This is a genomic window from Rhodococcus sp. SB1D, assembly GCF_048573875.1.
In the GTDB taxonomy this organism is placed as follows: domain Bacteria; phylum Actinomycetota; class Actinomycetes; order Mycobacteriales; family Mycobacteriaceae; genus Rhodococcus_F; species Rhodococcus_F qingshengii.
The window spans coordinates 115,343-173,013 of sequence record NZ_JBMAIQ010000011.1; the positions used below are offsets into that span (position 1 = coordinate 115,343).

The following is a 57,671-nucleotide window of genomic DNA, read 5'->3' on the forward strand; positions in this document are numbered from 1 at the left end:
GCAGCTATTGGGAAGTGGTGGCAAGGCAGTTTCCCGAGTGGGGACAGGTCCGCGCACGGGAGGTCACGGCAGGCGAGATCCGTCGCGATTTCATTCACAGCCACGGCATCGTGCTCCACGCGATTGGGAAGGTGGGAAATGCGCTGGTCGAACGAAGCCACGACAAGCGTGCATGGGAGCGGGGTCTGCGCCCATTGCGTGAAATCGACTGGCACCGAGCGAATTCAAAGTTATGGGAGGGGCGTGCGATGTCGGGTGGGCGCGTCTCGAAGAGTACAGGCAATGTTCTTCTCACGACTGCTCTACTGAGAACGCAGCTGAATCTTCCTCTGCCCGACGACGAGCAAAAAGCCGAGAACAATTTTCGACGAGGTGACTCATCATGATCCGCAATCTGCCGATCCGTCCGAGGTCTGTATTTGACGACCTGGGCCTATCAGGAACGATCGAATCGTTAGTGGCGCAGACACAGAAACTCTACCTCGAGGATGCGATTCCGTGGGTTATTGGTTACTCGGGGGGCAAAGACTCGACGGCAGTACTGCAGCTCGTGTGGATGTCACTCGCGCAGTTACCGCAGGAGAAGCGATCGAAGACCGTTCATGTAATCAGCACCGATACACTCGTCGAAAATCCAGTGGTCGCTGCATGGGTTACGCATTCGTTGGACACGATTGCCGAAGCAGCGCGCGAGCAAGACTTGCCGATTGAACCCCACCGATTAACACCTACAGTGTCCGACACTTTCTGGGTCAATCTTGCCGGGCGCGGGTATCCTGCACCGAGACCCAAGTTTCGCTGGTGCACTGAACGTTTGAAGATCAAGCCTTCGAATACGTTCATCATCAATATGGTCAAGTCTCATGGCGAAGCAATCCTCGTATTGGGTACGCGCAAGGCTGAGAGTTCAGGTCGCTCACACCGGATGACTGAGCTTGAGGGTCAGCGTGTACGGGACAAACTGAGTCCGAACGGATCTCTACCCAACTGCCTTGTCTACTCACCAGTCGAGGATTGGTCCAACGACGACGTCTGGACTTTCCTCATGCAAACGAAGAACCCGTGGGGATACTCGAACAAAGAGCTCCTCACCATGTATCAAGGTGCGTCATCGGACGGCGAATGCCCGCTTGTGGTCGACTCGTCAACACCGAGCTGTGGGGACAGTCGATTCGGCTGCTGGACTTGCACTCTCGTAGACAAAGACAAGTCGATGTCGGCGATGATCCAAAACGACGAGGAGAAAGAGTGGATGCTTCCTTTACTCGAGCTTCGTAACGAGCTCGACGTTCAGGATGATCGGCATCTGCGGGACTTCCGGCGGATGAACGGTTCGGTCCAGTTATTCAACGGTAGGAACATCCCTGGTCCATACACTCAAGAGTCGCGTGAGCGGTGGGTACGTAAGCTTCTCGACGCGCAGACGTGGATACGCGAGAACGGTCCCGCCTCAGTTAGGAATCTCGATTTGGTGACACTCGATGAACTGGAAGAGATTCGTCGAATTTGGGTCGTGGACAAGCACGAATTCGAGGACAGCCTCCCCCGTATCTACCGTGAATCCACTGGGACCGAGTACCCGGGACGCCCACTGGATGAGCATCTTCCGTTGGGGCCAGACACCGTGGAAATCCTTCGCGAAGTAGTCGGTGATGATCGGGTGCATTTCGAGCTCGTGCGTGAGCTGCTAGACGTTGAGCAACGCCATCGCTCTCAGGCGCGACGAGCTGGACTTTTCGACTCGTTGACGAAGTCGCTCCGCAAGGGCTTCTACGAGGACGAGGAAGATGCAATGCGCCGAGCTACCGGTCGAGCCGATGCTGTCGAACGACTGCGTGCAACCGACGAACCCGACGACCTCGACATCGCCGATGGTTACATCCAGCCGGCACGAATTGGTTCTGACGGATGATCCTCGACGAGCTTGTTTTGCAGAACGTCGGCACGTTCTCAGGTCGTCACACCATCACGCTGACACCGAAGTCGACGGCGAAGCCGGTAGTTCTAATCGGCGGACTCAATGGCGCCGGCAAGACCACCGTTCTCGAAGCGATCCATCTCGCGCTGTACGGCGCGCTCGCGCAGTCGAACAGTCGCCGCGCGGGTGGCTATGAGAACTACCTCACCGCGCTGACCCACCGCGGGGCGCCTGCTAAGGCCGTCTCGTCAGTCGAGCTGGAATTCCGCGCGCACCAGCAGGGCAGCGAACATGTCTACCGGATCAGCCGCCGATGGGGTGGTGCAAACGCTCCGTCCCGTGAACGCCTCGACGTCGAGGTAGACGGCAGACATGACCGTGTGCTCACCTCTACCTGGAGTGAACACGTCGAGACATTCTTGCCGCGAGGTATCGCCGGTTTGTTCTTCTTCGACGGTGAACAGATCGAAGCGCTTGCTGACATGGATAAATCTCGTGAAGTGCTTGCATCCGCGCTGTCGGCGCTACTCGGTCTCGACCTCGTCGAGCGACTGGCGACAGATTTGTCGGTCCTAAGGCGTCGGCACCGGTCAAATCAAGTTCCAGATTCGGTTAGAGCTGAGGTCGATGCCAAGCGTGACTTGGTGACACGTACTCGACAACTCGAAGAGGGCGCGGTTGAAACATTAGCTCGGGTCCGAGTCGAACTTGAGCGTGCTGAAAAGGAAAAGGCTGAAGCTCGGTCGATTTATCAGGCGCGCGGAGGTGAGATCGCGGAGTCTCGCGCGGAAATCGAGCAGACTGCTGAGGCACTTCGCGGCAGTCTGGCACAGATCGACGACGATTTGCGCGCTGAGACTGCCGACGCCGCACCGATGCTCCTCATCGCTGATCTCCTGCGTGATCTCGAGACTCAAGCGTCAGCGGAGTCGATGTCATGGGGTCGGCGTGTGGTGGCTGATGTTCTCACTGCACGTGACGATTCCATCCTTGAAAAGCTGCGGGAGAGTCGTGCTGCTCCTGCCACGATCATGGCTATGACCGACTTCTTGGCAAACGACCGCGCAGCGCGCTCGATAGATGAAGATACTCCGGACATTAGCGGGTTGGGCAGGCCGGACGCGGTGCGGATGCTCCGGGAAGCTGCAATGCCGTCGAGCCGACGCCGCATGAGCGAGCTGGTGGAGCGACGCCGTGGAGTGCGCGAAGAGCTCGATCAGGTAGACCGCGTTATCGTGGCGATGCCAGACCCGGAGACGCTCGAAGATGTCCGGCGCGCACTTGATGCTGCCTCAGACCGGCAGGTCAGAGCTGAGGCGAGGGTCACGACGCTCGACGAGGATCTCAATCTTCGCCGAACGGAACGAGCAAAAGCCGACGCAGACTACGAGCGAATCCTCGAGAAGTACGCAGCGGCGAATATGGCGGTGGAGGACGACACCCGTATTGTCGCCCACGTCGACAAGGTTCGTACAACCCTAGATGCTCTGCGAGTCGCGGCGAAGCAAAGGTATCTAGGCCGGATCGGCGACTACGTACTTGAGGCGTTGCAGCGATTGCTGCGCAAGAACCGCCTCATCGCCTCAGTACGGATTGATCCGGAGAACTACACGGTCGAATTGACTGGTCCAGGAGGCGTACAGCTGCCTGCAAATCAATTGTCTGCGGGTGAGCGTCAGTTGCTTGCAGTGTCATTGTTGTGGGGACTGGCGCGCGCATCGGGGCAGCCGCTTCCCGTTGTAGTCGATACACCATTGGGTCGACTCGACGGTGAGCACAGGGAGCACCTCGTTGAGCGATACTTCCCGTTTGCAAGCCACCAGGTGATCCTCTTATCGACGGATACGGAGATCGACGAGCAGGCATTCGGCAGGATCAAAAAACATGTCGGGCGCCTGTACCGCCTAGATTATGACCACGACAGCGCGTCTACGTCTGTCAAATCTGGATACTTTTGGGAGTAGTGAAGTGACTGTCGAGCATGTCCGACTTTCGAAGACCGCTCGCGACCAACTAGTGACGTTGAAACGCCGCACTGGTATCGGGCAATGGAATGTTCTTTGTCGGTGGGCATTGTGTCGGTCGTTGGCCGAGCCATCGGTACCTCCGGCGACTCGTATCCTTGCTGACAGCAATGTCGAGATGACATGGAAGGTGTTTGCTGGTATTCACGGTGACGTCCTGTGGGCCGCATTGCGCATGCGTTGCCACACCGATGATTTTGGGCTCGATGACGAGACTCTCGCGACGCAGTTCCGCCTCCACCTTCATCGCGGCATTGGATACTTGATCGGGGACACCCGTTCTTCTGACATTGAAGGGCTCGTAAAGCTGGCACTCGTGGAGTAGGCGCATGATGACAATAGGGCCGACAGCACGCCACAAGACAGCCATGGTTCGTTCTGCGTTGTCGCGGCCGATGGGTCTCGCGTTGTCGGACGGGGTTGTTAAGCCCGGTGCGACTGTTTTCGACTACGGGTGTGGCCGAGGTGGAGACCTTCGTCACCTGGAGGCTCTCGGGTTTGAAGTCAGGGGCTGGGACCCTGCACATCGTCCGGACGCGGACCGCATTGCCTCGAATATCGTCAACCTGGGATACGTGGTTAACGTGATCGAAGATCCTATCGAGCGGACAGATGTACTGCGTTCGGCCTGGGATCTCGCTCGCAACGTGTTGATTGTATCTGCGCGACTCGTGTGGGAGGCGCGCGATCTCGTCGGCCGACAAGTTGGTGATGGGATTGTCACTAGGAAGGGAACATTCCAGAAGTTCTACGAACAACCTGAGCTTGCGGAGTGGATCGAGACAATTCTTGGGGCGAAGCCTATTGCAGCGGCGCCCGGGGTCTTCTATGTCTTCAGGGACGAAGCTGCGCAGCACGACTTTCTTGCCAATCGTGTCTACCAATATCGTCCGCGAATCGTCATCGACCCGCACGAGGAGTACGAACAGAATCGCGAGAAGTTGGCCCCACTCGTTGATTTCATGACCGCGCATGCCAGACCTCCGAAGCGGAACGAGTTGACCGACGAATCGGCGACGTCAGTCCTGGAGGCGAGCGGCTCGCTGGGGCGGGCGGTCAACTTGATCTATCGCGTGACGGACGCTTCTCATTGGGAGCAAATTCGGATCCAGCGGAGGTCAGAACTAGCGGTCTACGCCGCGATGTCGCGATTCGGTAGGAAGTCGCGATTCGCTCAGCTTGGTCCGATTCTGCAGCGAGACGTCAAGACCCATTTCGGCACATACCGTGACCTTACGCAGCACGGTGACAGACTCCTCGCAGCCGTGGGAAACAGGACGATGATTTTGATGTCGGCGAGAAGCTCCGAGATTGGAAAACAGACGCCGTCTGCGCTGTACGTCCATCGATCAGCACTGGCCGAACTTCCCCCTTTGCTGCAAGTTTACGAAGGTTGCGCCAGAATACTCGCAGGAACTGTCGATCGTGCGAACATGGTCAAGCTTTCGGTGACCGAACCGCAAGTGTCTTTTCTGTCGTATCCAGATTTCGACAAGGAAGCGCATCCAACGCTCGAATCAGCTGTGACTGTGAATCTTCGGAAGCTCAGCGTAGAGTGGCGCGATTATTCGCGATCCGCTAATCCGCCACTGCTACATCGCAAGGAGGAGTTCTTGGGCCGTGATGACCCGCGCCTGCACTTATACGAGAAATTGACGCGTGCGGAGATCAAAGCCGGTCTCTACGAGAATCCCGAAAGAATCGGAACTCTGTCAGGCTGGCAACGAGTACTCGCGGAGAAGGATCGGTACCTGCGCGGGCACCGGCTGAACACACGGCACGGTGCTTAGTTTAATTCGTGCAGTATTGAAGTGCACGAACTTTAATTCACTGGCATTTTGTGGATCTACTCCGCCTGAATTTCGGCACATAGCATTCGATCAAACGATCTAACCGTTAGCCATGCGAACAAATTCTTCTCTGCTCCAAATTTCGAATTTTTTCCCTCCGGATACTGAGATTGCCTCTGAAACTAAGATCGGATGAGGGGCCCCGCTAGTGCTCCAATCCTTCTTTGTATCGTTGGTTACCATCACAACACGGTCGAAGCTCGTAGGGCTGGTTTGAGCGATTCCGTACAAGAAGTCGGCCCATAAGTAGAAGTCTCCGTGGTTTCCAGCATCGTCCCGAAACCCTGGAGGTGTCTTCGTCTTTTTTCTGATTTCTGCTAGAGGGGAAAATTCAATGCGCGGAACGAAAGCAACAATTGACTGGGTGTGCGAGTTTATTGCTTCAATTGTTTGCTTGAATGAGTCCAATGCGGCGGGATCAATCCAATCCTTGTATGCATCCGCCACGGCGCCCCATGCTAACTTCGCTGGTTCGATTGCTCCCTCAAGATGCTCGGATATCTCCTCTAGCTTCTTGGTTGTCTGTGTTATCGAGGCTGATAACTCTTTTATTCTCGTTCTCACTCCAGCGTGGAGATTGTTCCATGATTCCTGGATAGCTTGACCAGGTAATACTAATGGTCCTGGATGTTTTCTGATATAATCGATCGCATCCGCACCGCCTGAATCGGCGCCAAGCCGAAGGAGTGCATTGGTATCGAACGCGAATAGGGTGTCGCTACAAGCGTCCGACGTCGATTGTCTCCTTGACTGCTGTGACAACTCGGATGTTGATTGCAGAAGATCCGATAGTGTGGGGGAATAGGTATAGTGCCGATTCAGTACTTGTGTCACCAAGCGCAGAGCTTTGTCTTCCGTGTTTCCATCAGTGGTTTGGACTATCTCGAGTGATTTACTCATACCAAACCTCTGCTGCTTTTATTGCAACTATTTCCCCTAACATGCTTATTGACGTCCCGTCCCAGACTTTGAATGAATTAATCTTTTCGGACAGTTCACCCTCCGCTGCTAAGGGAAGGAGGTTTTCCTTAAATCCATCCCACGTGGAACTTCCCATGGGACGTCGCGATTCTGTTGCCAAGAAGGTATTTCCAAGTGTTGTGGCCAAGTTTTGACTGTCCCAGTCCGAGCCTCGTGTCCTTATGAAATAGAGGGTGTTTGAAAGATTGGGAGTTAACGCCCCTTGAAGAGCCGAGGCACGTAAGGCGGACAGCGTGTTCTTGTTCATCGGTCGACGGTGTGCGCGCTCGACAAATTCCTCTCGTTCCGGGTTTAGATCGGCGAGACCAGAAATCGCCTTTTCCCAGGATCCGGTCCTGTGAATCTCAGCTGCAACCTCACCGAATCGGCGCTCGATACTCCCTGTTCCGAGATTTCCCACAATTGAACGGCGTACGACAAGCTTCAAAAGCTCTCTACGACCTTCATTCGCCATCGGCGTGTTTCGAATTGCGAGGAGGATGGGTCGCATTGATACCACGTTTAATGTGTTTAGCATTGTAAAAACTGCCAACTCGTCCTCGGTGGCAGGGCCAGCGGTGGTCGGGTCCATCATCTGGAGATAGATAGGAAGGTGCAGTTGTAGGAGCTGTAACAAGATTTCAGGATTGGTTGGGCCGTGAGTTGATCCGCCTCGGCCGGTCAGTGCGTCGTACAGATCGCGCGGAGGGATATACCCATGTGTAGTGGTAATTGCGTGACGAATGTATGTGACGAATCCGCTATCGAACTGGCGCGAGACATCCTGCCATTCATGATAACGTGCGTCTCGACGATCCTCAGGGGTTTCGCTTAAGGTGTAGCTCTTCAAAAGATCGGCCGTGGTGAGTGCTCGACCGCGAGTATTAACAATTTCGAACACTTTGTAGGCGGACGATGGATTAGGGTGGTTGAAAACCGCAAAATAGAGCTTATTGGTTATAAAATCTGCCCAGGTTCCCAGTTTTCGAAATTGATCTTCCGAAATGTCCTCAGTGAGATGAAGATTGAGAAGTTTATATGCATCGATCATTAACTTGGACGCCGACTCTTCGCCTTCGGGAGCCTCGGCAGTGTGTAAAGATTTCGGTGCGGCGATATTCGATTTCTGGCCTAGGTTGAGGATTTCAGCGAGTGTCGCATTATCTCGTTCAGATGCTAGTCTTACCCGCGGATATTCCTTATCCGACTCAAAGTCAATTGAGTATAGAAAAGTGGTTCGGATCCTATCGGCGAGAGCGTTTCTTTCGTATTCAAACGCCTTGTGGTAGATTGCTGCGGCTAGAAGCGTTAGTGTCAGTATTCGTTGTTGACCGTCAACTACTGATTTTTCAGCTGCGCTTTCTGTTAGAATGACAAGTCCTAGGAAATATGAGTCGTCTTTTAGGGAGTGGCTTATATCTCGAAAGAATTCCTCGACCTGGTCGCCTTCCCATGCGTACTCACGTTGGAACGGTGGAATATAGAATCTTCCTCCGGACAAGAGCGATCCTGCGGTTGTAGACGACGCGTTTACCGGTGTCTCCATGGCTTCCTTTTCGGTTAATTGTGTTTGACTTCTCTTAGAGTTTTTCAGGTTGGGTCGATCGCTAGAAATAATAGAACTGTGCAATCTTCGAGGACGTACGAATTTATTCCGAATGGACCAGTCCGGTCCGTGATTTGAGTTTCCTTACCACGTGACTCCATCTAGTAAGTCTTCGACTGGAATGTCGGTTGATTCATTTTCTTCGGTGAGCGCACTAGTCATTACGTCTAAAACTATGAGGGCAACAGGCTGTTTCCGAGTGTTCACAAGCTCCTGAATATATTCGAGCCCACCATTTGCGTACTCCTCGAATATCGTGACGCGTTCGTGGAGGCGGTCACTATCCATAATCTCGGGGTCGGTGTCGACGACATTAGCGGCGATCATACCGATGAGTGCATCGGCGAAAGCGGGAATTATTAGAGTTTCGTAGCGTATTGGGTCTCCGGCGGTCGCTGTAAAAGGTACGCGACGATCCTGAGCGAATCCGACAGCCCCAGCAAAGAGCAATATGTCGCGGAAGGCCGGGAAATTGGCCTCCTGTTGAAGCGAGATCATCAGCGCTTCGTGCTGTTTGGGTCGTCGGGCGCGAACGTCTGCTGGCGCAGTCATTGGATCACCTTCAACTCGGTATGATCGCTGTCGGATTGACGAATGTATGGGTACGACGTGCCATTGATCTCGATGTTATCGGAAACATCTCCCTGAGCCGTGGTGTGTGTTTCTAGTACGCCGAGGTTGCTGACATACGGCATTAGCTCGGTGATCACGGTTCCTGTGCCTTGGCTTTTACTGACCAGCACGACAAGCTGAGGAGCCATCTTGGCGAGCGCCCGCGCTACTCCTTCCTGATAGTCCTCATCCAATGAGCCGAAAGCTGCGTCCATTACGATGGGGTACGCGCCAGAGTCAGAGTTTGTTGGTCCCTCCGCTCGACGCGCCGTGCGAATCTCGCGTGCAAGTTGTGACACTGCGGTAACAAAGCTCAAACTTAGGATTTGATTCTCGCCCGTGGATTTCGGGACCGGCAGAGTGATGCCGTCGACTTTCTTATGGAGTGTTAACTCGAAATTTTCAGTGAGCGACGGGACGTGATTTTGATGGGTTATTTTTCCGAAGACCTGCTTGAGTTTCGCGTCCAGCCGTGTCCGTATGTCGGCCGAGCGAATTTCGAGGATTTCGGTGAGTGCATTCTTCACCGACAGGACAAGGTCGAGTCGAGACCGCGCTTTGAGCGCGAGCTCATCGGTGACCTCAGCTCTTGACCGTTCGCGCATTTTCGATTCGATGTCCTTGGCAAGCTGTTCGATTTCCATCTTCGTCGAACCGATCTGTTGCTCCTTCGTCCGAATCCGAGCATCCAAGTCCATGCGTCTGCTCTCAAGGTCCTGAACGTCTTCGCGTCGACTGTTGCGCAGCTTACCGTCCAGCTCTGACTGTTCAGCGATGAGACGATCGATCCGGTCACGCTCGTCGCCGATGCGTTTGGCAATGCCCGCCAAATCAGAGCGTAAGACAGATCGTGTGGGTACCAACTCATCGACGGTGCCGGAGAGCTTTTGCCATGCAGTTTCGACGGCTTGGAGACCAGCTTGCTGGCGCCACTTTTCCACGGAACTCCGGGGCTCGGAACCGTCGGTAAGCGGGGAGCCGCAGATGCAAATTCTTCGGTCGAGGAGGTCGTCGACGAACTCACGCTTTAGTGGCGCTGGAAGTGCGCCCTTTCGGTAGAGGTCGTCGGCCATCTCTTTAGTTTCCCTGGCGAGGGTAGATGTGAATGCTAGGAAGCCCCGAGTAGCTATCAGTGTGGCCCGGTCTATCTCTGCAGTTTTTAGAGCCTGGCGAGCCGCGGCGAGCTCGTTCCCGACCTGATCGCGGCGCTGCTGAATGGGCGCCGTGTCGGCACTTTCCCTGAACCTCTCAAGAACGAGCTCACGCTCGGCGTTGAGCGATGCTACGTCGCTCTCAAGCACCAGCAATCGATCCTTGGCCTCACCTTGTTGGTCGTCGAAATCATCGATTTCGTTTTGAATCTTCCTGGCAGTCTCACCGCCGTTTTTTCGGAGTTCAGCAGAAAGTTTGCGATCGACTTTAGGTAAGTGAGTGAGGGCGCGCTCGACTTGTGCAAGGTCCAATAGGACTTTTATGTCTTTCTGGACTTCCGAATAGGCGTCCTTTTTTACTAGGTTTTCAATACGTTCGCCGTTGAAGAAGAAGAAGCGGCTGAAGCCCCGCGGGAGAATTGTGTTGATCATCTCCTGTGGTGCTGCAACTTGCTCTGATGCGCCGTCAGGCGTTGTTGTCCACAACTGAACGGCAGGAGTTGCAGGCTGCTGGTGATCGGATTCTTTCCGCACCGATGACGAACGAACAATTCGATACTGCCGATCTTCGTGGGAGAAACACAGTTCCACGGCTGTGGTGACTGACTCACCAACAGGAGTCGACCGCCATACAGCGTCAGTCGTGAGTCGCTCCTGCTGCTCTACGTCTTCAGACAAGTCTCCATAGAGTGCCCAGGTGAAGGCATTGAGCAGTGTGGTCTTGCCTGAACCGTTGGCGCCGAAGATCAACGTGACCGGGCGGGTGTCGTCTGAACTGAGATCGAATGTCTGATGACTTGCAAATTGACGGAAATTGGTCAGAGTGATTGATTGAAGCTTCACGGAATGATCCCCTTCACTGCTGCGAGAATGTCATCAGTGGCGTCGTAGGCACTCAGGTGCAACTTGGCTCGCTCAATGGTGAGAACGCGATGGAGTAGAGCTTTTTGTTCGTCGGTGAGCGCGGCAATTAGGACTTCTTCAGAACGGGAGCGTTGGGTCATCGGTTACCCTTCCGGGATAGCATTATAGATCCATCAGGTGATAGTGGTCGCGCAAAGGACGTAGGGTATCCAAAGTCTTGCCGTAGTTCTCGGAGACCTTGCCGAATTCGTTGGCGCGTTCGATCTCTCGGATGAGCAACGACCTTTCGACATCGAAATTTATCGGAGACCCCGATTTCGGCACTGCGAGATAGTCGAAAATAACGGCCCGTGTTTTGCCTGCTGCGTGGCGGAGGAGTCGACCGCGCCGTTGGATGAATTGTCGTGGGTTGCTACTGCTGGCAAGGAGATACCCCAGTCGGGCGTCGGGGATGTCCACACCCTCATCAAGACAGCGCATCGCGACCAATGCTTGCAGGTCTTCGCCGGAGCTGAATCGGCGGAGAAGTAATTTCCGGTTCGTGCGCGAGGTCTCGCCGATATACCGGTGGGCAGGAATTCCGAGTTCGTTCCCGACCAAGCGCATCACCTCGGCTAGCTGTTGAGGTCCGGATTCCTCGCCATCCGGAGAGGGTCTCCTCCCTTCGGCGCAATAGACGAGTTGAAACCACGAGTCGCGGTGCGATTTGAGGTCCGCGCGAAGCGCGGTCAGCTTGCCTGCCGCGTGGCCGAGGACATTCGCCCGCTTCCTCAGAAGGAATCCAAGAGGTGAGTCGGGATCGGCGTCGTCGGGGTGTCCGCCGGCAGCAATGCATCGAGCGATTTTATTGGTCAGCTCGGCGTAAAGCTGTGTCTCCTCGTCATTGAGCTCTACCAGACGGGGGTGATATGTGTATCGACAGAGAGCGCCCATATCGATGGCCTCAGCCAGACCCAATTCAAATACGATCGGCCCGAAATATTCGAACAGAGCTGCTGTGCCCTCTTCGTCATGCCACCGCTCGGGGGTCGCAGACAACCCCAGACGATACGTGGCGTTCGGTGGGAGGGTGGTGCGGTAGCGGTCGGAACCGAGATTGTGAGCCTCGTCAGCGATAACCATGAGCGGCAGGGTGAGTCGGCCGAGAATCCCTTGGAACCTTGAGCTGGCGAAGGATATGTTGGTGGCAACCAGAACTACGACTGGGCGTTGCCCAAGCCGGGCTTGGCCAATCTGGTCCTCAACGAGGGGAACCCACTGGGCGCTCGATTCGTAGACGGGAATTGGTGTGACGCCGAATGCTTCGACTTCTTCAATCCACTGGTCGACTAGGTGCTGAAGCGGTGCCAGGACCACGAGCACTAGGGGTTGTTCTCGTTCGCGGAGCACGTTGCCAATCGCCGTCGCGGCGAGTAAGGCAGTCTTTGTCTTTCCTGTGCCTGTCGCCATCGCAAGAAACCCACGCCCGCTTTTGCGCAGCCACGCCTCGACCGCGGAATTCTGATAGCCACGTGGCGTCAATGCTGTTGGCACAGTTAGATGCCCGCGTTCGTCGACAAGCAGGGGTGAGAATTCGAGAGCGTCGTCGTTGCCGGGTAACGGCAACGTGTTGTGTCTATGTCCGAGCTCGATGAGTCGCTCGCGAGCAATGTCGGGAAATGGTTCGACGCTTAGGAGTGAAGTGCGGTTCGCCCACAGATCGTTGAAGTCCGATTCGATGCGAAGAGCGCGGGCACCGTCGCCGGGGGTCCAACCGCGATATACCTCTACCGATTCGAAATTGGCGGCGAGCCCCCCTAGAGTTTCGTTGCTGCTGCCGGTGAAAGCAACGAGATCGCCATAACCGTCGCGGAAGATCCCGATCTTCTCATGATAGATGCCGACACGGTCGTTCTTGACGACAAAGGCCAACTTGACGTCCAGCCGCCCCTCAGCAATCAACCTTCCAACCTGTCCGAGGCCCGCAAGGACCTTTTCATTCTCGACGCCGTCGAGCTCTCGCATGGCTGCGCGTGCCACAATGTCTCGAACTGAGTATCCGTGTTCGATGTCCGCGATATCGCCCTCGTCGAGGTGCGGAGACGCAATAAGACGCATGGAGCCACCATGCTTGACGAACTCGTCAATGCCGCGTGCGTACAGCGCGAGACTTGTCGATGTGAAATACCCGACTGCTCGGCTATAGGTAGATGCAGCAGAGAATGCGGGCACGTAGAAGCGTGTGACTACGTCGGTGCTGTCGCTGCGATAGCGAGCATCGAGATCGAGAGATCGCAGCGATGGCATAAATGTCACAATAGTTCCAAAATGGCGTCGACATCTGTTGAATTCGGTGCGGGTGCTGGTTGCCGGACGGCCATTGAGTCGAACCATCTGCGCCCGGCGAGTATGAGATCGGCTATTTCGGTGTCACCTCGACTGCGATAGTCGTCAATCAATGATGCTAACCCCGATTGTGGAGCAGACTCAATTGCGCGACATAGCGATACGTACGCATCATCCGCAGTTGAGTGAGGCTTCGCGCCTACTAGAGCAAGGGCATCGCTGACCGGATCATCGATGAGGTCGCGTACTAGTTTCACGGAGAACGTCCGGTCGTCGTTGATTACGAGGAACGCCTCGGTCCCGATGGCAACGTCCTGTTCGAGCAAGAACCGTCGGACAGTGCCGAAATGCGGTTGGATCCCGGTCCATGTCACAGACTGAGGACCGAGATCTGAGCTTAGTTGGACGGTCTCACCGGGCTGAAGGTCGAGAATCGTCGCAACTGCGATCGGTGCAACTGAACCGCTACCCCGCAAATGATCTTTCGTGACGGCAATTCGAATTGCCCACTCATTTGACCATCGGAACATCCGGTGGGTTTGGCGTGGTGTTTTTCGCACTTCACGGGTTCGCGAAGTGATCCGCACGATGCGGTCGACGGTTTCGAATGGTGTAGCCGATGCGTATGCGATCACGCTACTGGGCGAAACGGAATACTTGCTGGTAATCCAGTCGACGAGAGTCTCGAGGTTCACGCTGCCGCCATTTTTGGCGAGCTGTTGGCGAATGACCGTGCGAATGTTCGAGTATCCATCGATTCCCCACTCGGCTAGGGCCCATCGATCACGGTCGATCTTGGTAAATCGGTCGTCGATAGCTAGGACATTGCGCAGGGAGGCAATACTTCGTTCTACTGCAAATCGCGAAACGATCTCATCAGCTGACATCGGGGATCCGACCACGGACAAGATCGACGCGGCGTAATCCTGCACGGATTGTGTCCGAGTGAAGACAAAGTCACCATCGATTCGGTAGCCGCAACTCTCGAGCCAGCGTGCGGTGAACTGGTGTCGAAGTTGTTCGTCTTCAACGTCCATGAAGTCGACTGCATCGACGCGGGTGACTCCGTAGGCGTCAGTACTCTCGGCGAGCCGAGTGCCGGTCGCAGCCCGGGCGGCCTCGATCGTCGGGGAGGCGCACCAACCGTCGGCAATCTCGTACGCGTCGTCGATACGATCGAGTACCCGCCATGCCGGTTGATCGATGCTATCCACCGGATGGGCGAGTGCCGGTATGTCGCTCAAGAGCAAATCAAGTGGAAGCAGTTCGCCGATTGTTCGGCGCGCTGCTTCTCCGAGCAAGGCAATTGGACTGGAATTGCTTATATCCAGGGCAGCAAGGAGAGTGTTCCGCGCTTTCGCCTCGATCTGGCGGACCCGTTCGCGGGTCACTCCTAGTTTGGATCCGATTCTCTCAAGCGTTTCGGGCGAATCCCCGAACATGCGGTCGCGTAGTATGCTTATCGCTCGATGGTCCAGATCACGAAGCGCTCTATCGAGCAACGCGGCGCCATCCGGTGGCTCTGACTGTCCCGTGACGCTCGTGGCGGTCATCGATTCGAGCCTCTTCCACGCGCGGACAACGTCGTGCGGAGTGCCGACCGGGAGTTGGCGTGCTAGGAATGGTGCGTCTGATAGGCCTGCTAGCGAGAACCAGGTGACTACCAAATGAACGTCATCCGTGAATGGACTGGCGAATGCCGGCGCGGCTGGGGTGACCAAATTTGGTGTGATTAGTGTTGGTTCGTTTGCAGGTTTCAGCGAATTGGTCAAGTTATGAATAGTTGGATGCGGTCCGAGTGCTGCATCGACGACGATTGACTCAAGTATTGCAGTGACAGTTCCAGATCCTACGTTTCGCCAGTCAAAGAGATTTTCGACTGTCAAGCCCTTTAAATCATCTACCGTACCGTAGCCCGCCCGGCAGATTGCATTGATCGCACGGGCAGGGAGTTCTAGATTTGTCAGCGACTGGTTTGAGTCTGCAGTCGGAAACAACTGTCCGATCGTCCAGCGCGATAGACGTGACGTCGCAAGTTCGGTTATGGCCGTGATATTCCGACGGCGACGGGCACTTGGTGTTGCGTTGACTGGTTCATCCCACCACCTTTCGCCCGACTGAGAGCCGATTGACTCAAGCCACGGGAAGACTTCGCCCCATGTGCTCGGGGGCGATTCGATCACAGGGTCGGGCACGCCAACCTCCTCGTTTGATCGGACTCCAGTGCGTGCTGGTCACCAGCTGCTCACGGTTTGTTGGTGACTGAAACTCGGTGACTCAGGTGTTGTCAGTTAGTTCGCGGGGGGTCCGTTTTTGTTACAGGTGGCCACCGCTGGATTCAATGGTACGAGCATGCCTACCCTTCTCGCGCAACCCGACCTGCCCTCGCCTTCACCGGGGGCGTTGTGTTAAACCTACAGGTCGATGCCAGGCGATAGCGGTAAGGGGCGAGTTATTGCATATGAAGGGTGCTTGTTCCTTCAATCGGCTTTGATCGTTACGAGTTGGCTGATCATGAATCCTGAGCATTGATTATGGGATAGTAGAAATTCGTTACGCGATCGAATGTTTTGCAAGTTGTCGAGGTGTTCAGAATTGGCAGTTTCGCACAGCTGGATTTAATTGAAATAGTCAGTGTGGTATTAGCCCTAGCTTCTCGGAACTGGGTGTCTCGATGAAACTCGGGGGTATCGCCTCTAAATGGATTCTGAGAATCTTAGGGCGTCAAGCATCAGTAACCAGCGACGAACGTAAACCTAGCTCCGCCTGGTTGGTGTTCCCACTCATTACCGTACTGGCGGACCTCGATCCGACGCCTTTGCGGCGCTATCACAGTTTGATGCTGGCATCAGCTGAGCGTATGCATCCCTGCGCTTCGCCACTGCCAAACCTGACTGCGATATCGATACGCATACCTAGAGTGGTGCTATTAGAGAATGAATGAAGGGTTCAGGGCCCTAGCTGGAAGTGAAGACTTAGACTAGTTGCTGGCGTTCAGACTCCGCGGGGACGCCTCAACCCCGCGCCTTCAGCGCCGCCCGCGCAGCATTGAACCCACCCATCCCGTGGACCCCGCCGCCCGGGGGAGCCGCGGACGAGCAGAGGTACACGCCGGGAACCCCGGTGGCATAGGGGTCGAGCCCGAACCGGGGGCGCGCGATGATCTGCCGCGCCGTGTTCGCACCCGCGGAGATGTCGCCGCCCACGTAGTTGGGGTTGTACGCCTGCATCTGCGGCACATTGCGCACGTGGACGCCCACGATCCGGTCCCGGAACCCCGGCGCAAAACGCTCGATCTGACGCGTGACCACATCGGTCGCGTCGCCCGGATATCCATGCGGCACATGCGCATACGCCCACACGGGATGGATGTCTCCCACAGATCGGGAGGGGTCGGCCAAGAACTGCTGGCCCAACAGAATGAAGGGCTTGTCCGGCATCTGACCCCGTACGGTCTGGCGTTCGACAGCAGCAGTTTGCGAAATCGTCCCGGACAGGTGCAGGGTGCCGGCCTTGCGGGCATGCGGATTCGTCCACGGCACGACGCTTCCGTCGGAATCACCACGCACGGCGTAGTCGACCTTGTAGGCGGCGGTGCCGTAGCGGAATTTGCGGTAGGCCCGGGCAATGCGGTCGGGCTGCCGACCGTCGAGCAGGCGCCCGGCCGCATCGGGGGCGATGTCGAGCATGACGATGTCGTAGTCGGCGATCTGGGAGTAGTTGGTCACCCAGTTCTCGGTTTCGATGGTGCCACCGAGGCTTCGCAGGATCGACGCGAGGGCGGCTGCAATTGAGCCCGAACCACCTTGTGCCACAGGCCACCCGTGAGCATGAGCGGCCGCAGTGAGCATCGAGCCGACAGCACTGGAGAGAGGAAGGGTGAGCGTCCCGAACATGTGCGCCGCGACGCCACCGAACAGCGCCCGCGCCTGTGGGGTCTTGAACATCCGAGCGAAACCCGTCGCGGGAAGCAGAGCGCCCGTCCCGAAACGGGCGAGCATCAGCGGGTGCTTCGGGAGATGCACGATGGGCTGGAAGACGTCCTGTACTAATTCGTCGAAGTTCTCGGAGAGGTATCCGAAGACGTCGAGCCAGCGCTTGCCGTCGCCACCCAGTCCCTCAGCGGTCCGGTTGATGTCGCGCCACAGAACCCCGGCGGTGCCGTCGTCGAGTGGATGGACCAGATCGATCTCGGGCCACAGCCACGTCAGGCCATGTTTGGCGAGCCCGAATTCGCGGTCGAGTTCCTTGAAGTAAGGAGAAGCCAAAGCTGTGGGATGGAAGGCGGAGCAATCGTCGTGGACGAGTCCGTCGACTATGTATTCGCTGCTGCGGGTGCCGCCGCCGATCTTGTCCGCACCCTCGATGACATGGACGTCGATTCCGGCGCGGGCGAGTTCGATCGCCGCCGCGAGACCGTTGGGACCACTGCCCACCACTACTGCTGTTGTCATTTGCGCTTCGCCACCCGTCTTCTCAAGGGTGAGCCTACGGAAATTACAGCGATGGCATTCTGCGAGCAAACAATTCAGGCCTAGACCTTGGTTGATCGATCAACTTTTGTTACAGTTCGAGGCGCACTGGCCGCAGCTGATTCTTATCGCTGCGGCCAGTTGTTGCATTCATCGCCCATCGCGCCTGTTTCCTGCGGATTCGGTATCCTGTGAATCGGAACTTCTCTGCACAGACGCAGCTCCGAAATCTGTCGAGGGGCCTTCTGGCTCCCTGCATCGCCGCAGTTCAGAGCAATTATAGGGCTACCTTAGTTGCGCCCGTGCCGGGGTTCTGAATTATCGTTTTCGTTACACGGTTGACTCACAAAAGTTTCAACCGACCGAAGACTCACGTCGCCGGGTGCCAGAACGCACACCATCGCGTCTGCGCAGGGCGGCTACTTCGGTGGTACCGAACACATCGTCGTGTCGGTGCTTTGAAGGACTTGCATTGCAAGTTGATGGCCATCAGCGCTGCTGGTCGTCGGTGCATCTTTATGGCATACGAAGGCTGGGTATGAAGCAACTTCCAGGCCCCCAGGGCCTCTATCACCCGTCCAATGAGCACGACTCCTGTGGAGTCGCATTTGTTGTCGACATGCATGGTCGCCGCAGCAGGGACATCGTCGAAAAGGCGATCACCGCTCTGGTCAACCTCGAGCATCGCGGCGCTGCCGGATCCGAACCCAACACGGGTGACGGTGCGGGCATTCTGCTGCAGGTTCCCGACAAGTTCTTCCGAGCTGTCGTGGACTTCGCGCTGCCCGCCGAAGGCGCGTACGCAACCGGTATCGCATTCCTCCCGCAGGGCGATGCCGATGCACACGAGGCTGCTGCTGCAGTCGAGAAGATCGTCGTCGAAGAGGGCCTGAAGGTTCTCGGCTGGCGCGAGGTCGGAACCGACGACTCATCGCTGGGCGCACTGGCGCGCGACGCGATGCCGACGTTCCGTCAGATCTTCATCGGCTCCGAGGGTGACAAGTACACCGGCATGGATCTCGAGCGTCGTGCATACGTGGTACGTAAGCGCACCGAGCACGAACTCGGCTCCGAAGGCGCCGGCAAGGGTGGCCCGGGTAGCGAGACCGTGTACTTCCCCAGCCTGTCCGGCCAGACGTTCGTCTACAAGGGCATGCTCACCACCCCGCCGCTCAAGGGTTTCTACCTCGATCTGCAGGACGATCGTGTCGAGAGCGCACTGGGCCTGGTCCATTCGCGCTTCTCCACCAACACGTTCCCGTCGTGGCCGCTGGCGCACCCGTTCCGACGGGTCGCTCACAACGGTGAGATCAACACCGTCACCGGCAACGAGAACTGGATGCGCGCTCGCGAGTCCCTCATCGACAGCGACGTCTTCGGTGGCCGCGAGAACCTGGACAAGATCTTCCCGATCTGCACCCAGGGCGCCAGCGACACCGCTCGTTTCGACGAGGTGCTCGAGATGCTGCACCTCGCCGGCCGCAGCCTGCCGCACGCAGTTCTGATGATGATCCCGGAAGCCTGGGAGAAGCACGAGAGCATGGACCCCGCACGTCGGGCGTTCTACGAGTACCACTCGGCTCTCATGGAGCCCTGGGACGGACCGGCGTCGGTGTGCTTCACCGACGGCACCGTCATCGGCGCCGTGCTGGACCGCAACGGTCTGCGTCCGTCGCGTCTGTGGATCACCGAAGACGGCCTCGTCGTCATGGCGTCGGAGGTCGGCGTTCTGCCGATCGATCCGTCCACCGTGGTCCGCAAGGTCCGCCTCCAGCCCGGCCGCATGTTCCTCGTGGACACCGCGCAGGGCCGGGTCATCAGCGACGAGGAACTGAAGAACGAACTCGCTGCCGAGCACCCGTACCAGCAGTGGATCGACGAAGGTCTGATCCACATGGACGACCTGCCGGACCGTCCGTACACGTACATGTCGCACGAGCGCGTCGTCCTGCGCCAGCAGCTCTTCGGTTTCACCAACGAAGAGGTCAACCTGCTGGTCAAGCCGATGGCTCTCTCCGGTGCCGAGGCACTGGGCTCGATGGGTACCGACACTCCGATCGCCGTGCTCTCGTCACGTCCCCGGATGCTGTTCGACTACTTCTCGCAGCTCTTCGCTCAGGTCACCAACCCGCCTCTCGACGCGATCCGTGAAGAGGTCGTCACCAGCCTCGGCGCGACCATCGGCCCCGAGGGCGACCTGCTGCACCCGAATGCGGACTCCTGCAAGCAGATTGCGCTCCCGCAGCCGATCCTGCACAACGACGACCTGTCGAAGCTCGTTCACGTCAACGACGACGGCGAATTCCCGGGCTTCCGCAGCGTCGTAATCCGCGGCCTGTACCCCGTCAAGGAAGGCGGCGACGGTATCCGTCGTGCGCTCGAGGGCATCAAGTACCAGGTCTCGCAGGCAATCGAGGGTGGCGCGCGCATCGTCGTGCTCTCGGACCGTGAGTCCACCGAGGACTACGCACCGATCCCGTCGCTGCTCCTCACCTCGGCTGTGCACCACCACCTGGTTCGTGAGAAGTCGCGCACCAAGGTCGGCCTCATCGTCGAGGCCGGCGACGCCCGCGAGGTGCACCACATGGCGCTCCTCATCGGCTTCGGTGCCGCAGCGGTCAACCCGTACATGGCTTTCGAGACCATCGACGAGTTCCTGCAGAACGGCGAGCTCGAGGGTCTGACCCTCGAGAAGGGCATCGCGAACTACATCAAGGCAGCCGGCAAGGGTGTCCTGAAGGTGATGTCCAAGATGGGCATCTCGACGCTCGCGTCGTACACCGGTGCTCAGCTGTTCCAGGTCATCGGCCTCTCGCAGGAGCTGACGGACGAGTACTTCACCGGTCTGCAGTCGCAGCTCGGTGGCATCGGCCTCGACCAGATCGCAGCCGACGTCCAGGCACGTCACCGCGTCGCATACCTCGATCGCCCCGAAGAGCGCGCTCACCGCGAGCTCGAGGTCGGCGGCGAGTACCAGTGGCGTCGTGAAGGCGAGTACCACCTGTTCAACCCGGACACCGTCTTCAAGCTCCAGCACGCAACTCGCACAGGTCAGTACGAGGTGTTCAAGGAGTACACGACCATGGTCAACGACCAGTCGGAGCGCCTTGCCGCTCTGCGTGGTCTGTTCGACTTCAACATCGGCAAGCGGCCGTCGATCTCGATCGACGAGGTCGAGCCGGCCAGCGAGATCGTCAAGCGTTTCTCGACGGGCGCGATGAGCTACGGCTCCATCTCCGCCGAGGCTCACGAGACTCTCGCCATCGCGATGAACCGTCTGGGCGCCCGCTCCAATTCCGGTGAGGGCGGCGAACATCCGTCGCGCTTCACGCCGGACGAGAACGGCGATCTGCGTCGCAGTGCCATCAAGCAGGTCGCGTCGGGACGCTTCGGTGTCACCTCGCACTACCTGAGCAACTGCACCGACATCCAGATCAAGATGGCGCAGGGAGCCAAGCCCGGTGAGGGCGGCCAGCTTCCGGCTCACAAGGTGTACCCGTGGGTGGCCGAGGTTCGGCACTCCACGCCTGGCGTCGGGCTGATTTCGCCGCCGCCGCACCACGACATCTACTCGATCGAGGATCTCGCTCAGCTGATCCACGACCTGAAGAACGCCAACCCGCAGGCCCGCATCCACGTGAAGCTGGTCTCCGAGGTCGGCGTCGGAACCGTCGCGGCCGGTGTCTCCAAGGCACATGCCGACGTCGTTCTGATCTCCGGTCACGACGGTGGCACCGGTGCCACCCCGCTGACCTCCGTCAAGCACGCGGGCGCACCGTGGGAACTCGGCCTCGCCGAGACCCAGCAGACGTTGCTGCTCAACGGTCTCCGTGACCGCATCGTCGTGCAGGTCGACGGCCAGCTCAAGACGGGTCGCGACGTCGTCGTCGCTGCCCTGCTCGGTGGCGAGGAGTTCGGTTTCGCCACCGCACCGCTGGTGGTCTCGGGCTGCATCATGATGCGCGTCTGCCACCTCGACACCTGCCCCGTCGGTGTCGCGACGCAGAACCCGTTGTTGCGTCAGCGGTTCAGCGGCAAGCCGGAATTCGTCGAGAACTTCTTCATGTTCATCGCCGAAGAGGTTCGCGAGCTTCTCGCGGAACTCGGTTTCCGCACGCTGCTCGAAGCCGTCGGCCAGGTCGACATGCTGGACACCACGCGCGCTCTCGATCACTGGAAGGGAAGCAAGGCAGGCAATCTCGATCTGTCGCCGATCCTCACCCAGGTCGAGTCCGCGTTCATGGACCAGGACGTCCACTGCACCGGCACGCAGGATCACGGTCTGGACAAGGCACTCGATCAGCAGTTGATCGTCTCGGCCCGCAACGCACTCGACAAGGGTGAGGCGGTTTCGTTCGAGTCCGCGATCACCAACGTCAACCGCACGGTCGGCACCATGCTCGGCCACGAAGTCACCAAGGCGTTCGGTGGAGAGGGCTTGCCCGAGGGCACCATCGACATCACGTTCACCGGTTCCGCCGGTAACAGCTTCGGTGCTTTCGTGCCCAGCGGTATGACCCTGCGCCTGCACGGCGACGCCAACGACTTCGTCGGCAAGGGCCTCTCGGGTGGACGCATCGTCGTACGCCCGCCGCTCGATGCAGCGGAAGGCTTTGTCGCCGAGGACAACATCATCGGTGGCAACGTCATCCTGTTCGGCGCCACCAGCGGCGAGGCTCTGCTTCGCGGTGTCGTCGGCGAACGCTTCGCAGTCCGTAACTCCGGCGCCACTGCCGTCGTCGAGGGTGTGGGCGATCATGGTTGCGAGTACATGACGGGTGGAAAGGTGGTCATCCTCGGAGCCACCGGACGTAACTTCGGCGCCGGCATGTCCGGTGGCGTCGCGTACATCTACAACCCCGACAAGGCATTCGAGAAGAACCTCAACACCGAACTGGTGGACCTCGAGGATCTTTCGGGCGACGACTTCACCTGGTTGAAGGGCGCCATCGAACGTCATCGCGACGAAACCGGCTCCGAGGTTGCAACGCGCATCCTCGCTGACTGGTCGCAGCAGGTGGGTCACTTCGCAAAGGTGATGCCCCGCGACTACAAGAAGGTTCTTTTGGCCATCGCGGCCGCAGAGAAGGATGGCAAGAACGTGGACGAGGCAGTTATGGAGGCAGCTCGTGGGTGATCCAAGCGGCTTCCTGAAGCACACGTCGCGCGAACTTCCGGTTCGCCGGCCAGTGCCGTTGCGCCTGCTCGACTGGAAAGAGGTCTACGAGGAGTTCCCGAAGGAAACCCTCAAGACCCAGGCCAGTCGTTGCATGGACTGCGGAATTCCTTTCTGCCACAACGGTTGCCCTCTCGGGAACTTGATTCCCGAGTGGAACGACCTGGTATACAAGGACCACTGGCACGACGCCATCGAGCGTCTGCACGCGACCAACAACTTCCCGGAGTTCACCGGTCGACTGTGCCCCGCACCCTGTGAGGCGTCCTGTGTCCTGGGCATCAACCAGGATCCGGTCACCATCAAGCAGGTCGAGGTCGAGATCATCGACAAGGCCTTCGACGAAGGGTGGGTCAAGCCGGTTCGCGCCGCGCACGCCACCAACAAGAGGGTCGCAGTTGTCGGCAGTGGTCCGGCCGGTCTGGCTGCAGCGCAGCAGCTGACCCGCGCCGGTCACGCAGTGACGGTCTTCGAGCGGGCAGACCGCATCGGCGGCCTGCTGCGCTACGGCATCCCCGAGTTCAAGATGGAGAAGCGGCACATCGACCGCCGTCTCGAGCAGATGGAAGCCGAAGGCACCGTCTTCAAGACCAACGTCAATGTCGGCGTGGACATCACCGCGGACGAGCTGCGCGAGCAGTTCGACGCAGTGGTTCTGGCCGGCGGCGCCACTGCAGCTCGCGATCTTCCGATCCCGGGCCGCGACCTGGACGGCATCCACCAGGCGATGGAGTTCCTGCCGATCGCCAACCGCGTGCAGTTGGGTGACCTCGACGCTCCCACCATCACCGCTGAGGGCAAGAAGGTTGTCATCATCGGCGGCGGCGACACCGGAGCGGACTGCCTCGGCACCTCGCACCGTCAGGGTGCGGCCAGCGTCCACCAGTTCGAGATCATGCCGCGTCCGCCGGAGACTCGCGCCGAGCAGACTCCGTGGCCGACGTACCCGCTCATGTTCCGCGTGGCTTCGGCTCACGAGGAGGGCGGCGAGCGTCTGTTCTCCGTCAACACCGAGAACTTCGTCGGTGAAAACGGCAAGGTCACCGGACTCAAGGCTCACGAGGTCGAGATGAAGTCGGGTCGCTTCGAGAAGGTCGAGGGCTCGGACTTCGAGCTCGAAGCCGATCTCGTGCTCCTGGCAATGGGCTTCGTCGGTCCCGAGAAGCCGGGTCTGCTCACCGATCTCGGTGTCGACTTGAACGAGCGTGGCAACGTCGCCCGCACGTCGAAGTGGAACACCAACGTCGACGGCGTGTTCGTGGCCGGCGACATGGGCCGCGGTCAGTCCCTGATCGTCTGGGCCATCGCCGAGGGACGTTCCGCAGCAGCCGCTGTGGACACCTACCTCGAGGGTGTCACGGCCCTTCCGTCACCGATCCACCCGACAGCGGCTCCGCAGCGCTAGAGGCTCTCACAGAGCCGCACCCCACCGCATTCGGTGGGGTGCGGCTTTGTTTCTGCAAGCAATTCGCACGATCTGTAACAAACCTTCATCAATCGTGCATCGGACAGACACAACGCCCAGACAGTATGATTCCGGAGCACCGATAGTGGTGTATGGGTTGCTGAAGGTAAAACAGGGGAGTTTCATGCGTGCGAGGCGTCTCGTTGCGGTGTTGTCGGCACTTGCTGCGGCAGTAGTGGTACCGGTTGTCAGTGCTCCCGTGGCGTCGGCTGATCCCTGCCCCAGCCTGTACGTCGTGGCCATCCCGGGAACCTGGGAGCCCTCGGGCACCAGGCCCGGCGCCGGCATGCTCGCCCCGGTGACCAACGGGCTTCCGGGCTCCGTACGCACCGATTACGTCACCTACTCGGCGACGGCCTTCCCGTGGGAGTCCAACGTCTACGCCAAGTCGAAGCAGCAGGCCGTCGACAATGCCCGCGGCATGATCGGCGCCATGGCCGCCTCGTGCGGTGACACTCGCTTCGCCATCGTCGGATACAGCCAGGGCGCCGACGCGGCAGGCGATCTCGCCGCCGAGATCGGAACCGGCATCGGCGTGGTCCCCCCGACTCGCGTCGAGGGCGTCGGCTTGCTGTCAGATCCCCGTCGTTCCGAGTCCGACGTCCTGATCGGCCCCGCTGTCGGCGGTAACGGTGCCAGCGGCCCTCGCATCGGTGGATTCGGTTGGCTGTCAGGCAAAACGGTGACGCTCTGCGCGGTCGGTGACCTGTACTGCTCGACGCCGAAGGACGATTTCGTGATGCGTCTGGCCGGATTCATGGCTCAGGCGTCCGATCCCACTCCGGCCAGTGCGCTCGCGCTGCGCGACGAGGCCGCCGTGATCGTCAATGATCTGATCACCGCAGGCGGTCTCCCCGCTTTGATGGCCCAGCTCGATCCGGGCGCGAACTCGCGGCGCATCGATCAGTTGGTCGACTTCTACGGCTCGCAGGTGCACACCGACTACACGCGTTACGTCGTTGACGGCGCGGGCAATTCGGCGACGTCCTGGCTGCACGGCTGGTTGGCCGGCAAGGCCTGATCAGCAGTACGTCTGCTCCGCCGTGTCGACGTAGATCTCGGCGATACGCTGCGAGGACATCGGCGTGATCTGTGAGTACACCTCGCCGACGGAGTTGAACTCTGCCAGCACTTCGGACCGAGGCATACCGTCAGCGAGCGCCTTGCAGGTGCCGTCGGCGTAGAGGATCTCTGCGGAATCCATTCCGGCGGGCGGGATCCCGGCCAGACGCAGAGCGGCGATGTACCGCTGCCCCTTCTCGCCGGCGTTCGCGACGATCTCTTCCGGTGAGCGGGCGTCGATCGGTGAGTTTGCCGGTGGCGCTACCTGTGGCGCTACTGGTAGCGACACCGGCGGGGGCGTCGATTCGACGACGCTCGGCGCGGCTTCCGGAGTTGTTGCGGCGAGCGGGCTGGTCAGCAGCTCGGAAAGCGTACTGGGGGCAGCTGAACTCGACGTTGCCGCGATCGACGTGCTGGTGGCAGCAGATGTGGATTCCGCTGCGTCGCTGTCGGATTGGCTGCTGCAGCCGCTGAGGATTAGGCCCGCTGCCGCGACGCAGAGGACCAGTCTGTTCGTGTTCATCACCCGTGAGTGTTACATACCGTACCGCTTATTTTGTCCGTTTTAAGGAAACTCCCTTTTGCCCTGTTTTTAAGTCGAAGTCCTGTGATATACATCTTTTCAGTTGTTACTTGTGAGTAGGAGCACACCGCGAAGACCTTGTCGGCGGCGGTCGAAACACAAGCAATGACTGCGAGTTTCGTCCCCCATCACATAAACGGCAGGGAGAAATCAGTGCAGAAATCTCACAAGAACGGCAACCGACGTCTCGGCACGCGCGTGGCCGTCATTGCAGGTACCGCAGGTGCGGTCCTCGCGTTCGCGGCGCCGATGGCCTCGGCTCAGGATCCGGTCGACAATTCGATACCCGGTGCCGCAGTGTGTCCGGCTACTGCCGAATCCTGTGTGTCGGTTGTGGTTCAGAGCGGAACCTTCGACAACAACGGCTTCAACCTCCCGATCGGAAAAGGCGACATGATCATCGCCGCCGAGGCCGGCTCCGGTGAAGGTGAGTCCACCGTTCTTCTCCCGCGCGACGACGGACACCACGGTGTCTACTCCAAGCCGTTGACCGTTCCGGGTGGAGTCCTCGGAATCGACCTGCCGTTCGGCAATCTGTTCGGCCTCGCCGCAGTCACCGCCGAGGTGGAGGCGACCGCTGCCCCGACCCTCAACGGCATCATCACCGACATGGATCTGAGCATCCCGGTGCGGATGAAGATCAACAACGCGTTCCTCGGTGACAACTGCTACCTGGGCTCCGCGGCTGCGCCGGTGAATCTTCGTCTCGCGCCTGACCCGTCGGTGGTACCGACCTACACGGTGCTCCCGGACAATGCACTGAAGGTGAGCCCGGTCGGGAACCAGGCCACCGGCTTCGCGCTGCCCGCCGCCAGTGGTTGCGGACCGTTCGGAGTGCTGAACCCGATCGTCAACTGGCGAGCAAAGGTACCGGCCACGTCGGGAACCTCGCTCAGCACGATCTCCGACGCCTACCTGTACCCGGGCGGCCTCACCGGTAGCGATCCTCTCGACGATCTCGGTGGCGGAACAGGATCCAGCGGTTCCAGTGGCTCGAGCGGTTCGTCCGGAAGCTCCGGTTCCTGAAAACTCGGATGCCTTGAAGCAGCGGTGGTGACGGAATGTCACCACCGCTGCGGCGTCCGACCTGTAATAACCTGTGCCTCAGGGTGGGCGAAGGCGGACTCCATCAGGAGGACCTGCGCGGCCACGAAATCACAGGGGAGTCCTCAAACATGTTTCGAGACAGCGTTCTTGCGAGTCCGGTCCTGCGCCGGGGTGTGACAGCACTGGCAGTTGCGGCCGCGGCCACGATGTTTGTCGGTACTGCGGCAACGGCGGAGCCGGCGGCAGTCGTCGGTGAGGTGTCCGCGGACTCCATCGCGGCAGCCCGTGCACAGGCCATCGGAACGACGGTCACCGTCGTGGGAACCGCGACTACGCCGTCGGGAGTCTTCGAATCCAGCTTCTACGACAAGGGCTTTGGTCTCCAGAGCGGAAATTCGGGCATCTACATCAGCGATCCGAACAACTCCGGGATTGCTCTCGGCGATCAGGTTCAGGTCACCGGAGTCCTCGCGGATCAGGAAGGCCTGCTCGTCGTCCGCCCGACTGCCGTCGAGGTAATCGGCACGACCTCCCAGATCAGCCCGGCGCGACTGCCCCTCAATGCGATCGGTGAGGGTAGCGAAGGTCGTCTCGTGACGGTGTCCGGAATCGTGAGCGGACCCGTCGTCGACGATCTGCCGTACGGTCACAAGATCCTGGTCTCGGGCGCCGAGGGAAACACCGTCATCTTCGTCAACACACAGACCGGAATCGACCTCGATGCCGTCGCCGTCGGACGCCCGATCACCGTCACCGGTTTCAGTGGCCAGTACGCCAGCACCTACGAGGTTCTTCCCCGCTCGGAAGCCGATGTGCAGCAGGGTTTCACGGGCAGCCTGAGTTTCGGAAGCTGACCTAGATCTCGAACCGAGCTCCGACGCGCATCGACCCGGGAGACAACCGGCTGATCGTGCGTCCGAGCTTGGCTTCGACGGTCACGGGTACGACGGCCTTGTTTGTGCGAACCGCTTTCACGATGGCACTGGCGACTCGGTCAGGCGTGAAGTTGCGCTTGCGGTAGAAGTTGTCGACCTTGGTCTGGTTCTCGAGCTGCTCCTCGGCGGTGGTCCCGGCGAACTCGGTGGTCTTGAGGATGTTCGTGTGAACGAGGCCGGGGCAGATGGTGCTGACGCCGATGCCGTGTGGAAGCAGCTCTGCCCGTAGGCAATCCGAGAGCATGAATACCGCTGCTTTGCTTGTCGAATACGCGGTGAGGGCCTTCTGTGGTGTGTACGCGGCGGCCGAGGACAGATTGACGACGTGCCCTCCTGTTCCCCGGTCGATCATCATCGGGGTAAATGCCCGGCAGCCGTAGACAACTCCCCAGAAGTTGATGTCCATGACGCGCTCGAACTGGCGCTGCTCGGTGTCGGCGAATGTCCCGGAGAACCCGATTCCAGCGTTGTTGACGACGATGTCCGGTACGCCGTGATGTGCCGCGACGGTCTCCGCGAACCGAATCACGGCCTGTTCGTCGGACACGTCCACCTGATAGGCGTGGGCACCGCCACCGAACACTGCTTCGGCGCCGCCCGCTTGCGAAGGGATGTTTACAAGTGCCGCAGTGTCCTGCGCGCTTTCGAGATTGATGTCGGAGACCACGACGATAGCTCCCTGGGCGGCGAAGGCGAGGGCCGTTTCACGCCCGATGCCGCTGCCCGCACCGGTGATCACCACCAGCGTGCCGGTGAGATCGCGCAGTCGACGCTGCAACTTCGTTCCGCGTCGCCAGCCGGTGACGTCCTTCAGTAGCCCCATTGGTTGCCCTTTTCGTGTGTACGTTTGTGGCGTGTGTCTCTAGCTGACTTCCCCTCTGCGAAAGGTATCCGATGAGCGAGCTTCGTGTAGTTGCAACCATCCCGGCCAAGTCCGGTTCCGAGGACGACGTCCGATCGGCTCTGACAACTCTCGCGGAGGCGAGTCGGTCCGAGGACGGCTGTGTGTCGTACGAGTTGTTCGAGTCAGCGGCTGCGCCCGGCACGTTCGTCACGATCGAAACTTGGCGCGGGCAGGAGGAGTTGGACGCTCATATGCAGTCCCCGCATCTGCAGGCCGCGCTGGCCGCCGCCGGACCACTTCTCGACGGCGCTCCGGCGATTCATCCGTTGAAAGGCGCCTGAATCAGAATGAATTCCTGACCTTCGCTAAGGGTCTGACCTGCGAATGTCGCTCGAAAACTGACCAATCTTCGCGCTCCATTCCACTGAGCGGGACCTGCGACTAATACCTGTGCCTTAAGTCACAAACTGTCTCGACAATGCTTCACATCACAGTTTCTGACCTGGAGGTTTTGAATGAGTCGCAGTTCTCGGCGCGGTCAACGCAAGGTTGCCGCCGTCGCGCTGGCAGTCTCCGCCGGCCTGTTCGTCTCGTCGTGCGCTGACAGCGGGAACGGGGGTGGGAGCGGCGACGCACCGGACTCCGGTTCGGGATTGTCCATCGGCCCGGTCAACGAGCAGTCCGGCGAGGGCGATCCGGTCAAGGGCGGCACCCTCACGTTCAGCGGGTACTCCGCCGTCACCAATCTCGATCCGGCGAAGACTCAGATCGCGGGTTCGGTCGCCGGTTCGGAGTTGGGCGCCATCTACGACACCCTGCTGCGCTACGACCCGGCGTCGAAGGAATTTGTTCCGAAACTCGCGGAGTCGATGGAACCGAGTTCCGACTTCAAGACGTGGACTCTCGAACTGCGCGACGGTGTGAAGTTCAGCGACGGGACGCCGGTGGATTCGGCGGCCGTTTCGGCGAGCCTCAATCGCTACGTCACCAACAAGGGGCCGCAGTCGAGTCTGTACGCGTCGAAGGTCGCGTCGGTAGACACTCCGGATCCGTCGACGGTCGTCTTCAATCTCGTCGACCCGTGGACCGGTATCGAGTCACTGCTCTCGACGGGCCCCGGCATGATCGTCGCGCCGAGCGCCCAGCAAGGTGATCAGTTCACCCCGATCGGCGCGGGTGCCTTCACCCTCGAGAAGTTCGCTCCCAACGAGGAATTGATCCTCGACGCTCGGGAGGACTACTTCGACGGTGCCCCGAACGTGGACAAGCTGCGGTTGATCAGCATTGTCGGTTCGCAGTCCACCACCGAATCGCTCAAGAGCGGCGGCACGGACGTCGCATACATGCGTTCGCTACCGAACGTGCTGGATCTGATCGACTCCGGCTACCCGGGCTTCGTCGACATTCCGTCGCTGTCGTACCTGTCGCTGGTCAACACGGCACCCGGTCGTCCCGGTGCCGACGTGCGCATCCGTCAGGCATTGGCGCTCGCAACCGATCCCGTCGCACTCGACAACCGACTCAACGAGGGCAAGGGTCTGCCCGGACAGGTCATCTTCCAGGACACCTCCCGCTGGCATAACGACGTCGCTCCGATCGGCGTCGACACCGCCAAGGCGAAGCAGCTTCTCGACGAGGCCAAGGCCGACGGTTACGACGGCAAGATCACATACCTGACGCTGCAGGAGAATTCGGCGCAGGCGATGGCTCTCGCACTGCAGTCGATGGCCAACGCCGTCGGATTCGATTTCCAGATCGAGTACGTCAACTCGGTTGCCGACGTCGTCAAGCGTTTGTACGCCGACCGCGACTTCGACATGGCAACAGGTTCCGCCAGCCTCGCGGAAGCCGATCCTTTCGAGCGTCTGTACTCCAATCTCAAGTCGGGTGGACGGAACAACGCCACGAGCTTCTCCGACCCCGAGATGGATACGCTGCTCGATCAATTGGGTGTCGCGACGTCGACCGACTCGAAGATCGAGGTGCTCGCCAAGATCCAGGAGCGCGCCAATGAGGTTGTGCCGTGGCAGGTTTACGGCAACACCCCGTGGCTCGGTGTGTGGGGACAGAACGTCCACGGCATTCAGCAGAGCCTGGACGGAATCATGTTCTTCGACAAGGCCTGGAAGAACTAGACACCTGAATGACTGAATGGACCCGAGAAGCGTCCCTGCGGGGACGCTTCTCGGCATCAGAGAGTGGGATAGATCAAGAAGTGAGATCGAGGGCAGCGCGGACGATGCTGTCGGAGTCGAGGCCGTGGTATCGGTAGACGTCCTCGAGCGAACCGACCTGACCGAACCGGCTCACTCCGAGCGCAGCACCCGGAACGTTGTTGATTCCCGTCAGGAACGCGAGGGTGTGCGGGTGCCCGTCGAGAACGGTCACCATCGGCGCGGACCGGCTACTCGGAAAGACCTGATCCAGGATCCACGACGGACCGTCCGCGAGACCGCGCCGAGACTGGAGTGCTTCGAAGAGCAAGCCGGGGCTGGTCACGCAGACGACGTCGGCGGAAATGCCCTGCTCGCCCAGTCTTTCGGCTGCGACCAGTGTTTCGGTGACAGTGGCACCCATGCCGACCAGGGTGACGGCCGGATCAGGGTTGTGCCGCAGTGTGTACGCGCCGGCCACCACCTGACGTCGACGGCGTTCTCGCGCAGCCGGATCGGTCGGTACCGCGGCCAGGGCCTGATCGACCGGACGGGTCGACAGGCGCAGGTACGACGAGCTGCCGTCTGGTCGGCCCAGGCGTCCGATGCTGTCGAGGAGCGTCCACTCCACGTCGACGGCGAATGCCGGTTCGAAACTGGTGCAACCCGGCTGTTCCAGTCCGATGGACGGGGTCTTGATCGACTGGTGCGCACCACCTTCGGCGGCCAAGGTGACGCCCGACGGAGTGCCGACCATGATCGACTGTCCACCGGCGTAGATGCCGTACGACCACGGTTCGAGAGCCCGCTCGATGAAGGGGTCGTACATCACGCCGATAGGGAAGAGTGGCTGGCCCCAACGACTCCAGGTTGCACCGAGTTCGCCCATCAGTCCGACCAGGTTGGTCTCGGCGATACCGAGTTCCATGTGCTGACCGGTGGGCTTCTCACGCCAGTGCATGATCGTTTCGGCGTCGTCGGCAAACCAGTTGTGCCGCTCGTCGGGGGACCAGACCCCGACCTTGTTCAGCCAGCCTGCGAGGTTGGTGGTGGAACTGACGTCCGGGCTCAGTGTGACAACACGTTTCGCGGCGTCCGGCGCTTCGCGGCTGAGGTCGAGTAGTACCCGGCCGAGAGCTGCCTGAGTGGTGGACGTGCCGGAGGGCGTACGGCCGATGTCTTTCGGAACTGCCGGGGGCACCAGATGCTCCACCTTCGGGCGAGTCAGGCGCCCAGCGGTTTCGGCGCAGATGCGGCCGGACGGGCTGTCGGTCTCGAACCGTTCCCAGGGCTTCGACGGATCCATGCCGAGTTCCGCCGCCAGGTGCTCGAACTGCTCGGCGGTGAGCAGCGACGAGTGGTTCTGCGGATGACCCTGCGTCGGCAGACCCCGACCCTTGATCGTGTACGCGATGATCACGGTGGGACGGGTGTCGTCGATCTGTGCGTACGCCTCTCGCAGAGCGTCGAGGTCGTGGCCACCGAGATTGCGGATGGCCTCGAGCACCGTGGCGTCGTCGAGGTCGTCGATCAGCGCCGTGATCGCGTCGGCGTCCGCCGCGTCGCCGGGCAGTCTCAGACGTACCTCGTCGGCCGTGCATCGCAGCAGGCGCTGGTACTCCGGATTCGGCATGTCCAGGATTCGTTCGCGCAACGCGGTGCCGCCCGGCCGGGTGAACAGTGATTCCAGCAGCGCACCGAACTTCACGGTGATGACCTGCCAGCCGGCACCCGAGAACATGTGCTCCAGGCGGGTTGCCGCGATGTTCGGCACCACCCGGTCGAGTGATTGGCGGTTGAGGTCGACTATCCACACGATCTCACCCAGTTCGGCAACCGAATGATCGAGAACTGCTTCCCACACCGCGCCCTCGTCGAGTTCGGCGTCACCGACCAGGGAGTACTGACGCCCGGTTCCGGCGCCGCCGAGGGAGGCGTCGACGTATCGGCGAGCGATGGCGCCCCAGATGGGAGCCGTCGCGCCGATACCCACCGAACCGGTCGAATAATCCACCGGATCAGGATCTTTCGATCGACTCGGGTAGCTCTGCAGGCCCCCGAATTCGCGCAGAGTCGTCAGGTAGGACTCGTCGAGTTCGCCGAGCAGATAGTTGATGCCGTGGAGCACCGGCGCCGCATGCGGCTTGACGGAAACCCGGTCGCCGGAACGAAGTTGGCCGAACCACAGGGACGTCATGATCGAGACCATCGACGCGCACGAGGCCTGATGGCCGCCGACCTTGAGCCCGCTGGGATTCGGACGGACACGGTTGGCGTGATGGATCATCGCGGTCGACAACCACAGAACGCGCTTCTCGATCTCCGCCAGTGACTCGGGAGCGTTCTGGTCGATGTTGGGGCTGTTCACGGCCGGTCCTGCCTTCAGTAGTGGACATCGATCACCGCACCGCCTGTACCCCAGATCGTGGGGCCGACGATGTGGTTGTGATGTTTGGCAGGACTTCCTGAGGCCGAACCGTTCGGTGCGGCAAAGTCCAGCCGCACCTGTCGATCTGTTGTGCAGATTCTGCGTCAAAGTCCATCATCGGCATACAGATTGAGCAATAGCTACCCGGTGGATTGAGCAATGTGCGCAACACCGAGGGCTGTGCGCCGTGACAGGTGGGCACTATGCGCAGTGCACCGCCAGTCGCGCGCGGTCAGTCCATCAGGTCGTGGACGTAGCACCAGCGCCAGGATTCGCCGGGCTCGTGTGAGCGCATGACCGGGTGCCCGGTTTCGCGGTAGTGGTTGGTGGCGTGCTGATGAGGGCTGGAATCGCAGCATCCGACGTGGCCGCAGGACAGGCACATGCGCAGGTGAGACCAGTTATCCTCGCCCAACTCGGCGCACTCCTGGCAGACGCCGGGCGTAAGCGCCGCCGGGTCCGTTTCGGGCGCATTGGTTAGTTCCTCGCAACCGGTGGGAGCGGGTGCGGGCTGCTGTGTGCGAGCTGCTGCTCGCTTCAGGATTTTCTTCATCGCCTTCCATACTGCATGCTGCCAGGGTGAACGGCATATTACTGGGGGTTGTAGTAGCGGCGTTGCTGGTGGCGGCGGTCGCGCGAAGGTTCGGGCTGTCTTCGCCGCTGATCCTCGTCCTGGTCGGTTTGATCGCCTGTCAGATACCGGGTGTTCCGGAATTGGAACTCGATCCCGACCTCGTCCTGTTCGTCGTGTTGCCTCCACTTCTGTACTCGGCAGCACTGGACAGTTCATACCTGGCTTTGCGCTCGAATCTGCGTCCGATCGGATTTCTCGCGGTGGGGCTTCCCCTGGCGACGACGGCTGCGGTGGGCTTTGTCGCCTACCTGATCGTGCCGGAGTTCTCGATAGCGGCTGCTCTGGTTCTCGGCGCGATCGTGGCGCCGCCGGACGCGGTGTCCGCGAGCGCAATCGGACGCAAGCTCGGCCTGCCGCGCCGGATCATGACCCTGCTGGGCGGGGAGAGCCTGCTCAACGACGCCACCGCTCTGACGGCGTACAAGGTCGCTCTCGCGGCTGCCGTCGGTACGGGTGCGACGCTGATCGGCGGCTTCGAGACCTTCCTCGTCGCGGCGGTCGGTGGAACGGTGATCGGCCTCGCGGTGGGGTTCGTCATCTCGAAGGTTCGCGGCAAGCTCCAGGATCCGGTGATGGAGAGCGGAATCGGATTGGTGGTGCCGTTCTTCACCTACCTGGCTGCGGAAGAGGTCCACGCGTCGGGCGTCATCGCGGTCGTCGTAGCCGGATTGTTCCTCGGCCAGCGCTCCACCCGTGCGAGTTATGCGACGCGTTTGCAGGACACGGCAGTGTGGAGGGCCGTCGACCTGATCCTGGAGTCGTTCGTCTTCCTGTTGATCGGTCTCCAATTGCCCAGCGTCGTCAACGGATTGCAGGGGTACAGCACTTCGATCGTCGTCTGGGCGTCGGTTGCCGTTCTCGTGACCGTCGTGGTGGTCCGAATCGCCTGGGTGTTCCCGTTCACGTACGTACCGCGCTGGCTGTCGCCGCGTATTCGAGCGAGGGAGCCGGAGATTTCGGCGCGGGCGGTGTTCGTCGTGTCGTGGGCCGGTATGCGAGGGGTCGTGTCGCTGGCAGCTGCCTTCGCCATTCCGCTGACGGTCAACAGTGGTGAGGACTTCCCGGGGCGGTCGCTGATCCTGTTCCTGACGTTTGTCGTCGTGGTCGGCACGCTGTTGCTGCACGGCCTGACGTTGCCGTGGGTGATCCGTGTCCTCGGCGTGCAGGGGGACGAAGAGCAGTCCGACGCTCGCGCCGAGGCGGCCGCTCAGGACAAGGCTGCACGGGCCGCTGCGGCGCGGCTGGACGAATTGGTCGGAGCCGACGCCGACGACGTCCCTCAGGTCCGCAATCGTGCCGCGGACATCTTGCGAAGCTGGAACACCCACCGCGCGAACTCGGCGTGGGAGCGACTGGGACGCAGCGACGAGGATCTGGGGGAGAGCCCGTCGAACGCCTTCCGCTCGCTGCGCCTCGAGATGATCGATGCCGAGCGAGGCGTCTTCATCGCCGAACGCGATGCCGGCCGGATCGACGACGAGGTCCTCCGGAAGGTACTTCGCGAGCTCGATCTCGAGGAAGCGACGCTCGACCGGGACTAGACCGGCTGGTCTGCTGTCCACGAAGGTAACCGCTGGCCAGGGTCGGTTTACCTGACTGTTGAGGCCTGCAACTTAACCGATTCCACTGAGCGAGACTCGATCCAATTTTCTGTGCCTCCCATCACAGACTGTTTCGTGTTCAACATCACGTCACGGTCTTACCCCGCCTTGGAGGCATTCGAATGAGTCGTAGTTCCCGCCGCGGAAGTCGCAGATTGGCTGCGGCTGCGCTGGCGATCACCGCAAGTATGTTCCTGGCGTCGTGCGCCGACGACGGCTCGAGCAATGGCGGCGGCGAATCCGCTGATTCCGGTTCCTCGCTGAAGATTGGCATGGTCAACGAGCAGGCCGATCCCGGCACTCCCACCAAAGGCGGCACGCTGACGTTCAGCGGCTACTCGGCGGTCACGACTCTCGATCCCGCGAAGGCTCAGGTTGCCGGCGCCACCGGAGGCAGCGAGCTCAGCGCCATCTACGACGTGCTCATGCGTTACGACCCCATCGGGCAGAAGTTCGAGCCCAAGCTCGCTCAGTCGCTCGAAGCGAGTTCGGACAGCAAGACCTGGACGCTGAAGCTCCGCGACGGTGTGAAGTTCAGCGATGGCACAGCTCTCGACTCGAAGGCCGTCGCCGACAGCATCAACCGCTACGTCACCAACAAGGGACCTCAGTCGAGCCTGTGGGCTTCCAAGGTTGCCTCGATCGACACCCCCGACGCGACGACCGTAGTCTTCAACCTCGTTGATCCGTGGACAGGCATCCAGTCGATGCTCGCCACCGGACCCGGCATGATCGTCGCCCCGAGCGCCCAGCAGGGTGACCAGTTCACCCCGATCGGCGCCGGCGCCTTCACCCTCGAGAAGTTCGCTCCCAACGAGGAACTGCTGTTGGCTGCTCGCCCCGACTACTACGACGGCGCACCGAACATCGACAAGCTCAAGCTGATCAGCATCGTCGGCGCTCAGCCCACCGCCGAAGCACTCAAGACGGGCGGCATCGACGCCGCGTACATGCGTACGCTCACCCCGATCCTGGATCTGATCGAGTCGGGTTACCCCGGCTTCGTCGACATCCCGTCGCTCGGTTACATCGCCAACGTGAACATGGCCCCGGGCCGCCCGGGCTCGGATGTCCGTGTCCGCCAGGCGATGGCGCTGGCCGTCGATCCGGAGACGCTCAACACCCGCGTCAACAACGGCAAGGGACTGCCCGGCCAGGAGATCTTCCAGGACACCTCGCGCTGGCACAACGACGTCGCACCGATCGGCGTCGATCCCGCCAAGGCGAAGGAACTGCTCGATCAGGCCAAGGCCGACGGCTACGACGGAAAGATCACCTTCCTCTCCATCCAGGAACCGTCCGCACAGGCGACGGCTCTGGCCATCCAGGCGATGCTCAACGCAGTCGGCTTCGACGCTCAGATCGAATACGTCACCGGTGCAGGTGATCTGGTCAAGCGGATGTACGCCGATCACGACTACGACATGAGCACCGCAGCACTGAGCCTCGCCGAGGCCGATCCCTACGAGCGTCTGTACACGGGCATCAAGTCCGGTGGCCGTAACAACGCGACCGGCTACTCCGACGCCGAAATGGATGCTCTCCTGGACAAGTTGGGCGTCGCAACCACCGACGAGGACAAGAAGGCAGTCCTGGCCCAGATCCAGGAACGCGCCAACGAAACCGTCCCGTGGCAGGTGTGGGGCAACGTCGCCGCACTCGACGTGTGGAACCAGAACGTTCACGGACTCGAGCAGAGCCTCGACGGAATCGTGCTCTTCGACGGAGCTTGGAAGTCCTAGAGAGCCTGAAGTTCACAGCCGGCCCCGCGCCCGTATTGCAGCGGATCGGGGCCGGCTGCGAACGAAGAAATGAAATCAGAGGAACTGCTGTGTATTGCGAGCTCGCTGTCCGAAGGAGACGAAATCGATGAACATCGGCGCAATAGGTAAGAAATTGGGCCAGCTCGTCATTGTGATCCTGATCGTCAGCTTCGGAACCTTCGTGCTGGCATCACTGATCCCCGGCGATCCCGCTGTCTCCGTTCTCGGTGAAGGCCGAACGCCTGCCGAGTACGAGGAAGTTCGGCAGCAGCTCGGACTCAACGATCCACTCCTGGTTCGCTATTGGGACTGGCTGACCAGCGCTCTCCAGGGCGACCTCGGCAACTCGCTCGTTCCCCCGCAGCAGGACGTCCTCACCGCGATCAGTTCCGCTCTCCCCGTCAGCGTTCAGTTGGCAGTGATGGGTCTGGTCATCGCACTCGTCGTCGCAGTTCCGCTCGCACTCTGGTCGGCGCACCACGAAGGCGGCGTCATCGACCGCGTCATCAGCGCCGCGACGTTCGGTGTTCTTTCCGTCCCGAGCTTCCTCGCCGGTCTGTTGCTGATCATGGTCACCGTCAACTGGCTCGGCTGGTTCCCGCGATCACAGTGGGTGCGCATCGGCGACAGCCTCTCCGGAAACCTCTCACACGCAATACTTCCCGCGATCACCATCAGCCTCCTCGAGATGGCGATGTTCGCTCGCGTTCTCCGATCCGACCTGGTGACGACGCTCCGTGAGGATTACATCCTCGCGTCGAAGGCCAAGGGAATGCCCACGCTGCGAGTGCTTTTCAGTGACGCGCTCCGCCCGTCGTCGTTCTCGCTCATCACGATGATGGGTCTGGCTCTCGGCGGCATGATCGGCAGCACCGTGATCGTCGAGACGCTGTTCTCGCTGCCCGGAATGGGCACGCTCATCGTCCGCGCAGCGCAGCAGGGTGATTCGCCGATGCTGCTCGGCGCGGTGGTCGTGATCGCGGTCATCTACGTCCTCGTCAACAGTGCGATCGATGTTCTGTACACCTATCTTGACCCGAGGAGTCGTCGTGTCCATGTCTGAAGTGACGCCAGACGGAGCGGCCCCGTCGCCGGCCCCGTCCGAGGTGATGACATACCGGCAGCAGACAGTCCTGCTGGCTCCCGGTCCCGTCGAGACGCTGGAACAGCCCAAGAATCTGGTCCTGATCGGATCGATTCTCACAGTGGTCGGCGTTGCGCTGCTCGGCACCGCACTCTTCGGTTCAGTGATCATGATGACCGTCCGCATCGTGCTCGCGCTCGTTGCCCTGGTTTTCCTCTTCAAGGGGCTCGGCAAACTCGGTACGTCCAAGTGGGGCAGTCAGTTCGATCTCTCGTACTGGTTGGCGTGCATCTGGCTGGTCGCGCTGATCCTGGCCGCGATCTTCGCGCCGCTGCTGCCGCTCGGTGAGTACAAGGACACGGTCAAGACCTTGGCCGAGCCGGGCTTCGCATCGCCGAGCCTGCTCTCCGATCATCCGTTAGGTACCAACAACTTCGGTCTCGACCTGCTCGCCCGCGCCCTGTTCGGTGCGCGCGCCTCCTTGACTGTCGCCATCTGCGCCGTGCTGATCGGCATGATCATCGGTGGCACCATCGGCGTCATGGCCGGCTATTTCCGTGGCAAGGTCGACGCCGTGGTCGGAATCCTGACCAACTCGCTGCTGGCCATTCCTTCTCTGGTGCTGCTCATCGCACTGGCCGCGGTGCTCACGTCGAACCTGCGCAACATCACCCTCGCACTGTCGATTCTCTGCATTCCCAGCATGGTTCGAATCGCCAGGGCAAACACCATCGTCGTCGCCCAACGCGAGTTCGTGCTTGCCGCGAGAGCCATGGGCGCCACCAAATGGCGCGTCATCTGGCGCGAGTTGGTTCCCAACGTCCTCGTTCCCGTCGCCGCGCTCGGCCTGGTGGCCGTCTCCGGCCTGATCGTCGCGGAAGCATCACTGAGCTTCCTCGGACTCGGTATCGCACAACCTGATCCGACCTGGGGCAACATGATTGCGGAAGGTCAGGGCGGGATCGTGGAGAAGCATCCGTTCATCGTCCTGGTACCAGGCGTCTTCCTCTTCCTGACGGTGTTCTCCTTCAACCTCATCGGCGAGAAGTATCGGAGTAAGCTGTGACCACTTCAGCTCAGAACGGCGTTCCGCTGCTGCAGGCGGACAACATCAGAACCGTATTCGCCACTCCCCGTGGCCAGTTGCGAGCAGTCGACGGTGTCTCGATCCACGTCTCCGCCGGCGAGACTCTCGGCATCGTGGGTGAATCCGGTTCCGGCAAGTCGGTTCTCGGGCGCACCATCATGGGACTGCTCCAGAAGGGTCCGGCTCTCGACATCAGCGGGACGGTGACGTTTGCCGGCCGCGACATGTCGACGATGAAGAAGTCGGAGATGAAGCACTTCTGGGGACCCGAGATCGCCATGGTCTTCCAGGATCCGATGACCTCGCTCAATCCGTTCAAGCGCATCGGTACCCACATCACCGAATCCTTGAAGTTCCACCTGGGTCTGAAGAAGGACGCGGCCCGCGATCGCGCAGCGGAACTCCTGTCGATGGTGGGTATCCCCGAGCCCAAGCGTCGGCTCGATCAGTACCCCCACGAACTTTCGGGCGGTATGCGACAGCGCGTGGTCATCGCGATGGCCCTGGCCTGCGAGCCGAAACTGCTGATCGCGGACGAGCCGACCACCGCTCTCGACGTGACGGTGCAGAAGCAGATTCTCGATCTGCTCGCCTCACTCAACGACAAGCTCAATATGGCCGTCATCCTGATCAGCCACGACCTCGGTGTGGTCTCGGGTCGATCGGACCGTGTTGCGGTCATGTACGCCGGTTCCGTTGTGGAAACGTCGGCAACCGAAGAGTTGTTCACTCGTCCGCGTCATCCGTACACCGAAGCGCTGATGGCCGCGATTCCGCGACTCGAATCGCCGACGCACACAGTGCTGCAGACAATTCCGGGTGGACTCCCGGACATGACGAAGCCGATCACCGGTTGCCGCTTCGCGGCTCGCTGCCGTTACGCCCAGGACGACTGCCTGACCGGCGACCCGGCCCTGGCTCCCGGCGGACCGGGGGACAACACAACCGAAAGCCACACGTTCGCGTGCCACTACCCGGTCGACACCCCTGAAGGCACAACGGCATTGGTCGCCAACGAGAAGGCCGGCACTACCGCAGCGGGCCTGACGCTCGCGGTGAAGGAGATGGTCTGATGACTGCAGCAACCGATACCAGGCAGTCCGAGACGGTGGACGCGGCCTTGACGGTCGAGGACTTGGTTGTCGAATTCAACGTCGGCAAGGGGCAGACGGTTCACGCCGTGTCCGGAATCAGCTTCACCGTCGCGCCGGGCGAAACCTTGGGCGTGGTCGGTGAATCCGGCTGTGGCAAGTCCACGGCGGGCCGGGCGATCATGCAGTTGCCCTCACCGACGTCGGGCTCGATCCGCCTCGGAGAGACGGAAATGACGGCACTGGGCGCGGAAGAATTGCGTCGCAGCCGTACTCAGCTGCAGATGATCTTTCAGGATCCCATCTCCTCCCTGAATCCCCGTCGCAAGGTCAAGGCTCTCATCACCGAGGGTCCGTCGATCTGGGGTGGAAAAGACAAGGCCGCCATCGACGCTCGGGCACGCGAGGTTCTTGCCGAGGTCGGGCTGGACCCGGACATGGTGTGGGATCGAACCCCACGCGAACTCTCGGGTGGTCAGTGCCAGCGCGTGTGCATCGCCCGCGCATTGATGCTCGACCCCAAGGTCCTGATCTGTGACGAGCCGGTCTCGAGCCTCGACGTCTCCGTGCAGGCGCAGATTCTGAACCTGCTCGAGGACGCGAAGAAGCGTCACGGGCTGTCGCTGCTGTTCATTGCGCACAACATGGCCGTCGTGAAGAACATCAGTGACCGCGTGATGATCATGTACTTGGGCCGCGTCTGCGAAATCGTCCCCGCAGAAGACATGCAGAACCGCGCGCTGCACCCGTACACGCAGCTACTGCTGGCGTCGATTCCCGATCCCGACGCCACCGTCACTGCGGCGCAGAACGTCGAGCAGAAGGTCATCGAACTGCCCTCGCCGCTCAATCCGCCCAGTGGCTGCCGCTTCCGCACGCGGTGCCCGCTGGCTACTGATCTCTGCGCCGAGGTAGTTCCCGAGCTGCGTCTCGTCGAGGGCGGCCATCAGGTGGCGTGCCACAACGTGTGACTACACGCGAAGCATGTTGCGTACGTGACCGGTTTCGTTGATCGACCCGACCCTGCGGCTTCCGTTTCGCGACACGAGAATGCGCGTGACGGACACGTACTCGATCGGGAAGGTCAACGGGCGCTCCAGTCCGAGCAGTTCCTGCAGAACGATGTTGACGACGCCGCCGTGGCAGAAGATCGCCACGGTGGCGTCGTTGTCCGTTGCCGCGACTATCTCGTCGATCGCACCGAGGACTCGCGCACGAAAGGCGTCGCCGTCCACCGACTCGGGGAGCCAGCCGGCTTTGATTCGCGCATAGGTTTCCGGCGCCCGCTCCAGGACCTCGTGCATCGGGATGTAGTGCGGCTGCTCGTAGTCGTATTCCGCCAGACCCTCGCGCTGGGTGACCGGAAGGCCCAATATCTGCGCTACCGGGGCTGCGGTCTCGAGTGCGCGCTTCTGCGGGCTGCTGAAGAGTCCGGTGATCCGGTACGGCGCCAGTGCTGCGGGCAGCCGTAGTGCCTGGGCACGACCTTCGTCGGTCAGCGAGGGATCTGCGCGGCCTTCGGTGACCTCGGCCAGTTCGGGGAGCGCGTGTCGGATCAGGAGTAGTTGCACCTACGTCACCTTGCCATGTAGAGATCGAACGCCACCACGAGGTTTCGGCCGTCGCGTTTTGCCTGGTACATCGCGTTGTCGGCGATATCGAGCAGAGTCTCCATGCCCGGCATCGCGCGATCGGCCCAGGCGACGCCGATACTGACCGTTCCCGCGAAACCGCGAATGGATCGCGCGTGGGCCTCTTGCGCCTCTCTGATGCGCTCCGCGAGGTGGATGGCTTCCTCGAAGGTGCAGTCGGCGGCGGCGACGGCAAATTCTTCACCACCCAGTCGGCCGGAGAGTCCCAGCCCTTCGGTAGCGGCGAGGAGGGTGTTTCCGAACTGTTCGAGGACCGAATCGCCGGTGAGGTGACCGAGGTTGTCGTTGATCGATTTGAAGTGGTCGAGATCGAGCATCATGACGGCGATCGGTCGTTGTGCCGCGTGCTGGGCGTCGAGGAGTTCCTGCGATTGGGTCCAGAACGCGTGGCGACTCAGCGTTCCGGTGAGGGCGTCGCATTCGGCGATGCGTTGGAGTTCTCGCTCAGCGCGCCGCTGTGCGCCAGTGGCGACGGCTACGGCGATGGGGGAGAGTGCCATCAAGATGACGGAGATCCGGGTGGTCACCCCCTCACTGAGTAGGTGCACCGGATCTGCCAGTGCCAGACGTCCCTTACCCGCCATGACCAGTGCCCACGCGCTCCATCCGGCTGCCAGGAGTGAAGTGCTGAACAGTGAGACACGCATTGCGCACCACAGGAGCGCCGGCATCGGCAGCAGCAGCGCAAGGGCTCCCTGAACCTCCAGGGCGAGTGGCAGACAGGCCAGGAGAGCGGCCAGAGGCGCCAGGATCTGTGCGAGCCGCCTCAAGCGCAGACTCTGCCGCACGGACGGCCCGCAGGTTCTTCGAATGTGTTCGAGCGTCGGTGCCGACAGAACGATCGGCAGCACGATCAGATACGTACACAGGTCGGCGAAGAACCACCCCACCAATTCCGTTGCCGCACCGCTTCCTTCGTGGAGTTGAGTGCGTAGTGCGCTGGCGGACCCGGCCGTGAACGACGCCAGAACCGAGATGAGGAAGATTCTGGCCGTGTACTTCGTCTCGGAGATTCGCCGCGGAAAGCAGCCGAGCAAGTTCGCGGCGATCAATCCTGTCGTGACGCCGACCAGATTGATCGCATTCAGTTCGAAGGCCCTCTGCACGGGGCTTCCGGTCGCAAGATCCGCCGTCAGCAGCGCTGCGCCGCCGACAGCGAGTCCGATCGGCGCAAACGAGCGCGGGTTACGGAGGAGAATGCCCAGAAGGATCGCGTTGGCGGGCCAGAAGGTCGACAGAAAACCGGGCGGACGGGCGGCGATGCCCGCCAGGGCGACAACGAGGATCGCCACGAAAATCAGGCACGAGCGCACCCGACGTGTCGAACGGTTCATGGTCAGCCTGTCGTAGAAAGCAGAAGCTGTCCGAGACTAGCAATGATCCGGCTACTGTCCGAGTTGTAACTTTAAGTGTCATCCCCGACGGTTCGGCTGCGTGAGGCGCCGAATCAAGTTCGCCAACTCCTCGGGTTGGTCGATCATCGCGTGGTGATGCGCCGGGCGCAGGACGTGAAAACTCCCACCGAGGTAGGTGGCGAGTTTCTGCTGCTTTGCCATCCAGGCGATGGACCAGGGAGTGGTGTGGCCAGTGTGTGCGGCTACGACGCTGAGGTCGATGTCGGGCAGTGGATGCTTGCTCGAGCGTCGTAAAGCGGTGAGCTCCAGCGCCATATCGGTGTACGCGACGTATTCGATCATCGCCGCTTCCAGATAATGAGGCTCGCGGTAGATCTTCCGGACCCATTCGAGAGTGGCTTCGGACGACCCACTCGGCGGCACGGACTGGTTGAGGATCTTGCGCGTCGTCGTACCGAGGAGTCGTTGGAGCCCGGTGGTGCTGAACGAAGCCGCGGCGGCTCGGGAGGCGATCAGCAGCAGGTCGCGGGGGAAAAGACGTTTCGGCTCCTTCTCGGCACTGGAATCGAGGAGGAGCATCCCCGCCGCCCGATCGGGGAACAGGCGCGCGAAGCCTTCGACGTAGAAGCCGGCGATGGAGTGGCCGACCACCACGGCCGGACCACTCAGTCCCAGAGTGTCGAGCACGTCGCGGATCCGCTGAGCTTCGCCGCGGACGGTCGGAACTTCGGAAGTAGGCTCGCTGAGCCCGAAGCCCGGGCGATCGAAGCGGACGACGGTGTGGTCCGACTGAAGATGACGCGCGCAGTCATCCCAGTCGAACCAATTGCCCGCCAGCCCACCGCACAGGACGACGACGGGGCCGTCGCCCTCGGCAAGAACATGCAGTCGGCTCTCGCCGACCTGCAAGATCTCGCCCGGTGGTTTCACGTGGAACAATTCCGGCACGCGAGAATCCGGACTACTGACGCGGTTTCGCGAGGGGGAAGGCCAGCGTCTCGCGGATGCTGCCACCCGTGATCAGCATGACGATTCGGTCGACGCCCATCCCGAGACCACCCGTCGGCGGCATCGCGTGTTCGAGGGCTTGGAGGAAGTCTTCGTCCAATTCCATCGCTTCCGGGTCGCCGCCGGCCGCGAGCATCGACTGCTCGGTGAGCCGGTTGCGCTGATCCACAGGGTCGGTCAGCTCGCTGTATGCGGTTCCGAGTTCGACGCCCCACGCCACCAGGTCCCACTTCTCGGCGACGCCGGGGATGCTGCGGTGCGGCCGGGTGAGCGGCGACATCGAGGTGGGGAAGTTGGTGTAGAACGTCGGAAACTCCGTGTAGTCCTCGACCAGATGCTCGTACATTTCCTGCGCGATGGCGCCGGTATCCCAGCTGGACTGGTACGGGATCTCATTGGCGTCGCACAACTTCTGCAGGTCTTCGAGACTTGTCTCGGGGGAGACGTCGACACCAAGTTTTTCGGCGACGGCGCCGTGCATCGTCTTCACCGGCCACTCACCGGAGATGTCGACCTCGACCAGTTCGCCGTCCGGGCCGGGACGCATGATGATCTCGCGACCGAATGCTGCGACGGCCGCCGCCTGGATCAGCTCGCGGCACATCCGCATCATGCCCTCGTAGTCGCTGTGGGCTTCGTAGGCCTCGAGGATCGTGAACTCGGGATTGTGTTTGAAGTCGACGCCCTCGTTGCGGAACACGCGGCCGATCTCGAACACCTTCTCCATACCGGCGACGCACAACCGCTTCAGGTACAGCTCGGGTGCGATGCGGAGATAGAGGTCGAGGTTGTACGCGTTGATGTGTGTCAGGAACGGAGCGGCATTCGCGCCGCCATGCACCTGCTGCAGAATCGGGGTCTCGACTTCGAGGTATCCGCGACCACCGAGTGAATCGCGCAGCGACTTCACGACGGCGCTTCGAGCCTCGAGCAGTTCGCGGGCCTTCGGGTTGAGGGCGATGTCGAGGTACCGCTGGCGGACGCGGGTCTCGGGATCCGAGAGGCCCTTCCACTTGTCCGGCAGCGGGTGCAGGCACTTGCCGTTCATGCGCCACTCGACGGCAATGAGCGACAGCTCGCCCTTGCGGCTGCGCCCGATGGTTCCGCTGACTTCGATCAGGTCACCGAGATCGAACTCGGCAGCGAACTCCGCCAGCTTCTCGCGGCCGACGTTGTCCTGGTCGACCAGGACCTGAATGTCGCCGGACCAGTCGCGCACGTCCGTGAACACCACTCCGCCGTAGTCGCGGACCCGCAGGAGGCGTCCCGCGATTCGCACGCGGGTGCCCTCCGGTGACTTCGCTGCGGCCGCGATCGTGTGCGTCGGTGGATAGGCGACGGGGTAGGCGGCGATCCCTTCGTCGGCCAGTTGCGCGAGCTTGTTCATGCGCACGCGGACCTGCTCGGGTCGACGCGGACCGTTGGTCGTGAACGTCGGCGCCGAGTCCGGCGGGCTGCCGTCGGCATGCAGTCCTTCGGACGTCACCAGAGCTGCCGGCACCGCCGCATGCGTACCGGTGTGCTTGACGACCTGGCTGGACTTGCGCCCGAAACTGGGCAGCACCACAAAGCCTTCGGCGATGGCCGACGCGAATCCGACGCGCGGCAGTTCGCGGTTGTCCTCGAAGCAGAGGAAGCGCGGCGCCCAATCCGGCTGGTATTTCACGTTCGAGCGGTACAGCGCTTCGAGCTGCCACCAGCGGGAGAAGAAGACGAGCACCGAGCGCCAGATGCGGAGGATCGGGCCCGCACCGATGCGCGAACCTTCCTCGAACACCGAGCGGAACACGGCGAAGTTGAGCGAGACTCGCACGACGCCGATCTCGTCCGAACGTGTGGCCAACTCCGAGACCATCAATTCGACGACACCGTTGGGCGCCGTCGGCTTACGGCGCATCAGGTCGAGCGAAACACCGTTCGGTCCCCACGGCACGAGCGAGAGCATGCCGACGACGCTTTCGTCCTCGGTGCCTTCACCCATGACGGCTTCGACGAGGAGGCAATCGCCGTCGAGGTGATCGCCCAGTCGGCCGAGCGCCATGGAGAAGCCGCGCTCGGTGTCGGTGTCGCGCCAGTCGTCGGCGCGGATGATGACGGCTGCCATGTCCTCGGGCGGGATGTCGCGATGGCGTCGCATCCGGACGGTGACGCCGTGACGCCTCACGCGGGTGACCGCCTGGCGCACCGGGCGCATGTCGCGTCCGTTGAGATTGAACTCGCGGGTGCGCAGGATCGCTTCGTCGCCGAGCTGCAGGACGCTCAGGCCCGCCTTCTTGTATGCCGTCGCCCCGGTTTCGCTGGCGCCCATGACGGCCGTCGCCCAGCCGTACTGCGACGCGAGCCCCTGCCACGCTTCGATGGCGTGCGGCCACGCTTCGGGATCACCGATGGGATCACCACTGGCGAGGCAGACGCCGATCTCGACGCGGTACGTGATCGCGGCCTTGCCGCTCGGCGCGAAGATGACCGCCTTGTCGCGGCGGGTGGCGAAGTAAGCGAGAGAGTCGTCGGCACCGAAGTTCTGGATCAACCCGCGGATCGCGGACTCGTCATTTCCGGTGAGGGCGTTGTTGGAGCGTTGCGCGCGGAAGAGCGTCATGACGGCTGCGAGGAGCGCGATGGCACCGAGGAGACCGAGGACCGTGTTGACGAAGACACGCGGGTGGCCGTCGAACACCTCGTTGTCGACCGAAGCTGCAGCGGTGACGCGGTTCAGGGCCCAGAGGAATCGCTGGTTCTGCGGCAGGTCACCTGGGAAGAGTTCGACAAGGCCCCAACCGATCACGGTCGCTACAGCCATGCCGCCGATCAGCACGCCGAGTGCTTTCCAGCCGGCGCCGCGCCGTACGCGTGTGTAGAACTCGGGCCTCGCCGCGATGAGGATTCCGATCACGACAAGCAGAACGACAACCGCCACGGCGTTGTTCGGGTTCTTGTCGACGATCGCGGAGGCGATGTTGGTGAGGGTGATCAGTGACAGGTAGATCGTCAACAGCCACCAGGCGATGCGCTTGCGGCTCGCGAGGGCGGCGGCGAGCAGGGCGACGACGAGCGCCCACGACAGGCTCGTATCCGGTGCGTCGAAGTAGTAGCTGTCGATGTATTCGCGTGGGACGCGGAGGATGTGCCGCAGTACCGGCGAGATGCTCCACAGGAACACCAGTACGGAGAAGACTCCGAGGATCAGTCCCGAGATATGGGGAACCTGGCTGAACCGCCCTTTGCGGAATCGACGCGCCTGGCGCGGATTTTCGGGTGGCGATTCCACCAACTCTGCAGTGGTGTCCGATACCTCGGTCAATGGTGCCATCGAGCTTCCTCTCCTACCGGTCGATCAGATCCTCACGCTAAGTGTGGTCTGTCGTGTCCAGTTTTGTGGGAGGAGGAAGATGATTGACATGACCGACAACATTCCAGCAGTACCCATCCGCGACGAAATGATTCGGCTCGGTCAGTTTCTCAAGCTCGCGAACCTCATCGAATCGGGCGCGGAGGCGAAGGAAGTGATCGCCGACGGCATGGTTTCGGTCAACGGTGAGGTCGAAGATCGTCGGGGCCGTCAGCTTCGTGACGGCGATGTCGTCGAGATCGGCGGGATGGCCGCCAAAGTGGAAGCCCCCGCCTGATCCCGCGACTTCTGACTAGCTTTCGCGAACGACGACGCCGTCCTGGTCGCTGTAAACGATCTCGCCGGGGTTGAAGGTGACTCCGCCGATTTCGATCGGCACGTTCTTCTCGCCCGAACCGGTTTGCGTGCTCTTGCGCGGGTTGGTGCCCAAAGCCTTGACGCCGATGTCGAGGGTGCGCAGGATCGCGGAGTCGCGGACGGCTCCGTTGACGATGACGCCGGCCCAGCCGTTGTCGACGCCGCGGCCGGCAATGATGTCGCCGACCAGGGCGGTGTGGATGCTCGCGTCACCGTCGACGACGAGGACTCCGCCGTTGCCCGGTTCGCTGAGGGTCTGCTTCACGAGCAGGTTGTCCTGGAAGCACTTGATGGTGGTGATGGGGCCGGCAAACACTTCACGTCCACCGAACTGGGTGAACTGCGTGTCGCAGCTACGGATGTCGGGTCCGATCTCGTCGGCAAGGTCAGCGGTCGCTACAGGCTCGGTCATGCCCACAGGATAGTCGGCGGGGTTGGCGCCTAGTTGTCGTCGGGGAGTATGCCGTTCAGCACTATGTCGGCAAGAGAATCGGCAAACGGTCCCGGGTCCGAGACGTCACGAACCGACAGCGCGAAGATGGCCGCGCCCGCCATGATGTCGAGAAGAGCGTCGGCGTCGACGCCGCTTCGGATGTCGCCGCGCTCTCTCGCCGCCTCGAGTCGACGGTTCAGCTCGACGCGGACTCCGGCCAGTTGCCGCACCACGAGAACGTCGCGTAATTCCGCGTTTGTTCGCACTTCGCTCATCAATCCGGGAGCAGCGGCTCGTGTGGCGGGAGCTGCGAACAGAGCAACCGCGCCGTGCACCAGCGCGCGGATCTGATCCGCGATCGTGCCCTCGGTGCCGAGTTCGGTGTCGATGTCCGCGCCCTGTTCGACGTCGAGTACGGGATAGATCGCGTCGTTGACGATGTGTGCCTTCGACGGCCACCGACGGTAGATGGCAGGACGCCCCACTCCGGCACGCGTGGCTATGGCGTCGATGGACGTGCCCGCATACCCCTTTTCTTCCAACAGTTGCCTGGTCGCGTCCAGTACTGCGTCGTCGATTGCAGGGTTTCGTTGCGGGCCCAGGCGGTGCTGAGTTTCGGAATCTTTGGACATTTTGGGCAAATCCCTTGCGGTATCGCTGTGATGGCCGTTACATTCTGTCACGGCTTTAGTCGATACATATTGTATCGACAATCGGCACGTGCGCATCGGCGCCACCGAACCACGAGGAGTGGTGATGAACCTTCGAACCGAAACAGAAAACTCCGGCGAAGATCCCGACTACGCCGAATTTGCCAGGCCCGGCGAATCCCGCAACGACCCGGCAGAGATGCGGCGCAGCCTCGAAGGCTGGCTCGCAACCGTGCTGTGGCGAGGCTCGAAACCTTCGGTGACTTCGGTCGAGGTGCCGGCCGCGAACGGCATGTCCAACGAGACTGTGCTGTTCGATGCGACGTGGATCGAGGACGGGATTCGAGGCGAGCATCGCCTGGTCGCCCGTATCGCCCCGCGGGACAGTGCGGTACCGATCTTTCCGTCTTACAACCTGGACCAGCAGTTTCGGGTCATGAGTGCCGTCGCCGCTCACACGTCGGTGCCGATCCCGCGGGTGTACTGGTCCGAGAGCAACCCGGACGCGCTCGGCGGCGAGTTCTTCGTGATGGAACGGCGCGAGGGCGAAATCCCGCCAGACGTCATGCCGTACACGTTCGGCTCGTGGCTCTCGGAAGCTTCGGCCGACGACTGCTCTCGACTCCAGCAGTCATCGGTCCGGGTGCTCGCCGAGCTACACGCCATGGCCGATCCGCACCTCGCACTCCCCGAGTTGTGCCGCGAGGGTGCCGAACCGACTGGGGCAGAAGCACTTCGCGCGCACCTCGAGGACCAGCGACGCTATTACGAGTGGGCAACAGCCGACGGACCAGGATCTCCTTTGATCGAGCGCGGTTTCGACTGGATCGAAGCGAATTTTCCCGTCGATGCCGGTTGCGCAGTGCTCTGCTGGGGAGACTCGCGGATCGGAAACGTCATCTACCGCGAATTCGAGCCGGCGGCGGTCCTCGACTGGGAGATGGCCACACTGGGGCCGCGTGAGCTGGACCTCGGCTGGATGATCTTCCAGCACAGGTTCTTCGAGGATCTCGCTGCCATGGCAGGACTCCCCGGAATGCCGGACTTCCTTCGTCGCGAGGACGTGGCAGATGCCTACGGCTCGCTTTCCGGCCACCAGGTTGCGGATCTAGATTTCTACATCCTTTACGCCGCGTTGCGGCACGCGGTGATCATGTTCCGAGTCCAAAGTCGCGCAGTGGCTTTCGGTCAGGCCGAATTCCCCGACAACCCGGACGAGATGATCCTGCACCACAAGACACTCGAAGCCATGCTCGACGGCACCTACTGGGAGTCGCTCGCAACATCCCCGCTCACAACAGGAGATGCACGATGACACTGTCCCCGCTCGACGACTACCCGGTACATCAGATCGCCGAGACCATCCGCCACGTGGGCACCTCGGATCGAAACTTCTACGACCGCTACTACTTCAACTGCCATGCCGGCGTCGACGGCGACACCGAGCCGCTGTTTCTCATCATCGGTCTCGGTCAGTACCCCAATCTCGGTGTATGCGACGGCTTTGCGGTTCTTCGGCGCGGCGAAGACCATATTGTCTTCCGGGCATCCCGAGCCTTGGGTGACGATCGTATGGACCTGTCAGTAGGCCCGCTGCGAATCGAAATCATCGAGGGCCTGCACCGCCTACGTGTGGTGTTGGACCCGAGTCCCGAAGCGCCGGACCTGAGCTTCGACCTCACCTTCGAGTCCGACGGCCCCGCCAATCTCGAGGCCAGACATTTCCATCGCCAGCTCGAACGAGTCACCTTCGATACTCAACGATTCGTGCAGACCGGAGCATGGTCCGGATCCGTGACCGTCGACGGCGACGCCATCCCGGTCACCCCGGAGACGTGGCGGGGTAATCGCGATCGGTCCTGGGGTGTGCGACCGGTCGGCGAAGCGGAACCGCCTGGACGCAAGGCAGATCCGGCGATAGCCGGCAGTCAGAACTTCTTCTGGATTTACTCGATCATGCAATTCGGCGACTTCACCATCGTCACGATCGTTCAAGAAGATCAGCAGGGACGCCGAATCCTCGAAGATGCGACTCGCGTCTGGGCAGACCGCTCGCGCGAGCCGGAGTGGTTGGGTCGACCGGACCACCAGCTCACGTTCATTTCCGGTACTCGCGAGGTGAAGAGCGGAACTCTGTACTTCCGGCGCCCCGGTGCACCAGGCGAATCCGACCACATCCTGGAGATCACCTGCGAACCGATACTGCCCAACTACATCGGTGTCGGCACGGGCTACGGACTCGAGCAGGATTGGCGCCACGGGATGTGGCAGGGCGAACTGGTGGTTCAAGGCCTGCGGGAAAAGGTTTCGGACATCGAATCGTGGAAGAAGATGCTGTGCCCGGTCGACAACCTGGCTCGGTTCACCCTCGTCGAGGACGGCGTAACCCGCACCGGGACAGGCCTGTTCGAGGTAGCAGTCATCGGACCTCACCAGCGATACGGATTTACCGGCATCGGTGATGTCGCTCCATAACTCCAGATCACCACACCACAAATCCCAAACTGCAGAGAGAGGCACTGCCACATGTCCACACGCACACGAATGTTGTTCGCTCGCACTGCAAAGGCCGCCGCATTAGTTGTTACAGGTGGTCTGATGTTTGCTGCTCCCGCCACGGCAATCCCGCTCGACCTGGGCTCTCTCAACACAGGCTCGCTTGGAGCGGTCGATCTCGGCTCGCTCGATCCTGTCCTCGCGCCGACACCGAATTTGGCCTCCGTGGCCAACTTTCGCGACGTTGCCGGCAACGACGGTAGGGGATACGCCACCGTCGACGGCTCACACCTCAAGCGCGGCGTCATCTACCGGTCCAATGCGCTGACCGCTACCACCGACGCAGACAAGACGACACTCACCGGCCTCGGGCTTGCCGACGCCTATGACCTGCGCGGCGCAACCGAGATCTCCAACCCGTTCATCGGTGGCGCGGACAAACTCCCGGACGGTGTGACGTACACGAACATCCCCATCGAGTTCAAGGATCTCACCCAGCTCGCGACGACGATCAAGTCGCCGGAGGAGGCCAAGCAGTTCTTGGTCGACACCAACCGCAGTTTTGTCACCGATCCCGTTCGCCGTGCCGGCTTCAAGCAGGTCCTCTCGGACATCGCTGCGAGTGACGGGGTGCAGTTGTTCCATTGCACCTCAGGCAAGGACCGCACGGGTTGGACCGCGATGTTGCTGCAGTCCATCGCCGGTGTCCCCGCCCAGACGATCATGGACGACTATCTGTTGAGCAACACCTACCTTCAGGCGACCAACGAGAAGATCCTTGCGCAGATCTCTCAGGCCCTGAGCCCGCAGGTGGCGACCAATCTCGAGCCGGCCCTCGGTGTCGACGCTTCGTACCTGGAAGCTGGACTCGCGCAGGTAGCCAGCGATTACGGAACCGTCGACGGTTATCTCACCGAAGGTCTCGGACTCACTGCGGACACGATCGCGCTTCTGAAGGCCAAGCTGGTCGGCTAGTTTCTCGCTGCTAAAACGCTTGAACGAACGAGTACCAGTCGCCGTCGAACTCCTGGTATCCGATCTCGCCGTCGCGGCGGGGCTTGCCGAGATATGGTGCGCCGTCAGGTAAGTACGCCAATCCGATCGAATCGATTAGACCACCCTCGATGTGGAAGCGGCACCCGTTGCCGACGGGCCAGACCTGCAGGACCCGGTAGACGCCAATTGTTTGGTTGTCCATCGACTTCTGGCAATCCGCGGCCACTGCTTCGAGCGAATCTTTCGACAATGCAAACGCAGCACGCGAAGGGACGGACAAGGTCACGAGCGCACCGGTGACGAGCACGATCACCGGCGCGATCGTGCTCAAACGCAGAGTTTTGTACTTCATCCAGCCAATCAGGCTGAGTATCAACCACACTCCGCCCAAACCGAGCAGTACTGAGGCTGCGAGCGCAAAGAACGGAAAGTACACAACCGGCGGCATGAAGGACCACACGATGACGCCGCATGTGAGAGTGACAAGCACTGCGGTGACAATCGCTGTCACCTTCCACCAGGATGCCGGACCTCCGCGCTTAGTTACCGGATCACCGTCAGTCATCGGACAACCCTTGCACACCGCAGTAACTGCGGAGCGGCAACGAACGGAATCGTCCACTGATATACGTCGGGGTCGTCGTGCGTAGATCCGCGAATTGAACATTTTCGGCGCCAGCCAGTCCTCTAATGTCTGAGGGTATGGTCGGATTGTGAACCAGGATCTGATCATTCGCCGCTACCAGCCCTCGGATGAGGACGTGGTCGTCGACCTGTGGTCGCGCGCTGCCCGTGAAGCCCATCCGTTCCTTGCGGGTGAGGGGACGGGCGAACGCGAGCAGAAGATGCGAGAGGTCTATCTGATTCAGGCCGACAATTGGGTCGCTGAGCACAACTCCGCTGTCGTTGGACTGTTGGGAATGATCGGCTCCGAAATCGGGGGACTGTTCGTCGCGCCGGCGTCACAAGGGTTGGGCGTCGGGCGGGCGTTGGTCGAACACGCCACAACCATGCACGGCGAGGTGACACTGGAGGTCTACACGCTCAACGATCGCGCCCGCAGGTTCTATGCGCTGATGGAGTTCGAAGAAGAGGGGCGTCGACACGACGCCGAGACGAACCATGAATTGATCACCCTGCGTCGCGCGGGTCGAGGCTCTTCCCTTTCCCAGGCATGAGAATTACGGATCAGCCCAGCACGGGCCTGACATTGTGCACAGATCTGGCGGCTACCGATTGGCTGGTCGATCAGGATCTTCCTTGGTATCAGTTGGCGGGGCGCGGCCCGATCGGATTTCCGAAGTATGCGCGCTTACGGTTCATCCCCGATCCGAGCTTTCCCGGTCAGAAATCCAATGATGTCGACTTCGATCAAACCGGGCCGGAAGAGAAAGTGCTGATCGGCTTCGCCCTGGATGTGTTGTCCAGTTACACAACCACACCCGACGAGTGCTATTTCTGCATGTGGACCGGGTGGGGGTCGGCAGTCGGTGATGACGTTCCGCGGTTCGAGATCCCCAATCGTGACTACTGGCTCTTTCGTGGAACGCTTGCCGACTACGCCGATTGGAGCGTGGAAAACTCAGCTCGTTGGCCGTGGGGTTCTTCCCCTGATCCGGCCTTCATCTGGCCGGCTGATCATTCCTGGTGCATAACCAATGATGTCGATCCACATTTCGCGACCATTGCGGCCCCCGAGGAGGCCATCATTCGAATTGTGGCTGATTCGCGGATCGACGCCGTGCTCGACGACCCGGATATCGATCCGCCGTATTGGCACTGACGCCCGATCACTTCCAAGTCTCGAGTTCGACTACCAGCGTGTTCCAGCGGACGCCGAAATCGGTAGGTACCCAATTCGTCTCGCAGTACACCGTCGGCCCGTCGAAGACGACGTTGAAGAGACCGGGATCAATTGTCGTCAAGAGTGTTTCGTGTTGAACGAGGTGGCCGGGCCGCTCTTTCACCCGCACGCGCCCGGTGGGCTGAGTGCGGTATCGAGTCCAGAGGTAGCGATCCCACACCAGGCAGCCTCTCAACCGCGTCTTGCCGACGGCTCCGACATCGTCGCCGATCAGTGTCGTAAATCCGTTTCCGAGATGGGCTATGTGCTCAGTGCGGCCGTCGATTGTCACGGTCGCGATGCGTGCATCGATTTCGCAGCACACCTCGGCGGGAAGGTCCAACATTTCGGGACTGGCCCAATAGGTCGTCGGTTCGCAAGTATCGCCAGGCATGGGGGGTGTCGCGCCACGGTTCGAGATCCTCGAGCATCCAGGGTTGCGCCACCGTGCAAGTATCCCAGGTGCTTACGCTTGGGCCTGCTGGTCTGCCTGCAGGTGCTTGACCGGGCATCCCGTGGGGAAGGTGCCGAGGTCTTCGACCTTGTAACCGTTCGGGTAGCTGCGGATGTTGGGCAGTTCGCGGGCGAATTTCCGCTTCGTACGCACGGGGAAGAACCGTAGCAGGCGCGCGCGGACCTTCAGCGCACCGCGTGAGACGACGCGCATCGCAGTGCTCGGGTGCCTGTAGTGGAAGGCGTCGAGTAGGTGATCGTCCATGAGAGCGAAGGCGAATCCCTTGACCAGAGCCTTCGGTGCCAGGTTGTTGGGCGGGAAGGTGCACATCAGGTCGAGGGTGGAATCAGCGACGGCTCGGGCGCCGGGATCGAATGAAAAGTGTTCGCGCTCATAGTCGTCGAGAAGTTTGACGAAGCCCTCGTAGGTGTCAGGAGTGTTTTTGATGTTCATGTACCGACCCAGGTGGCGGTAATAATTCGTCGACCCGACGATCTCGTTGTCGGTCATCTTCCGCCAGCCGTACTCGTCGAGCCATCTGACCGGCGTGACGACGAAGGTGGCCAGGACATAGAGCATGTCGTCGTTGGAGATGTCGTACGAGCCGTGCATCTGATTCATTCGACGCACGCTCTTGCGGCCTTCGGTGCTGCGGAGGCCGTGCTCGAGGATGGCGTCGAGGATCAGGCTGGTGTCGTCGTAGCGCTTCTGAACCTTGTCGGTGAACTCGCCCGTGGAGAAGAGGAGCTTGCCGATCGAGGGGACAGCGTATGTACGAAACAGTGCGAAGCTGAGCGCCTGATTGATGTCCCAGGGAAACTCTTGCGCCGCGAGAATGCGCGACATCTCTTCGTAATCGGTTTCGGGATCGAGTTGATCCGTGCGACTGCGGAGGTCGTAGCGCTTCATCTGAACACTCCCTGGGACTGGTCTGCACGCGGCAGAGATAGGTGTGAGCTGCACCACCGACTGTAGTTCTGACAACACGCGTTGTCTAGGGGGTGTGAATAGTCGTCTTGCCTTCGTTTCGGGCGTTGTACCAGGGGTATCCGGAAAGTGTTGTCGACCCGAGGAGCAGCTATGAGCGTCACACGCACGGCCGGGGTTTTTGCGGCCATCGGACTACCGATTGCCGCGAGCGTCATGTTCGCCGGAGTCGCCTCGGCTGATCCGCCCCACCCTTTCGGCGGCGCCGCCGTCACTATCGGGTGTCCGAATCAGGGGTCGCTGGCCTCGTTGACCGGACTCACCGGCCAGTCCGGGCCAGAATCCAATCCGCCCATCGCCAAGGGTGACATTCGCTTCGATTCGTTCCCGGCCGCTGCACCCATCCCGGCGGCGGGTCAGGTGACCGTTGCGTGGGTCAACACCGACACGGGCAAGTCCGGAATCGTCGACCTGGTCGGTACTTATCCGTACCTGTCCGCGACGGTGAACACCGGCGTCGGCAATGTCGTTGCGACGGCGTTCGGTTCGATCAACTGGGGCAGTAGTCCCATCTGCCAGTCGAATCCGACGATCGGCAGGTTCATAGCCTGATCTTGAGCCTCGTCGTCGCGGCCTGGACGGGCACAGGGTTGGCGGTATCGCGTGATTATCTGTCATCTCGGAGATACCGCCGGGTCCGCCCCATCCCATATTCTGAAACATGTTAGGTGAAAGCATATTTCAGGGATGGAAAAGGTGGCGACGTGAACGGGTCGAGCGCGCGTCAGTTGATGAGCCAGATGCTCGTCGAAAAACGAAACAGTCTTGCGCCCGAAAAGGTCGGCATGCGCTGCGAGGGTGCTCGCCGAATGCACGGCCTCAGTCGGCGCGATGTCGCGCAGATTGCCGACATCAGCTTCAATCACTATCAGCGGCTGGAACAGGGTACGTCCGTTGGTGTTTCGGCTCCGGTTATCGTGAGGATCTGCGACGCCTTGTTGATGGAAGACGACGAGAAGGCGCGCATGCTGGCATTGCACCAGGTATGGGCGCGCCCTCGTCGACCGCTGGCTGGATCCCGAGTTGCCGGATCTCAGGCTGCCGGTGAAATCTCCGGCAGGCAGCGGGCCAGTTCGTCCGGCGTGTAGAAGAAACTCCCGGCGCTCACCGGAGCGCACGGGGCAGCAAATGCTGTCTCGCGCTCGTTGTAGAGCATTCGGACCAGACGCTTACCCTCCGGTCCGGCGTAGACGTCCCACTGCACGTTCGCAGCCATCGGGCTGACCTGTGATCCGCGCCAGGGGTTGTTCGCATAGGTGTAGAGGTCGCCCTCCGCCTGCGAGACGGTGCTTCCCGGCAGTTTCAAGAGTGCTGCGAAGGGGATGATCGTTTCTGCGTGTGCAAACCGGAAATCCG

At 61.0% G+C, this 57,671-nt stretch carries 48 protein-coding genes (2 of these 48 running past the window's edge); 26 read left to right on the top strand and 22 right to left on the bottom strand.

The features are described from left to right. The 5 genes in view from dndB to ACN50D_RS23035 are tightly spaced (at most 4 nt apart) and all read left to right on the top strand, a layout consistent with a single transcriptional unit that may run on beyond the window. Window positions 1-386, top strand: partial view of a DNA sulfur modification protein DndB gene (dndB, locus tag ACN50D_RS23015; protein WP_307850572.1) — the final stretch only. It extends 742 nt beyond the left edge of the window; the window shows 386 of its 1,128 coding nt (coding positions 743-1,128); its start codon lies beyond the left edge, outside the window; it ends in the stop codon at window positions 384-386. Continuing rightward, on the top strand, window positions 383-1,912 hold the full coding sequence (dndC, locus tag ACN50D_RS23020; RefSeq protein WP_212634021.1) for a DNA phosphorothioation system sulfurtransferase DndC: 1,530 nt from the start codon (window positions 383-385) through the stop codon (window positions 1,910-1,912). Before dndB ends, dndC begins: the two co-directional genes overlap by 4 nt. After that, on the top strand, window positions 1,909-3,882 hold the full coding sequence (gene dndD, locus ACN50D_RS23025) for a DNA sulfur modification protein DndD (RefSeq protein ID WP_212634022.1): 1,974 nt from the start codon (window positions 1,909-1,911) through the stop codon (window positions 3,880-3,882). Before dndC ends, dndD begins: the two co-directional genes overlap by 4 nt. Beyond that, window positions 3,830-4,267 carry a DNA sulfur modification protein DndE gene (gene dndE, locus ACN50D_RS23030; RefSeq protein WP_249343248.1) on the top strand — a complete coding sequence of 146 codons (438 nt, stop codon included), beginning with the start codon at window positions 3,830-3,832 and terminating at the stop codon, window positions 4,265-4,267. Before dndD ends, dndE begins: the two co-directional genes overlap by 53 nt. A 4-nt stretch (window positions 4,268-4,271) precedes the next feature. Beyond that, window positions 4,272-5,732 (top strand): DNA phosphorothioation-associated putative methyltransferase, encoded by a 1,461-nt coding sequence (locus ACN50D_RS23035; RefSeq protein ID WP_249343249.1) that lies wholly within the window; start codon window positions 4,272-4,274, stop codon window positions 5,730-5,732. 99 nt (window positions 5,733-5,831) lie between these two features. Here the strand turns inward: ACN50D_RS23035 and ACN50D_RS23040 are convergent, their stop codons facing one another. From ACN50D_RS23040 to ACN50D_RS23075, 8 genes are all read right to left on the bottom strand, one after another. Beyond that, the gene (locus ACN50D_RS23040) at window positions 5,832-6,692 is read right to left on the bottom strand and encodes a PIN-like domain-containing protein (RefSeq protein WP_212634024.1); all 861 of its coding nucleotides are present in this window, start codon (window positions 6,690-6,692) and stop codon (window positions 5,832-5,834) included. Then, window positions 6,685-8,298 carry a DUF262 domain-containing protein gene (locus ACN50D_RS23045; RefSeq protein WP_212634025.1) on the bottom strand — a complete coding sequence of 538 codons (1,614 nt, stop codon included), beginning with the start codon at window positions 8,296-8,298 and terminating at the stop codon, window positions 6,685-6,687. Before ACN50D_RS23045 ends, ACN50D_RS23040 begins: the two co-directional genes overlap by 8 nt. Window positions 8,299-8,442: 144 nt before the next feature. Beyond that, complete coding sequence (locus ACN50D_RS23050; RefSeq protein ID WP_212634026.1) at window positions 8,443-8,910, bottom strand: hypothetical protein; 468 nt, start codon at window positions 8,908-8,910, stop codon at window positions 8,443-8,445. Beyond that, a complete protein-coding gene (locus ACN50D_RS23055; RefSeq protein WP_212634027.1) occupies window positions 8,907-10,964 on the bottom strand; it encodes an AAA family ATPase in 2,058 nt (685 codons plus the stop codon). The genes ACN50D_RS23050 and ACN50D_RS23055 overlap by 4 nt, the downstream gene beginning before the upstream one ends. Further along, a complete protein-coding gene (locus ACN50D_RS23060) occupies window positions 10,961-11,125 on the bottom strand; it encodes a hypothetical protein (RefSeq protein WP_212634028.1) in 165 nt (54 codons plus the stop codon). Before ACN50D_RS23060 ends, ACN50D_RS23055 begins: the two co-directional genes overlap by 4 nt. A 22-nt stretch (window positions 11,126-11,147) precedes the next feature. Then, on the bottom strand, window positions 11,148-13,271 hold the full coding sequence (locus tag ACN50D_RS23065; protein ID WP_212634029.1) for a DEAD/DEAH box helicase family protein: 2,124 nt from the start codon (window positions 13,269-13,271) through the stop codon (window positions 11,148-11,150). Between the two features lie 5 nt (window positions 13,272-13,276). Continuing rightward, the gene (locus ACN50D_RS23070; RefSeq protein WP_212634030.1) at window positions 13,277-15,505 is read right to left on the bottom strand and encodes a sigma factor-like helix-turn-helix DNA-binding protein; all 2,229 of its coding nucleotides are present in this window, start codon (window positions 15,503-15,505) and stop codon (window positions 13,277-13,279) included. Between the two features lie 819 nt (window positions 15,506-16,324). Then, window positions 16,325-17,764 carry a phytoene desaturase family protein gene (locus tag ACN50D_RS23075; RefSeq protein WP_212634031.1) on the bottom strand — a complete coding sequence of 480 codons (1,440 nt, stop codon included), beginning with the start codon at window positions 17,762-17,764 and terminating at the stop codon, window positions 16,325-16,327. Window positions 17,765-18,320: 556 nt separating this feature from the next. Here ACN50D_RS23075 and gltB point away from each other — a divergent pair. From gltB to ACN50D_RS23090, 3 genes are all read left to right on the top strand, one after another. Then, window positions 18,321-22,919 carry a glutamate synthase large subunit gene (gene gltB, locus ACN50D_RS23080; RefSeq protein WP_419970239.1) on the top strand — a complete coding sequence of 1,533 codons (4,599 nt, stop codon included), beginning with the start codon at window positions 18,321-18,323 and terminating at the stop codon, window positions 22,917-22,919. Then, window positions 22,912-24,363 carry a glutamate synthase subunit beta gene (locus tag ACN50D_RS23085; protein ID WP_212634032.1) on the top strand — a complete coding sequence of 484 codons (1,452 nt, stop codon included), beginning with the start codon at window positions 22,912-22,914 and terminating at the stop codon, window positions 24,361-24,363. The genes gltB and ACN50D_RS23085 overlap by 8 nt, the downstream gene beginning before the upstream one ends. Before the next feature lie 184 nt (window positions 24,364-24,547). Continuing rightward, window positions 24,548-25,444, top strand: a complete 897-nt coding sequence (locus tag ACN50D_RS23090) for a cutinase family protein (RefSeq protein ID WP_007735797.1) — start codon at window positions 24,548-24,550, stop codon at window positions 25,442-25,444. On the opposite strand, the gene ACN50D_RS23095 is transcribed toward ACN50D_RS23090, so the two are convergent. Further along, a complete protein-coding gene (locus ACN50D_RS23095) occupies window positions 25,445-26,008 on the bottom strand; it encodes a DUF732 domain-containing protein (RefSeq protein WP_212634033.1) in 564 nt (187 codons plus the stop codon). It lies immediately after the preceding gene. Window positions 26,009-26,221: 213 nt separating this feature from the next. On the opposite strand from ACN50D_RS23095, the gene ACN50D_RS23100 reads away from it, so the two are divergent. Together ACN50D_RS23100 and ACN50D_RS23105 are read left to right on the top strand one after the other, a co-directional pair. Then, entirely contained in the window at window positions 26,222-27,094 is an 873-nt protein-coding gene (locus tag ACN50D_RS23100) for a hypothetical protein (protein ID WP_003943530.1), read from the top strand. Window positions 27,095-27,243: 149 nt separating this feature from the next. Then, window positions 27,244-27,969 carry a hypothetical protein gene (locus ACN50D_RS23105; RefSeq protein WP_042453658.1) on the top strand — a complete coding sequence of 242 codons (726 nt, stop codon included), beginning with the start codon at window positions 27,244-27,246 and terminating at the stop codon, window positions 27,967-27,969. A gap of 1 nt (window position 27,970) precedes the next feature. On the opposite strand, the gene ACN50D_RS23110 is transcribed toward ACN50D_RS23105, so the two are convergent. Beyond that, entirely contained in the window at window positions 27,971-28,873 is a 903-nt protein-coding gene (locus ACN50D_RS23110) for an SDR family NAD(P)-dependent oxidoreductase (protein WP_003943614.1), read from the bottom strand. 71 nt (window positions 28,874-28,944) lie between these two features. On the opposite strand from ACN50D_RS23110, the gene ACN50D_RS23115 reads away from it, so the two are divergent. Both ACN50D_RS23115 and ACN50D_RS23120 read left to right on the top strand, forming a co-directional pair. Further along, window positions 28,945-29,235, top strand: coding sequence for a putative quinol monooxygenase (locus tag ACN50D_RS23115; protein ID WP_003943546.1), 291 nt, complete (start codon window positions 28,945-28,947; stop codon window positions 29,233-29,235). A gap of 174 nt (window positions 29,236-29,409) precedes the next feature. Next, the gene (locus ACN50D_RS23120; RefSeq protein ID WP_212634034.1) at window positions 29,410-31,029 is read left to right on the top strand and encodes an ABC transporter substrate-binding protein; all 1,620 of its coding nucleotides are present in this window, start codon (window positions 29,410-29,412) and stop codon (window positions 31,027-31,029) included. 73 nt (window positions 31,030-31,102) lie between these two features. On the opposite strand, the gene ACN50D_RS23125 is transcribed toward ACN50D_RS23120, so the two are convergent. Next, window positions 31,103-33,415 (bottom strand): transketolase-like TK C-terminal-containing protein, encoded by a 2,313-nt coding sequence (locus ACN50D_RS23125; protein ID WP_075831717.1) that lies wholly within the window; start codon window positions 33,413-33,415, stop codon window positions 31,103-31,105. 292 nt (window positions 33,416-33,707) lie between these two features. Continuing rightward, complete coding sequence (locus ACN50D_RS23130; RefSeq protein ID WP_003943615.1) at window positions 33,708-34,028, bottom strand: UBP-type zinc finger domain-containing protein; 321 nt, start codon at window positions 34,026-34,028, stop codon at window positions 33,708-33,710. Window positions 34,029-34,054: 26 nt separating this feature from the next. On the opposite strand from ACN50D_RS23130, the gene ACN50D_RS23135 reads away from it, so the two are divergent. The 6 genes from ACN50D_RS23135 to ACN50D_RS23160 all read left to right on the top strand — a co-directional run bounded on the left by ACN50D_RS23135 (window position 34,055) and on the right by ACN50D_RS23160 (window position 41,706). Continuing rightward, a complete protein-coding gene (locus ACN50D_RS23135; protein ID WP_030536674.1) occupies window positions 34,055-35,650 on the top strand; it encodes a Na+/H+ antiporter in 1,596 nt (531 codons plus the stop codon). 182 nt (window positions 35,651-35,832) lie between these two features. Further along, complete coding sequence (locus ACN50D_RS23140) at window positions 35,833-37,452, top strand: ABC transporter substrate-binding protein (RefSeq protein ID WP_125050146.1); 1,620 nt, start codon at window positions 35,833-35,835, stop codon at window positions 37,450-37,452. 127 nt (window positions 37,453-37,579) lie between these two features. Continuing rightward, window positions 37,580-38,536 (top strand): ABC transporter permease, encoded by a 957-nt coding sequence (locus tag ACN50D_RS23145; RefSeq protein WP_212634035.1) that lies wholly within the window; start codon window positions 37,580-37,582, stop codon window positions 38,534-38,536. After that, window positions 38,529-39,623 (top strand): ABC transporter permease, encoded by a 1,095-nt coding sequence (locus tag ACN50D_RS23150; protein ID WP_249343268.1) that lies wholly within the window; start codon window positions 38,529-38,531, stop codon window positions 39,621-39,623. Before ACN50D_RS23145 ends, ACN50D_RS23150 begins: the two co-directional genes overlap by 8 nt. After that, entirely contained in the window at window positions 39,620-40,717 is a 1,098-nt protein-coding gene (locus ACN50D_RS23155; RefSeq protein WP_003943600.1) for an ABC transporter ATP-binding protein, read from the top strand. Before ACN50D_RS23150 ends, ACN50D_RS23155 begins: the two co-directional genes overlap by 4 nt. Beyond that, window positions 40,717-41,706: an ABC transporter ATP-binding protein gene (locus ACN50D_RS23160; protein WP_054188717.1), complete on the top strand. Its 990-nt coding sequence runs from the start codon at window positions 40,717-40,719 to the stop codon at window positions 41,704-41,706. The genes ACN50D_RS23155 and ACN50D_RS23160 overlap by 1 nt, the downstream gene beginning before the upstream one ends. Here the strand turns inward: ACN50D_RS23160 and ACN50D_RS23165 are convergent, their stop codons facing one another. The 4 genes from ACN50D_RS23165 to lysX all read right to left on the bottom strand — a co-directional run bounded on the left by ACN50D_RS23165 (window position 41,707) and on the right by lysX (window position 48,060). Continuing rightward, window positions 41,707-42,306: a histidine phosphatase family protein gene (locus ACN50D_RS23165; RefSeq protein WP_003943544.1), complete on the bottom strand. Its 600-nt coding sequence runs from the start codon at window positions 42,304-42,306 to the stop codon at window positions 41,707-41,709. 5 nt (window positions 42,307-42,311) lie between these two features. Then, window positions 42,312-43,721 carry a diguanylate cyclase gene (locus tag ACN50D_RS23170; protein WP_212634037.1) on the bottom strand — a complete coding sequence of 470 codons (1,410 nt, stop codon included), beginning with the start codon at window positions 43,719-43,721 and terminating at the stop codon, window positions 42,312-42,314. A gap of 78 nt (window positions 43,722-43,799) precedes the next feature. Then, on the bottom strand, window positions 43,800-44,690 hold the full coding sequence (locus ACN50D_RS23175; RefSeq protein ID WP_007735816.1) for an alpha/beta fold hydrolase: 891 nt from the start codon (window positions 44,688-44,690) through the stop codon (window positions 43,800-43,802). 13 nt (window positions 44,691-44,703) lie between these two features. Next, the gene (gene lysX / locus ACN50D_RS23180) at window positions 44,704-48,060 is read right to left on the bottom strand and encodes a bifunctional lysylphosphatidylglycerol synthetase/lysine--tRNA ligase LysX (protein WP_003943575.1); all 3,357 of its coding nucleotides are present in this window, start codon (window positions 48,058-48,060) and stop codon (window positions 44,704-44,706) included. Window positions 48,061-48,148: 88 nt separating this feature from the next. Here lysX and ACN50D_RS23185 point away from each other — a divergent pair, with 88 nt between their 5' ends. Beyond that, entirely contained in the window at window positions 48,149-48,376 is a 228-nt protein-coding gene (locus tag ACN50D_RS23185) for an RNA-binding S4 domain-containing protein (protein WP_003943569.1), read from the top strand. 15 nt (window positions 48,377-48,391) lie between these two features. Here the strand turns inward: ACN50D_RS23185 and rraA are convergent, their stop codons facing one another. Together rraA and ACN50D_RS23195 are read right to left on the bottom strand one after the other, a co-directional pair. Next, window positions 48,392-48,868: a ribonuclease E activity regulator RraA gene (rraA, locus tag ACN50D_RS23190; protein WP_003943552.1), complete on the bottom strand. Its 477-nt coding sequence runs from the start codon at window positions 48,866-48,868 to the stop codon at window positions 48,392-48,394. A 29-nt stretch (window positions 48,869-48,897) separates the two neighbouring features. Next, window positions 48,898-49,521, bottom strand: a complete 624-nt coding sequence (locus ACN50D_RS23195; RefSeq protein ID WP_208689992.1) for a TetR/AcrR family transcriptional regulator — start codon at window positions 49,519-49,521, stop codon at window positions 48,898-48,900. Window positions 49,522-49,645: 124 nt separating this feature from the next. Here ACN50D_RS23195 and ACN50D_RS23200 point away from each other — a divergent pair, with 124 nt between their 5' ends. From ACN50D_RS23200 to ACN50D_RS23210, 3 genes are read left to right on the top strand one after another with little or no spacing between them, the layout of a single operon-like run. Then, a complete protein-coding gene (locus ACN50D_RS23200; protein WP_212634038.1) occupies window positions 49,646-50,854 on the top strand; it encodes a phosphotransferase family protein in 1,209 nt (402 codons plus the stop codon). Beyond that, window positions 50,851-52,014: a hypothetical protein gene (locus ACN50D_RS23205; protein WP_212634039.1), complete on the top strand. Its 1,164-nt coding sequence runs from the start codon at window positions 50,851-50,853 to the stop codon at window positions 52,012-52,014. The genes ACN50D_RS23200 and ACN50D_RS23205 overlap by 4 nt, the downstream gene beginning before the upstream one ends. A 51-nt stretch (window positions 52,015-52,065) precedes the next feature. Continuing rightward, the gene (locus ACN50D_RS23210) at window positions 52,066-53,010 is read left to right on the top strand and encodes a tyrosine-protein phosphatase (RefSeq protein ID WP_050794040.1); all 945 of its coding nucleotides are present in this window, start codon (window positions 52,066-52,068) and stop codon (window positions 53,008-53,010) included. A gap of 10 nt (window positions 53,011-53,020) precedes the next feature. Here the strand turns inward: ACN50D_RS23210 and ACN50D_RS23215 are convergent, their stop codons facing one another. Continuing rightward, the gene (locus ACN50D_RS23215) at window positions 53,021-53,596 is read right to left on the bottom strand and encodes a hypothetical protein (RefSeq protein ID WP_037130951.1); all 576 of its coding nucleotides are present in this window, start codon (window positions 53,594-53,596) and stop codon (window positions 53,021-53,023) included. Between the two features lie 148 nt (window positions 53,597-53,744). Between ACN50D_RS23215 and ACN50D_RS23220 the strand changes: the two genes are divergently transcribed. Both ACN50D_RS23220 and ACN50D_RS23225 read left to right on the top strand, forming a co-directional pair. Next, window positions 53,745-54,209 (top strand): GNAT family N-acetyltransferase, encoded by a 465-nt coding sequence (locus ACN50D_RS23220; RefSeq protein WP_003943603.1) that lies wholly within the window; start codon window positions 53,745-53,747, stop codon window positions 54,207-54,209. After that, a complete protein-coding gene (locus tag ACN50D_RS23225) occupies window positions 54,206-54,814 on the top strand; it encodes a hypothetical protein (RefSeq protein WP_003943589.1) in 609 nt (202 codons plus the stop codon). Before ACN50D_RS23220 ends, ACN50D_RS23225 begins: the two co-directional genes overlap by 4 nt. Window positions 54,815-54,821: 7 nt before the next feature. Here the strand turns inward: ACN50D_RS23225 and ACN50D_RS23230 are convergent, their stop codons facing one another. Next, window positions 54,822-55,220 carry a hypothetical protein gene (locus ACN50D_RS23230; protein ID WP_249343251.1) on the bottom strand — a complete coding sequence of 133 codons (399 nt, stop codon included), beginning with the start codon at window positions 55,218-55,220 and terminating at the stop codon, window positions 54,822-54,824. Window positions 55,221-55,340: 120 nt separating this feature from the next. Then, the gene (locus ACN50D_RS23235) at window positions 55,341-56,237 is read right to left on the bottom strand and encodes an oxygenase MpaB family protein (RefSeq protein ID WP_212634040.1); all 897 of its coding nucleotides are present in this window, start codon (window positions 56,235-56,237) and stop codon (window positions 55,341-55,343) included. 171 nt (window positions 56,238-56,408) lie between these two features. On the opposite strand from ACN50D_RS23235, the gene ACN50D_RS23240 reads away from it, so the two are divergent. Together ACN50D_RS23240 and ACN50D_RS23245 are read left to right on the top strand one after the other, a co-directional pair. Next, window positions 56,409-56,867 (top strand): hypothetical protein, encoded by a 459-nt coding sequence (locus ACN50D_RS23240; protein WP_003943607.1) that lies wholly within the window; start codon window positions 56,409-56,411, stop codon window positions 56,865-56,867. Window positions 56,868-57,019: 152 nt separating this feature from the next. Next, window positions 57,020-57,403: a helix-turn-helix domain-containing protein gene (locus ACN50D_RS23245; protein WP_058227381.1), complete on the top strand. Its 384-nt coding sequence runs from the start codon at window positions 57,020-57,022 to the stop codon at window positions 57,401-57,403. On the opposite strand, the gene ACN50D_RS23250 is transcribed toward ACN50D_RS23245, so the two are convergent. Beyond that, window positions 57,349-57,671 carry the 3' end of a histidine-type phosphatase gene (locus ACN50D_RS23250; protein WP_003943593.1) on the bottom strand. It continues 1,126 nt past the right edge of the window, so only the last 323 of its 1,449 coding nucleotides appear in the window; the start codon falls outside the window, past its right edge; the stop codon is at window positions 57,349-57,351. The two genes, ACN50D_RS23245 and ACN50D_RS23250, sit on opposite strands and share 55 nt — an antisense overlap.

Excerpts from the sequence above, each read along its gene's own strand:
- dndC (WP_212634021.1), top strand. The coding sequence starts at position 383 with ATGATCCGCAATCTGCCGATCCGTCCGAGGTCTGTATTTGACGACCTG.
- dndD (WP_212634022.1), top strand. The coding sequence starts at position 1,909 with ATGATCCTCGACGAGCTTGTTTTGCAGAACGTCGGCACGTTCTCAGGT.
- dndE (WP_249343248.1), top strand. The coding sequence starts at position 3,830 with ATGACCACGACAGCGCGTCTACGTCTGTCAAATCTGGATACTTTTGGG.
- ACN50D_RS23035 (WP_249343249.1), top strand. The coding sequence starts at position 4,272 with ATGATGACAATAGGGCCGACAGCACGCCACAAGACAGCCATGGTTCGT.
- ACN50D_RS23040 (WP_212634024.1), bottom strand. The coding sequence starts at position 6,692 with ATGAGTAAATCACTCGAGATAGTCCAAACCACTGATGGAAACACGGAA.
- ACN50D_RS23045 (WP_212634025.1), bottom strand. The coding sequence starts at position 8,298 with ATGGAGACACCGGTAAACGCGTCGTCTACAACCGCAGGATCGCTCTTG.
- ACN50D_RS23050 (WP_212634026.1), bottom strand. The coding sequence starts at position 8,910 with ATGACTGCGCCAGCAGACGTTCGCGCCCGACGACCCAAACAGCACGAA.
- ACN50D_RS23060 (WP_212634028.1), bottom strand. The coding sequence starts at position 11,125 with ATGACCCAACGCTCCCGTTCTGAAGAAGTCCTAATTGCCGCGCTCACC.
- ACN50D_RS23065 (WP_212634029.1), bottom strand. The coding sequence starts at position 13,271 with ATGCCATCGCTGCGATCTCTCGATCTCGATGCTCGCTATCGCAGCGAC.
- ACN50D_RS23075 (WP_212634031.1), bottom strand. The coding sequence starts at position 17,764 with ATGACAACAGCAGTAGTGGTGGGCAGTGGTCCCAACGGTCTCGCGGCG.
- gltB (WP_419970239.1), top strand. The coding sequence starts at position 18,321 with ATGAAGCAACTTCCAGGCCCCCAGGGCCTCTATCACCCGTCCAATGAG.
- ACN50D_RS23090 (WP_007735797.1), top strand. The coding sequence starts at position 24,548 with ATGCGTGCGAGGCGTCTCGTTGCGGTGTTGTCGGCACTTGCTGCGGCA.
- ACN50D_RS23095 (WP_212634033.1), bottom strand. The coding sequence starts at position 26,008 with ATGAACACGAACAGACTGGTCCTCTGCGTCGCGGCAGCGGGCCTAATC.
- ACN50D_RS23105 (WP_042453658.1), top strand. The coding sequence starts at position 27,244 with ATGTTTCGAGACAGCGTTCTTGCGAGTCCGGTCCTGCGCCGGGGTGTG.
- ACN50D_RS23110 (WP_003943614.1), bottom strand. The coding sequence starts at position 28,873 with ATGGGGCTACTGAAGGACGTCACCGGCTGGCGACGCGGAACGAAGTTG.
- ACN50D_RS23115 (WP_003943546.1), top strand. The coding sequence starts at position 28,945 with ATGAGCGAGCTTCGTGTAGTTGCAACCATCCCGGCCAAGTCCGGTTCC.
- ACN50D_RS23120 (WP_212634034.1), top strand. The coding sequence starts at position 29,410 with ATGAGTCGCAGTTCTCGGCGCGGTCAACGCAAGGTTGCCGCCGTCGCG.
- ACN50D_RS23130 (WP_003943615.1), bottom strand. The coding sequence starts at position 34,028 with ATGAAGAAAATCCTGAAGCGAGCAGCAGCTCGCACACAGCAGCCCGCA.
- ACN50D_RS23140 (WP_125050146.1), top strand. The coding sequence starts at position 35,833 with ATGAGTCGTAGTTCCCGCCGCGGAAGTCGCAGATTGGCTGCGGCTGCG.
- ACN50D_RS23145 (WP_212634035.1), top strand. The coding sequence starts at position 37,580 with ATGAACATCGGCGCAATAGGTAAGAAATTGGGCCAGCTCGTCATTGTG.
- ACN50D_RS23150 (WP_249343268.1), top strand. The coding sequence starts at position 38,529 with ATGTCTGAAGTGACGCCAGACGGAGCGGCCCCGTCGCCGGCCCCGTCC.
- ACN50D_RS23160 (WP_054188717.1), top strand. The coding sequence starts at position 40,717 with ATGACTGCAGCAACCGATACCAGGCAGTCCGAGACGGTGGACGCGGCC.
- ACN50D_RS23170 (WP_212634037.1), bottom strand. The coding sequence starts at position 43,721 with ATGAACCGTTCGACACGTCGGGTGCGCTCGTGCCTGATTTTCGTGGCG.
- lysX (WP_003943575.1), bottom strand. The coding sequence starts at position 48,060 with ATGGCACCATTGACCGAGGTATCGGACACCACTGCAGAGTTGGTGGAA.
- ACN50D_RS23185 (WP_003943569.1), top strand. The coding sequence starts at position 48,149 with ATGACCGACAACATTCCAGCAGTACCCATCCGCGACGAAATGATTCGG.
- rraA (WP_003943552.1), bottom strand. The coding sequence starts at position 48,868 with ATGACCGAGCCTGTAGCGACCGCTGACCTTGCCGACGAGATCGGACCC.
- ACN50D_RS23195 (WP_208689992.1), bottom strand. The coding sequence starts at position 49,521 with ATGTCCAAAGATTCCGAAACTCAGCACCGCCTGGGCCCGCAACGAAAC.
- ACN50D_RS23200 (WP_212634038.1), top strand. The coding sequence starts at position 49,646 with ATGAACCTTCGAACCGAAACAGAAAACTCCGGCGAAGATCCCGACTAC.
- ACN50D_RS23205 (WP_212634039.1), top strand. The coding sequence starts at position 50,851 with ATGACACTGTCCCCGCTCGACGACTACCCGGTACATCAGATCGCCGAG.
- ACN50D_RS23210 (WP_050794040.1), top strand. The coding sequence starts at position 52,066 with ATGTCCACACGCACACGAATGTTGTTCGCTCGCACTGCAAAGGCCGCC.
- ACN50D_RS23215 (WP_037130951.1), bottom strand. The coding sequence starts at position 53,596 with ATGACTGACGGTGATCCGGTAACTAAGCGCGGAGGTCCGGCATCCTGG.
- ACN50D_RS23225 (WP_003943589.1), top strand. The coding sequence starts at position 54,206 with ATGAGAATTACGGATCAGCCCAGCACGGGCCTGACATTGTGCACAGAT.
- ACN50D_RS23230 (WP_249343251.1), bottom strand. The coding sequence starts at position 55,220 with ATGTTGGACCTTCCCGCCGAGGTGTGCTGCGAAATCGATGCACGCATC.
- ACN50D_RS23235 (WP_212634040.1), bottom strand. The coding sequence starts at position 56,237 with ATGAAGCGCTACGACCTCCGCAGTCGCACGGATCAACTCGATCCCGAA.
- ACN50D_RS23240 (WP_003943607.1), top strand. The coding sequence starts at position 56,409 with ATGAGCGTCACACGCACGGCCGGGGTTTTTGCGGCCATCGGACTACCG.